Origin of the sequence: Pseudomonas sp. P867 (assembly GCF_019891455.1) — a bacterium.
GTDB lineage: Bacteria > Pseudomonadota > Gammaproteobacteria > Pseudomonadales > Pseudomonadaceae > Aquipseudomonas > Aquipseudomonas synxantha_A.
In genome coordinates this window covers 229,312-285,359 of sequence record NZ_JAFLXB010000007.1, presented here as the reverse complement: position 1 = coordinate 285,359, position 56,048 = coordinate 229,312, and the positions used below count along the sequence as shown (strand labels likewise).

Here is a 56,048-nt window from a genome sequence, read left to right as displayed (position 1 = left end):
CCCACCTCGTTACCCGCGCCATAGAGCAGTGAAAATACCCCTTCGGGCAAACCACACTGTTTGACCGCCTGGGCAACGGCGCGGCCCACCAGTTCGCTGGTGCCGGGGTGGGCGCTGTGGGCCTTGACCACCACCGGGCAACCGGCTGCCAGTGCCGATGCGGTATCGCCGCCCGCCACGGAGAAGGCCAGGGGAAAGTTGCTTGCCCCAAACACTGCGACCGGGCCCAGGGCGATATGTCGCTGGCGCACGTCGGCGCGGGGCAGCGGTTGGCGCTGGGGTTGCGCGGTATCGACCCGTACGTCGAGCCATTCACCCAGGCGTACAGTGCGGGCAAAGGCGCGCAGTTGCCCGCAGGTACGACCGCGTTCACCTTGAATGCGTGCGCGGGGCAGGCCGGTTTCGGCGCTGGCGCGTTCGATCAATTCATCGCCCAGGGCTTCGATGTTATCGGCAATGGTTTCAAGAAACCCGGCGCGGTCTGCCAAGGTGGTTTCGCGGTAAGTATCGAACGCGGCCCATGCCAGTGCGCAGGCCTGCTCGACCTGCTCGCCATCGCCGCCGGCATAGGCGGGTTCCAGTGGCGTGTCGGTGGCGGGGTTGATAGCGCGGATCGCATCGCGATGGCCGCAAAGGGATTGCTGACCAATCAGCATCTTGCCTGTCAGAGTCATGGGGCATCCTGAAAAACAGAGGGGTGTTGTAGGAGCGAGCAAGCTCACTCCTACAGAAAATCAAGCGACGTTCTGTTCCGCCGACCAGTTGGCATACCACTGGCGGAACAGCGCGTACTGCTGCTCGGCATAGCGGCGCTGGGCAGCGCTGAGCACATCGGTTTCGTTGAAGTGCAGGGCGTAGCCCTGATCGCCGTTGAGCACCATCAAATGCTTGTAATACAGCACCAGGTCACAGCCCTCATCGAACGACGACAGCACCGCCAGCGCAGCTTCCAGCTCGCGGGCCTGGCGTCGCGCCTTGGCATCACCCTTGGCGGCCTTTTTGCTCAGGGCCACCAGTTGCAGCACTTCCCGCGGCAGCGCGTTGCCGATGCCGGTGATGGCGCCGGTGGCGTTGCAATTGACGAAGCCGTGCACCACTTGCGTATCGACGCCAACCATCAGCGTCACGTCATCGTCCTGGGAGGTAATGTTTTCTGCGGCGTAGCGCAGGTCGGCGCCGCCGCCGAATTCCTTGAAGCCAATCAGGTTCGGGTGTTCGCGGCGCAGTTCGAAAAACAGGTCGGCGCGGGTGGCGAAACCGTAGTAGGGGCTGTTGTAGATCACCGCCGGCAGGTTGGGCGCGGCGTTGAGGATCGCTGCAAAGTGGGCCTTTTGTGCGGTGACCGAAGCACCCCGAGACAGCACGCGGGGAATCACCATCAGGCCATGGGCACCGACCTTGGCGGCATGGGCTGCGTGGGATACGGCCTCACGGCTGTTCACCGCGCCGGTGCCGACGATGGTCGGCACGCCGGCCGCGACCAGACGCGCCACGCCTTCCTGACGTTGAGCCTCGGTGAGCAGCGGCCAATCGCCCATGGAGCCGCAATACACCACTGCGCTCATGCCGATATCAATCAGCTCGCGGCCTTTGGCGACCAGTGCGTCAAAGTCCGGTTGGCGCTCGGCAGTGCAGGGGGTCATCAGGGCGGGCATGCAGCCGGTGAAGATGTTGTCGCTCATAGTGCTAACTCCATTCAGGTTAATAAATAAAAGGCTCAGATGCCCCAGGCAAACGGGTCCTGCTCGTCGATCAGCAAGGTGCTGTCGGCAGTCATGTACGCGCGGCCGGTGATGAAGGGGCTCACGCGTTCGCCTTCCCATTCATAGCGGCCCTGGAACTGGCTGCCGGTGATGCTGGCTTGTACCCAGGTCTGCCCCGCAGCGAGTTTTCCATCGACGGCCAGGCACGCGAGCTTGGCGCTGGTGCCGGTGCCGCAGGGGGAGCGGTCATAGGCTTTGCCGGGGCACATCACGAAGTTGCGGCTGTCGGCGTGGGCGTCGTCGGCGAACAGTTCGACATGGTCGATCAACGCGCCGTCTGCGCCGTGAATACCTTGGGCCTCAAGGGCCTTGAGCATCGCCCAGGTGTAGTCGGTCAAGCCGTCAACGTTGCTCATCAGCAGGGCCTGGCCGTGGTCCGACACCAGGAAAAACCAGTTGCCGCCCCAGGCGATGTCGCCCAGCACCACGCCATACCCAGGCACCTGCACCGGTACCTGCTGGCGGTAGCGGTAGGCGGGCACGTTGCGCAGGGTTACGCCACCGTCTTCGTGCAGCGTGGCTGCCACCGGGCCTACCGGGGTGTCGATGGTGTGGACACCTGGCGCGATAAGGCCGAGGTAATGCAGGGAGGCGACCAGGCCGATAGTGCCGTGGCCGCACATGCCGAGGTAGCCGGCATTGTTGAAGAAAATCACTCCACAGGTGGCGCCCGGCGTGACCGGCGCGCAGTACAGTGCACCGACCAGCACATCGTTGCCCCGTGGCTCCAGCAGGCAGGCGCGACGCCATTGATCGTGATGAGTGCGCAGATCTTCAAGCTGCTCGGCGACGGTGGTGCCCGCCAAAGCCGGGAAGCCGTTCATGATCAGGCGCGTGGGTTCGCCACCGGTGTGGGAATCGATTACATGCAGTCGCTTCATGGAAGGTTCCATCAGTGAGTGGCCGCCGAGAGGGGAGTGTCGTAGTGGCTGTCAGTGACCGCTTCGCTTTCATCGTCTTCGGTCTCCAGGCGTACCAGGTGGGCCGGCACACCGGTGGCGGCGCCCCAGTAGTAGATGCCCAGGGCGCAGGCCGCTACGACCAGCGTGTCAAACGGGTGGCTGATCACGCCGATACCGCCAAAGCTGCCGAGCTTGGAGAGCAAAATGGTCACGGCGTAGAAGCCGATCAACCAGGCCGAGGAGCGTACTTGCTGCTTGAGATTGAGGTGCGCGGTCGGTACCCAGCGTGCACACAGCAGGTACACCACAAACATCAGGATTTGCAGGCCCAACAGCCATGACACCGTGTTCCAGCCTGACCAGTACACGATCAGCGCGGCGATGATGAATGACAGCGGGCCCAATACCGCCATGCCCTTGACCCGGAACGGCCGCGCCATGTCCGGTGCATTGCGGCGCAGAGCGGCGACGGTCACCGGGGCCACGGCGTAGCTCAGGATCAACGCGGCGGACACCACGTTGATCAGCGCTTCCCACGACGGGAACGGCAGGGTCCAGAACACCGACAGGCCAAAGGTCAGCCACAGCGCCGGACGCGGGATGCCGGACTTTTCATCGATGCGCGTGAAGATCTTGAAAAAGGTGCCGGTCTGCGCCCAGCCATACACCACGCGCGGGGTGGCATTCATGTAGATATTCCCGCATCCGCTGGGGGAGATCACCGCATCGGCCACCACCAGATAAGCCAGCCAACCTACACCCAGCGCCAGAGCGATATCGCGATACGGCAGGGCCAGCTCCTTGCTGATGCCGGCCCAGCCATTGGCGAGCATTTCGGTGGGCACACCGCCGAGGAACGCGGTTTGCAGCAGCACATAGATGGCAGTCGACAACAGTACCGAGAGAATCAGCGCGATGGGAATGGTGCGCTGCGGGTTTTTGACTTCGCTGGCCACCGAAATGATCGGCGTCAGCCCCAGGTAGGCGAAGATCACGCCGCCAGCCGACACCGCCATCTCAATGCCCGAGAGGCCGAACGGTGCAAAACCATGCATCTGGAAGTTCGCCGGTTTGAAGAAGGTGAACAGCACACCGATCACCAGCAACGGCACGATGAACTTGAACACGCTCACCAGGTTATTGGCGATGGCGAACGTCTTGACGCTGCGGTAGTTGAGGATAAAGAACAGGCATAGCAGCGCGAACTGCACCAGCCAGCCCAGGGTGGTCGGGTCGCTGGAACCGGCTTTGGTCAACTCCGGAAACCACGCTGCGGCGTATTGGCGCGAGGCAACCACTTCAATCGCCACCAGGCTGGAAAACGCGATCAGCGTGATAAAGCCCATCAGGTAGCCCAGCAACGGGCCATGGGAGTACACCGGGTAACGCACCACGCCACCGGCGCGGGGCAGGGCGGCGCCGAGTTCGCAATAGACGATGCCCAGCAACAGCACGGCGAACCCACCCAGCAACCAGGAAAAAATCCCTGCCGGGCCGGCGATGGCCGACACATGACTGGCGGCGAATAACCAACCCGAACCGAAGATGGCTCCCAGCCCGATAAAGGTGAGGTCCATCAGTGACAGCTGTTTCTTGAACTTGCCTTGGCCTGACATAGCGGCGCCTTCTTGTGAGTTATTGGATAGGCATGCAGTGGCGCTATCGTGAACCCGCCAGCCCGGCGGCGATTGATGTTTTACGTGGGGATGAATGACGAATTCAGCACAATTTCCCGCACTCGACAGCGCCCGGCACATGGCGCAATCTGCTGGCCGTCGATCAATAAAAGGGCGGTGAAAGTCATGTTGCACAGCGCGTTTGCGAGCCTTCTCCACGGCAGCCGCCCCGACAGCATCGAGCAGCTATTGAACGGGGTAGAGCAGTTATTACCGATGTTCGACGTGCTGCCCAACGCCGCGATTTTTATCAAGGACATCGACGCCCGCTACGTGCTCGCCAACCGCACCCTGGTGCAGCGCTGCGGCCTGAGGCAGTTGCAACCGCTGCTGGGCAAGACCAGCGCCGAGGTGTTCCCTGCGCAACTGGGGCCGGGCTATACCGAGCAGGATCGGCGTGTGCTCGAACAGGGGCGGGTGTTGGACGACCAGCTTGAATTACACCTCTACGGCACCCGCGAACCCGGCTGGTGCCTCACGCACAAATGGCCGCTGTACAACCGGCTCGGTGCAATCATTGGCTTGGCCGGGATTTCGGTAGACCTGCAATCGGCCAGCGAAACCCATCCGGCTTATCAACGCCTGGCGGCGGTGGATGAACACATCCGCACCCACTTCAACCGCCGCGTCACCTTGGGTGAGTTGACCCGTATCGCCGGGATTTCAGTGGCGCAGCTGGAGCGTTACTGCAAGCGTGTTTTCCACCTCACGCCGCGGCAAATGATCCAGAAGGTACGCCTGGAACATGCCCGGCGGTTGTTGCATACCGAGCTGCCGATTACCGAGGTGGCGCTGCAATGCGGGTACACCGACCACAGCGCGTTTACCCGCCAGTTCAAGGCATCGACCGGGTTCACCCCCAGGCAGTATCGGCAGACAACGCCAAGAGACAAGACAGACGAAAATCCAGTGTGGGAGGGGCGGTGCGACGATTCGACTTGCTCCCGATAGCTGTGGGTCAGATAAACATATGCTGACTGACACGCCGCTATCCACATTTTAGATTGCTGCCGGCTCTGGCTCTATTTCAATGCAACGAATGGCGCGCAAGCCCCTCATATGCTTACGAGTAACCTTTAACGACCACAGGTACCGAGCTTATGACCGCGGCGAACAACGATCATGTGAACTGGCTGGTGCAACAATCGATGCTGCACGCGGCGCGGCAGCGGGCCAAGCTCTACTCCGGGCAAGGGCGCTTGTGGCAGCAGCCCTACGCGCATACCCGGCCGCGTGATGCGTCAGCCTTGTCGTCAGTGTGGTTCACCGCCTACCCGGCGTCGATTGTCACCCGCGAAGGCGGCACGGTGCTCGAAGCGCTGGGGGATGAAACCCTGTGGCATGCCTTGTCGAAAATCGGCATTCAAGGTATTCACAACGGCCCATTGAAAAAGTCCGGTGGCTTGGCTGGCACCGAACACACCCCGACCATCGACGGCAATTTCGACCGCATCAGCTTCGACATCGACCCTCAACTGGGCACCGAGGCGCAGTTACAGGCGTTGACGCGCATGGCCGCCGCGCACAATGCGGTGATCATCGACGATGTAATCCCATCCCACACCGGCAAGGGCGCGGATTTTCGCTTGGCGGAGATGGCCTACGAGGACTACCCCGGGCTGTACCACATGGTGGAAATCCGTGAGGAAGATTGGCCGTTGCTGCCGGACGTGGTCGAGGGCCGTGATGCGCAGAACCTCAGCCCGGTGCAGGTGGACGCACTGCGCGACAAGCACTACATCGTTGGCCAGTTGCAGCGGGTGATCTTCTTCGAACCCGGGGTAAAGGAAACCGACTGGAGCGCCACGCCAGAGGTGGTCGGCGTGGATGGCAAACCACGGCGATGGGTGTACCTGCATTACTTCAAGGAAGGCCAGCCGTCGCTCAATTGGCTGGACCCCTCGTTCGCCGCGCAGCAGATGATCATCGGTGATGCGTTGCACGCCATTGATGTGATGGGCGCGAAGATCCTGCGCCTGGATGCCAACGGTTTTCTCGGCGTGGAGCGCAAGCTGGACGGTACGGCCTGGTCGGAAAGCCATCCGCTGTCGATCACCGGCAACCAATTGCTCGGCGGCGCAATTCGCAAGGCGGGCGGTTTCAGTTTCCAGGAACTCAACCTGACTGTGGATGACATTGCCTCCATGTCCCACGGCGGCGCCGACCTGTCATACGACTTCATCACCCGGCCAGCCTACCAGCACGCGTTGCTGATGGGCGACACCGAATTCCTGCGCCTGATGCTGCGCCAGATGCACAGCCTGGGCATCGACCCGGGCTCGCTGATCCACGCGCTGCAGAACCACGATGAACTGACTCTGGAACTGGTGCACTTCTGGACGCTGCACGCCCATGACACCTTCCTGTTCCAGGGCCAGACCTTTCCCGGCAACATCCTGCGCGAGCATATCCGCGAGCAGATGTACGAACGCCTGACCGGTGAACATGCGCCGTACAACCTCAAGTTCGTCACCAACGGTGTGTCCTGCACCACGGTCAGCATCATCACTGCTGCCCTGGGCATTCGTGACCTTGAGGCGATTACCGCTGCGGATATCCAGCAGATTCGCCAGATCCATTTGCTGCTGGTGATGTATAACGCCATGCAGCCTGGGGTGTTCGCGTTATCCGGCTGGGACCTGGTGGGCGCGCTGCCGTTGGCGGCCGAAGACGTGGCGCACCTGATGGCCGATGGTGATACCCGCTGGATACATCGCGGCGCTTACGATCTGGTCGACCTGAACCCCGAGGCCGAGCTGTCGGCCGGGCAGATGCCGCGCTCCAAAAGCCTGTACGGCAGCCTGAACCACCAGTTGCAGGATCCGGATTCATTCGCTTCGCAACTGCAGAAAATCCTCAGCGTACGCCGCGCCTACGACATCGCCGCGAGCCGTCAGATCCTGATACCGGATGTCGAGCATCCGGGGTTGCTGGTCATGGTTCACGAACTGCCGGCGGGTAAGGGGACGCAGATCACTGCGCTGAACTTTGGTGCCACGCCGATCACCGAATCCCTGCACCTGCCTAACATCGCACCGGGGCCGGTGGTGGATATCATCAATGAGCGTGTAGAAGGGGACCTGACAGAGGAGGGCACGTTCACGATTACGCTGGATGCCTATGAAGGGCTGGCGTTGCGGGTAGTGAGCAGCACGCCGATGTAAATGGATATTGGCCCGACGTAGGAGCGAGCTTGCTCGCTCCTACACCTGGCATTATGGCAAGCCGATCAATGATGCTTATTCTTGTGCTTATGCTTGTTGCCTTTGTGCTTGGCGCCGCCTGAGCGATGATCGCTCTCGTCATCGGCCAGGTTATTACCCAGCGCGCCACCGGCTGCACCACCGACGCCTGCGCCGATGGTCGAACCGGTGGTGTCGCCCAGGCGATTGCCAATCACCGACCCGCCTGCCGAGCCCAAACCGCCGCCAATCGCCGCTTCGGTTTTATTGCCCTTTTGCGCGCCGACCGCGCCACCCGCTGCGCCACCCACACCTGCGCCGATGGCCGCACCGGTGGACCCGCCGAGCTGTTGGCCTACCACATTGCCCAACGCGCCGCCGACACCGCCGCCCAGCGCGGCAGTGCCATCTCCGGCGGCCAGGGCCCCTTGGGAAATCAAGATGCCCAATGCCAGGGCAGGGAATGTCATTTTCATTTTTTTGTACCTCAAGGGCTGTCTCAGGCGCTCACGGGTTAAAGCACGCCTGGCATTCAGATTAGAGCACATGCGGTATCACTGCGGTTTTTGCGATAGTCATTGGCGCAAGAAAAAATTTCTTGCAGCCCTCTTGAATTTCTTTTTCGCGTCCATAAATTTTTGATCACGCGATGCCGAATGCGGGTCGCGTACTAAATCACTTGGAGAAACTCAGGAGATTTTAAAATGGCTACTACCCTTTCGTTGGCCCCACTGTTCCGTCAATCGGTGGGCTTTGACCGCTTCAATGACCTGTTCGAGTCGGCGCTGCGTAGCGAGGCTCCGAATTCCTATCCACCTCACAACGTGGAAAAGCACGGTGATGACGCCTATCGGATTGTCATCGCGGTTGCCGGCCTGACCGAGGAGGATCTGGATATCCAGGTCGAAAGGGGCGTCTTGACGGTTTCCGGCGGTAAACGCGAAACCGACGATAAGGTCGCTTACCTGCACCAAGGCATTGCTCAACGTGCCTTCCGGTTGTCGTTCCGCCTGGCGGACCACATCGAAGTGCGCGGCGCAGCCCTGACCAACGGGTTGCTGAGCATCGACCTGCAGCGCGAGGTGCCTGAAGAGGCCAAGCCCAAACGCATCACGATTGGTGGCGAAACCAGGCCTGAACTGCGTCAGGTAAGTGTGCAGTAACGCAAACGGCGGTAAAAAGGCGCTCTACGGAGCGCCTTTTTTGTGGGCGTTAACCCTCGCCCTTGATCGCAAACAACTTCCTGGCTTCGGCAAAACACTTCTCGGCAATGGCCGAGCGTGGTTCGGTCTTGCGCATCACCATGCCCAAGGGCGCGAGGACGCTGGCGTCCGGCAGGTTGATGAACGCCAGGTTCTCGATCGGGCTTTCCAGGCCGCTGTCCAACGGCATGATCGCGCAGCAGAAGCCTTCGTGGATCGCCTGGAACAGTTGATAGGTGGAATCGCTTTCGAGGATGGGCTGCGGATCCAGGCCACGGCTGCGGAAACTCAGGTCGATGGATTTGCGGTAGTGCATGCCGTTGCTGATCATCCCCAATGGCAGTTCGGCGGCGTCTTCCCAGCTCATTTGGGTGCCTTCGAAGTGGAAGTGGCGGGTGTCGTAGAGCAGCCCGACACGGGTCTCGCCCATTTCGAAAAAATCCAGGTAGTTGGGGTTGACGTGGTCCAGGTAGCACACACCCAGGTCCAGCTGGTTGGTGCCCAGCGCTTCGATGATCCTGTCCGAACTCATGGATGTGAGGCTGAACTTGAGTTCCGGGAAGGTGTGGGACAAGTCCTGAATGAAACTGATCGGGTTGAAACCGCTCAGGGGCACCAGGCCCAGGCGCAGGTTACCGACCAGTTGGCCACGGCAAGCGGCGGCTTCGGCGAACAGGCCGTCGTGGGCGGCGAGCAGGGTCCGGGCCCAGGCCAGTACGCGCTCGCCGGCTTCGGTGAAGCCTTCAAAGCGCTGGCCGCGGGTGACCAGCTCCAGGCCCAGTTCATCTTCCAGGTTGCGCAGGCGCATCGACAAGGTCGGCTGGGTGATATGGCAGCGTGCAGCAGCCTGGCCGAAGTGCCGGGTCTGCTCCAGCGCGATCAGGAATTTGAGTTGCTTTATGTCCATTAATGCACCTGCCTGGGAATAAGTGAAAAGCCGTTCATGGCGCAAGGTGCTGGAACCCCGCGCAACCCGGCGAATGAATGAGCAGACGATCTCATTGTAACGGCAGGCACGTCCAATCACCTGTATTGACAGAGTGATTGATGCACTCGATAGCAGTCCAGGGCCGGCAGTAAAAGCCGTGATAGAAACGCTCGATAACCCGGTCAGTCGTAACGATTAGACAGCCATCGTTTCAGCGCTTTAGCCTCAGGCCATTGTTTTGATAATTGCCTGCCGGAGAATCACATGAGCGTCACGTCGGATGCATTGTTTGTACCCCTGAATATTGCCGTGTTGACGGTCAGCGATACCCGCGAATATGCCAATGACACCTCCGGGCAATTGCTGGTCAGTCGCCTGCTGGAAGCTGGGCACAGCCTGTTGGAGCGCAACCTGCTCAAGGATGACCTGTACAAAATTCGCGCCCAGGTGGCGGCCTGGATCGCCGATGAGCGCGTGCAGGTGGTGTTGATTACCGGCGGCACGGGGTTTACCGGCCGCGACAGCACCCCCGAGGCGGTGGGCTGTTTGCTGGATAAGCACATTGATGGTTTTGGTGAGCTGTTCCGTGCGATCTCGATTCTTGATATTGGTACGTCCACGGTGCAGAGCCGCGCCTTGGCCGGGTTGGCCAACGGCACGCTGGTGTGCTGCCTGCCGGGCTCGACGGGTGCTTGTCGTACTGCCTGGGAAGGTATTCTGGCCGAGCAGCTCGATGCGCGCCACCGACCATGTAACTTCGTGCCGCACCTCAAGCCGGTGGCTCTGTGCGGCACGCGAGGATGAGCCGCGCCGCGCTGATGTCGGTGGAGGAGGCCATTGCTGCGTTGTTGGCCCTGGCCGAGGAGCACCGCCTGCACGACAGCGAGCCGGTGCTGCTCAGCGATGCCCGGCAACGGGTGCTGGCCAATGACCTGGTGGCGAGCCTGGACCTGCCGCCCTGGCCCAACAGTGCCATGGACGGCTACGCCCTGAACCTCACAGACTGGCACGGCCAGCCACTGCCGGTGTCGCAGCAGATCTTCGCCGGTCAAGCGCCTGAACCGCTGCAGCCCGGTACCTGTGCGCGCATCTTCACCGGCGCACCGGTGCCGGACGGGGCCAACTGCATCGAAATGCAGGAGAACGCCGAGGTGCTGGACGATGCGCGTGTGCGCTTTACCCAGCCGCTGCGCGAGGGCCAGAATATCCGCACCCAAGGCCAGGAAAACCGCGCCGGTGAGGTATTACTGCAGGCCGGCAAGCGACTCGGCCCTTTCGAGCTGGCCATTGCGGCGGCCCAGGGCTGTACCCATGTGTCGGTGGTACGCCGGCCACGGGTGGCGCTGCTGTCCACCGGCGATGAACTGGCCGAGCCGGGCACACCGCTCAAGCCTGGCTGCATCTACAACAGCAATCGCACTTTGCTCAGCCATTGGCTGGGGGCACTGGGTTGTGAGGTCATCGACGGCGGCATTCTGCCCGACCAGTCGCAACTGACTCGGCTCAAGCTGGAGCAGCTGCAACAGGCGGCCGACCTGATTCTGACCACCGGCGGCGTGTCGGCCGGCGATGCCGATTGCCTCGGCCAGGTACTGCGTGAATGCGGCAAGCCATTGTTCTGGAAACTTGCGATCAAACCGGGCAAACCCCTGACCGTCGGTTCGTTTGGCCGAGTACCGGTGATTGGCCTGCCCGGCAACCCGGCCTCGGCACTGGTGACCTTCGGCTTGCTGGCCCGGGCTTATCTACTGCGTATCCAGGGCGTCGATGATGTCACGCCGATGAGCTTTGAGGTGAATGTGGGGTTTGACTGGCCCAAGGCCGGCAGTCGCCGCGAGTACCTGCGAGCCAGGATCGAGGCGGGCAGGGCGGTGCTGTATCCGAACCAGAGTTCCGGAGTGATGCTGGGGGCGTCGTGGGCGGATGGGTTGGTTGAAATTTGCGAGGGCAGCAGGTTGCAGATGGGTGATACGGCGCGGTTTATACCGTTCTCTGAGTTGTTCTGATTCGGGCACGCTAATGCCAGTCAGTTAAGGCTTTTGCAGGAGCGATGTACGCTTAACTGAGTACCCAGCGCTCCTGCGCCAGCCGGTCACTTTCCCGTCCTTCTACCCAACGCTCTCCAGCTGGCGTTTGCTCCCGCTTCCAGAATGGCGCCCGAGTCTTGAGGTAGTCCATCAGGAACGCGCAGGCCTCAAAGGCAGCCAGGCGATGTCGGCTGGCGACGCCGACGAAGACGATGGGCTCACCCACCTTCAGAGGGCCCACACGATGAACGATGCTTACCCGCTGTAGCGGCCAGCGTTCATGGGCTTGATCAACGATCAACTGCAGTGCGCGCTCGGTCATGCCGGGGTAATGCTCAAGGAACAATGCGCTGACCTGATCGCCTTGGTTGATATCGCGTACATAACCGACGAACGTGGCCACGGCGCCAACGCCGGGGTCTTCGGCGTGTACGCTGCGGGTCAGTTCACCCAGGTCGAACAACTCGGTCTGCACCTGAACCGGCATGGGTCAGCCTCCGGTCACTTGGGGGAAGAACGCAATTTCGTCGAAGTCTTCGATCAGCGCTTGCGGTGTGCAGAGTTCCTGGTTCAGCGCGCACATCAGGCTGGTTTCACCCAGCACCTGCTGCCAGGTCTCACCGCGGGCGCATAGCAATTGCCTGACGTCTGCAATGGTGCGCAGGGACTCATCCAATACGAGCTTTTCACCGCCAACGCCCAGTTGTTCACGGTAGCGCGCAAAGTAGTTGATCAGAATCATTGGGCGTCTCCTGCAATGAAGGTGCCTGACTTGCCGCCGTGTTTTTTCAGCAGCTGGATTCGGTCGATGACCATGCCCCGATCCACGGCCTTGCACATGTCATAGATCGTCAAGGCTGCCACGCTGGCGGCGGTCAGGGCTTCGAGTTCGACGCCGGTCTGGCCGTTGAGCCGGCAGGTGCTGAGGATCTGCACTCTGTCAGGCTCGATGGCGCGCAGTTCGAGGTGGATCGAACTGAGCATCAGCGGATGGCACAGCGGAATAAGCTCATGGGTTTTCTTCGCGGCCATGATCCCGGCGATACGTGCCACGGCAAACACGTCGCCCTTGGGATGGCCGTTGGCCTGGATCAGTTGCAAGGTGGCCGGCAACATGTGCACCCAAGCCTGGGCCTGGGCTTCGCGGGTGGTGGCGGCTTTGTCGGTGACGTCGACCATGCTGGCTCGGCCTGCGGCGTCCAGATGGGTCAGGGTAGGCGAGTGTTTGTGCATGGGGTACCTCGGGTCAACTGAGTACAAAGAAAGAGAAGCCGGCCAGCTAGCCGCCGGTCATGTTCATGAAACGCACCACCTGCACGTCATCGTTGAGCTCGAAGTTGTGTCGGTACGGCTTGATCTTCATCGACTCGAGAATGGCGTGCTCCAGCCGTTGCGGTTCACCCAGGTAACGGCGCAGCACCTCCTTGAGGTCGACCGAATGCTCGTTGCCCAGGCACAGCAGCAAGCGGCCTTCAACGGTCAGCCGCACGCGGTTGCAGGTGCCGCAGAAGTTGTGGCTGTGGGGGGAAATAAAGCCCAGGCGAATATGCGGTGCTTCGGCCAGGCGCCAGTAGCGTGAAGGGCCCTGGGTCGATTCGGCCGAGTCGATCAGGGTGTAGCGTTCGGCGATGCGCTCGCGCACTTGCGCGCTGGAATAGAAAGCCTCGGCACGGCTGTGTTCGCTGATCACGCCCAGGGGCATTTCCTCGATAAAGCTGATATCCACGCCGCGCTCGATGGCGAACGCTACCAGGTCGTTGATCTCGTGATCGTTGCGGCCTTTCATCACCACGCAATTGAGTTTGGTGTGTTGAAAACCCGCAGCATTCGCAGCGTCAATACCGGCGATGACTTTGGCTAGGTCGCCGGTGCGCGTCAGTTCGCGAAAGCGCTGGGGATCAAGGCTGTCGAGGCTGATATTCAGGCGCTTGAGGCCGGCGTCGAACAAGGGGGCTGCGAGCTTGCCCAACTGCGAGCCGTTGGTGGTCATGCACAGCTCGCGCAGGCCGGGGAGGGCGGCGATGCGCTGGCACAGGTCAACCACACCTGGGCGAATCAGCGGCTCGCCGCCGGTCAGGCGAATTTTGCGAGTGCCCAGGGAGACGAAGCTTTCAGCCAGTTGATACAGCTCTTCCAGTGTGAGGATGCGTTGGCGCGGCAGGAACTGCATGTCCTCGGCCATGCAATACACACAACGGAAATCGCAGCGGTCGGTCACCGACATTCTGAGATAGTCGACCCGGCGAGAAAAACTATCCATCAGGATTTTATCGGTCATGGAAACCTCCGGCTGCGACTCAATAAGAGCGTAGCCATGGCGTTGTTTTTGAGCGCTCGACAGAGATGGGAGCCTTATTTGATTCAAGCCTAAAGTTGTTTTTCAAGGGCGTCTAATCACTATTAACAACTGAGTGATCGATGAAATCTATAACGATTTTATTGGGGCTTTCCAGGTTCGTATCACTATGAAAAATAAAGATTTTAATCTTGATAGATGGTGTCGATGGCGTGGTCGTTATTTGTGATTAGACAGATGTTTTTGCAGGGCCTAGCCTGAATATGTAAACCGATTTCTAGACCGTGGAAAGATCGGTGCAAACACTGTTTGCGTTCTGCAATGCCTGAAAATAACCATCAATAAAGGCTTTAAGTTAGGCGCTGCCTATGCGTGAAGTCCTGGAGAAACATCATGAGCGAAGTTGAACGTTATAAACCGTACAAGGGGGCCGCCGCCGGTTGGGGCGCGCTGATCGCGGTGACGAAAAACTGGCTGGGCAGTGAAAACGCGCTCAAGAACATTCGTGCGATGCTCAAGACCAACCAGAACGGCGGTTTCGACTGCCCCGGTTGCGCCTGGGGCGAGTCGCCGGAAAGCGGCATGGTCAAGTTCTGCGAGAACGGCGCCAAGGCGGTCAACTGGGAAGCCACCGGGCGCCTGGTCAATCCGGCGTTCTTCAACAAATACACGGTGTCGTCGCTGGCAGCGCAAAGTGACTATTGGCTCGAATACCAGGGCCGCCTGACACACCCGATGCGCTATGACGACTCCCTGGACCGTTATGTCGAAATCACTTGGGATGATGCCTTTGCCCTGATCGCCAAGCACCTAAACGAACTGGAGTCGCCGGACCAGGCCGAGTTCTATACCTCGGGCCGCGCCAGTAACGAGGCGGCTTATTTGTATCAGCTGTTCGTTCGCGCCTACGGCACCAACAACTTTCCCGACTGTTCGAACATGTGCCACGAAGCCAGCGGCCTGGGCATGGACGACAGTGTTGGCGTGGGCAAAGGCACGGTGACCTTCGATGACCTGGAAGAAGCCGACGCGATTTTCGTCATCGGCCAGAACCCCGGCACCAACCACCCACGTATGCTCGAACCGCTGCGCGAGGCGGTAAAGCGCGGAGCCCAGGTGATCTGTTTCAACCCGCTCAAGGAGCGTGGGCTGGAGCGTTTCCAACACCCGCAGCATCCCCTGGAGATGCTCACCAACGGTTCCGAACCTACCTCGTCGGCGTACTTTCGCCCGGCCTTGGGCGGCGACATGGCGGCCTTTCGTGGTATCGCCAAGTTCCTGCTCAAATGGGAACGTGAAGCCCTGGAGAACGATGGCGAGGCAGTCTTCGACCGCGCTTTCATTGCCCAGCACACCTCGGGCCTGGAGCACTATCTGGCGCAAGTGGACGCCACCTCATGGGAGCATATCGTCGCGCAATCGGGCCTGAGCCTTGAGGATATCGAGCTGGCCGCACGCATGTACCGACGCGCCAAGCGGGTGATCATGTGCTGGGCGATGGGCGTGACCCAGCACACACACTCGGTGCTGACCGTGCAGGAAATCATCAACGTGCAACTGTTGCGCGGCAATATCGGCCGGCCAGGGGCGGGGCTATCGCCCGTGCGTGGCCACAGCAACGTGCAGGGCGACCGCACCATGGGCATCAACGAACTGGCGCCGCCGGAATTGATCAACGCATTGGAAGCACGCTTTGACTTCAAGGTCCCGCGCCGCCATGGTCACAACACGGTCATGGCGATTGCGGCCATGGAAGAAGGGCGCGCCAAGGTCTTCATCGGCCTGGGCGGCAATTTTGCCCAAGCCACGCCGGACACCCCGCGCACCCACGCGGCACTGCGCAAGTGCGACCTCACCGTGCATATCGCCACCAAGCTCAACCGTAGCCATCTGGTGACGGGGCGCGAAGCCTTGATCCTGCCGTGCCTGGGCCGCACCGATATCGACATCCAGGAACAAGGCCCGCAAGGCGTGACCGTTGAAGACACCTTCAGCATGGTGCACATCTCCCACGGCCAGCTGAAACCCAAATCGCCGCTGATGCGTTCGGAACCGGCAATCATTGCCGGGATCGCCAATGCGACCCTGGGCAATCACCCGATTGACTGGCTGTGGACGGTGGCCGACTACGGCCGCATCCGCGACTTGATTGCCGACACCATTCCCGGCTTCAAGGACTTCAACACCAAACTGCTGCACCCGGGCGGCTTTCATCTGGGCAACGACGCAGCGCGACGCATCTGGAAAACCAACAGCGGCAAAGCCCAGTTTGTCTCCAGCGTGTTGCCGGCGCACCTGGTCAGCGAAGGCGTGCGCAACCTGGACGTCAAGCCGGAGCTGATCCTGCAGACCATGCGTTCCCACGACCAGTACAACACCACCCTGTACGGGCTCGATGACCGCTATCGCGGCGTCTATGGCATGCGCGATGTGGTGTTCGTCAATGAACAGGACATCCGCAAACTGGGCTACGAGCCGGGGCAGAAAGTCGACATGGTCTCGCTGTGGGGCGATGGCCGTGAGCGTCGGGTCAGCGGCTTCACCTTGATCGCCTATGACATTCCCGCCGGGCAGGCCGCCGCCTATTACCCCGAAACCAACCCGTTGGTGCCGCTGGAAAGCTATGGCGACCGCACCTTTACCCCGACGTCGAAGTTCATCGCCATCCGGCTTGAACCCGCGCCGGTCAGCAATCTGATCCAGTCCCACGGCGCTTGAGTCGTACCGGGGCGGCCAGTATGGCGCCCTGGTTTTCCCTGATCACTGCACATCCGTTTGCCCCAGGCCACGAGGCCTGAGGCACGCCGGGCCGGGTGCGCGTGAGCATCGTGTTTCAATAAGGGTATTGCCATGTTAAATTTCGAGGCGCTGGACCTTGCGCGAATTCAATTCGCCTTCACGGTCTCGTTTCACATTATTTTCCCCGCTATCACCATCGGCCTGGCCAGTTTCCTGGCGGTGCTCGAAGGCTTGTGGCTGAGAACCAACAACGCGGTCTACAAGGACCTGTATCACTTCTGGTCGAAGATCTTCGCCGTCAACTTCGGCATGGGCGTGGTCTCGGGCCTGGTCATGGCCTACGAGTTCGGCACCAATTGGAGTCGCTTCTCGGACTTTGCCGGCAGCATCACCGGGCCGTTGCTCACCTATGAGGTGCTGACGGCGTTCTTCCTGGAAGCGGGTTTCCTCGGGGTCATGCTGTTTGGCTGGAACCGGGTAGGGCGCGGTTTGCACTTCTTTTCTACGGTGATGGTCGCCATCGGGACGTTGATCTCGACGTTCTGGATCCTGGCGTCCAACAGCTGGATGCAAACGCCCCAGGGCTTCTCCATCGTGGATGGCCGGGTGGTGCCGCTGGACTGGTTCGCCATCGTCTTCAACCCGTCGTTCCCGTTCCGCCTGGCGCATATGGCAATCGCTGCCTTTGTTGCCACGGCGTTCTTCGTCGGCTCATCGGCGGCCTGGCACTTGCTGCGTAAAAACGACACCCCGGCAGTGCGTAAAATGCTCTCGATGGCGTTGTGGATGGCGTTGATCGTGGCTCCGATCCAGGCGGTCGTCGGTGATGCCCATGGTTTGAACACTCTGGAGCACCAGCCGGCGAAAATTGCTGCGATTGAAGGGCATTGGGAAAACGTCGGTAACGGCGCGACGCCGCTGGTGCTGTTCGGTATCCCTGACATGGAGGCCGAAAAGACCCGCTACGCGATAGAAGTCCCGTACCTGGGCAGCCTGATCCTCACCCACAGCCTGGACAAACAGATCCCGGCGCTCAAGAGCTTCCCCAAGCAAGACCGGCCGAACTCGAGCATCATTTTCTTCAGTTTCCGGATCATGGCCGGGCTGGGGATGTTGATGATCCTCACTGGGATACTGGGCTTGGCGTTGCGCCGTAACGGCGCGCTGTATCGCAATCGGTTATTCCTGCGCCTGGTGCTGTTCATGGGGCCGACCGGGCTGATCGCCATGCTGGCCGGCTGGATCACCACTGAAGTAGGGCGCCAGCCGTGGGTGGTTTACGGGCTGATGCGTACCGCAGACGCGGCGTCCAATCACAGCGTCACGCAACTGAGCATCTCCCTGGCGTTGTTTGTGCTGATCTACTTCTCGGTATTTGCCGTGGGTATCGGCTACATGATGAAGCTGGTGCGCAAGGGCCCGCAGCCCCATCACGACCATCCGCCACAGGGCGGCCCCGGCCAGGAACGCACACCGCGCCGTCCTCTGTCCGCTGTCACCGAGACGCTCGCGTCCGGCGACCACACCAACTGATCAAAGGGATTGCACATGGGCATTGTAGGTATAGACCTGTCGTTGATCTGGGGCGTGATCATTGCCTTCGGGGTGATGATGTACGTGATCATGGATGGCTTCGATTTGGGCCTGGGCATCCTGTTTCCGCTGATCCCGGACGAGCAGGAGCGCGACGTGATGATGAACACCGTGGCGCCGGTATGGGACGGTAACGAGACGTGGTTGGTACTCGGCGGCGCGGCGTTGTATGGGGCGTTTCCGCTGGCGTACTCGGTGATCCTGGAGGCGTTGTACCTACCGCTGATTTTCATGCTGGCCGGGCTGATCTTTCGTGGCGTGGCGTTTGAATTCCGCTTCAAGGCCAGCCCGCAGAAGCGGCATATCTGGGACATGGCGTTTATCGGCGGCTCGTTCCTGGCGACCTTTTGCCAGGGCGTGGTGATCGGCACCTACATCGCCGGCATCGCGGTGGTCAATCGCCAGTTTGCCGGGGGCAGCCTCGACTGGCTCTCGCCATTCCCGCTGTTCTGCGGGGTTGGGTTGGTGGTGGCCTACGCGTTGCTGGGCAGCACCTGGTTGCTGGTCAAGACCGAAGGCATGCTCGAATCGCGCATGCGCCTGTTCAGCCGCTATCTGGCCTTCGCGCTGATGGCGGTGGTGGCGGTGCTGTGCGTGTGGACGCCGTGGCTGCACCCGGAAATCGCCGTGCGCTGGTTTGCCCAGGCGCACATTGTGGTGTTTGGCGGCCTGATGCTGCTGGGCGTACTGGCACTGGTGGGGCTGTTGAAAACGTTGCGCCAACACCACTCGCACTGGCCGTTCGTATTCACCCTGATGCTGGTGTTCCTGGGGTATATCGGGCTGGCCTTCAGCATCTGGCCGAACATTGTGCCGCCATCCATCAGCTTGTGGGACGCTGCATCGCCGCCTTCGAGCCAGTTGTTCATCCTGATCGGCACGCTGTTCATCCTGCCGATCATCCTGATGTACACCTGCTGGAGCTACTACGTATTCCGCGGCAAAGTGAGGATTGGCGATGGCTACCACTAAGGGTGAAAAGCCGCGGCCTGCTGGCCGTTGGTACCAGCGGGTGTTCTGGCTGATCGCTATCTGGTTCGCCAGCGTGCTCGCCCTCGGCATCCTTGCGAGTGGCTTGCGCTGGATGATGCACATGGCTGGCATGACCAGCCATTGAGGCGAGCCTGATCCAATGTGGAAGGGGCGGCACATCGTTCCATTTTTGAGATGCAGCGGCCCGGTTCAGCCACTACCTAACCCTGAACCTGATGATTAAGGTGGCTCCATTGTTTTTTCGCAGGTGTCCTACAGGCGCAAGTCGTGGATACCGGTCGGAGCGTGTCTATACAGGAAGTGCAGACACTGCCGGGCACTGTTCCGGCACACCATTCCAGGGAGGTTTATCCAAGCAAAGAGGAAATGCAAATGACTGCATCAGGTAACGCTGCAAACTTCAATGGTCAAAAGCCGACGATTGATCCCGCCGACACGGCCATGTTGCTGATCGACCACCAGAGTGGTCTGTTCCAGATCGTCAAGGACATTGATGTTCCTCAATTGCGCGCCAACGCTATCGCGCTGGCCAAGGCCGCGACCCTGTTGAAAATCCCGGTCATCACTACCGCTTCGGTTCCACAAGGCCCCAATGGCCCGCTGATCCCGGAAATCCACGAGGCTGCGCCGCACGCCCAATACGTCGCCCGCCGCGGCGAAATCAACGCCTGGGACAACCCTGAGTTCCACGCCGCCGTCAAAGCCACCGGCAAGAAAACCCTGGTGATCGCCGGCACCCTGACCAGCGTATGCCTGGCGTTTCCGTCCATCGCGGCGGTGCATGAAGGCTACAAGGTGTTTGCGGTGGTCGACGCTTCGGGCAACCACTCCAAGCTCGCCACTGACCTGACCATCGCGCGCCTGGCCCAAGCCGGCGCAGTGCCGATCGACATCATGGGCACGCTGTCGGAGCTGCAAGGTTCCTGGAACCGCCCGGATGCCCAGGAGTGGGCGAACGTCTACACCCAGGCGATGCCGCACTACCAACTGCTGATCGAGAGCTACATCAAGGCTCAGGAAGTGGCAAACAATCACGAAGAACTAGACTCACAGCGCAAGTAAACACGCTGGGTTCTTTACCGGGCGCCCACTCGGGGCGTCACCTTCTTTATCAGGAGTATCACGATGTCTACACCTTACGTTCGCTTGGACAAAGATAACGCCGCTGTGTTGTTGGTCGACCATCAGGCTGGCCTGCTGTCATTGGTCCGCGACATCGACCCGGACAAGTTCAAGAACAACGTGCTGGCCCTGGCTGACCTGGCCAAGTACTTCAAGCTGCCGACCATCCTGACCACCAGTTTCGAAACCGGCCCCAATGGCCCGCTGGTACCGGAACTCAAGGCGCTGTTCCCGGACGCTCCGTACATTGCCCGTCCTGGGCAGATCAATGCCTGGGACAACGAAGACTTCGTCAAGGCCATCAAGGCCACCGGCAAGAAGCAACTGATCATTGCCGGCGTGGTGACCGAAGTGTGCGTGGCGTTCCCGGCGCTGTCGGCGCTGGCGGAAGGCTTCGAGGTGTTTGTGGTTACCGATGCCTCCGGCACCTTCAATGAGCTGACCCAGCAATCGGCCTGGGCCCGCATGTCGGCCAACGGCGCGCAACTGATGACCTGGTTCGGCCTGGCCTGTGAGTTGCACCGCGACTGGCGCAACGATATCGAAGGCTTGGGGACGTTGTTCTCCAACCACATCCCTGACTACCGCAACCTGTTCACCAGCTACAACGCGTTGACTGAAGGCAAGTAAGCCTGGAATGCAGGCTGACGATGTATTGGCAGCTTGCACTTGCTCCTGGGATAGGGCCGCTTGCGCGCGGGCACTACGGCGACCGTGACGGTGATTGAACAACCACAGGAGCAACGCTGATGCCTATTTTCAAGCGGATCGTGCGTGTCTCCATATCGCTCACGGTGTCACTCTCGGCGGCGGGCGTGCAGGCCGATAACTCCTTGGGCCAACGGGATAACCTCAGCACCGGTATCAATGAACGACAGAAAGCCGAACTGGCGGTGACGCCGGGATTTGTCGGCGGCTCGTCCCTCAATGGGCTGCTGCGCAATTACTACCTGGGCCGCGATAACCACAACACGCCGTCGCGCCTGGATCAGCGTGAATGGGTGCAAGGTGTGTACCTGTCGTTTCGCTCGGGTTACACCGACACGCCGATTGGTGTGGGGGTCGATGTGCATGGGTTCTATGGTCTCAAGCTCGATGGCGGTGGAGGCAGTGGCGGGGCGGGTTTGCTGCCGCTGGATTCGAAAAAGGCCCCGGAGTCAGACTTCTCTGCAGCGGGCGCGGCACTCAAGCTGCGCGGTTTTGGCAGCCTGGTGCAGGCCGGTGACCAGTACCTGGATAACCCACTGGTGGCCAGCGGAGTGAGCCGTGTGGTCCCGCAGACTTTTCGCGGTGTGACACTGAAGAACTACAGCTTGCAAAACCTGACCCTCGATACCGGCTGGGTCGATTCCACACGCTTGCGCAACCAGAGCGGCCAGAGCCACCTGACCACCAGTTACGGCACTGGCAACAAGGCCGGTGTGGCGGCCGAGCGCGAGAGTTCGCACATGAGCTGGCTGGGCGGCGTTTACAGTGCGCCGGGCGGGGTTACGCTGACGCTGTATGGCGGCCAGCTCAGCGATATCTGGAGCCAGTATTACGCTGGGGTCAGCTACCCCTTCACGTTGAACCATGGGGTCACGCTGACGCCGTATGTGCATTACTTCAAGACCCGTGACCAGGGCCAAAGCCACTTGGGGCGCATCGACAACAATACTTACACCGGCGGCCTGACCCTGTCCGGCGCAGGCCAGAGCCTGACCCTCGGTGTGCAGAAGGTCGACGGTGACACGCCGTTCGACTACGTCGTGCAGGACGACCGCACGTTCATGTACCTGAACAATTCCCAGCAATACGCCGACTTCAATGCCCCGGGTGAAAAGTCGTGGAAGATCCAATACCAGACCAGCCTGGCCTTCATCAACGCGCCGGACTTTCAGCTCAGCACCTCCTACACCCGGGGTGAAGCGAACCTCACGCGAGTCGACCCCAACAGCACCGGCTACGGCTACATCTATAACGCTGCGGGCAAGGATGCGCACCACTGGGAACGCGACGTCGCCCTGCGTTATGCGGTGCCGGGCGGCAAGGCCAAGGGCTTGAACGTCACATTGCGCTGGGCCGCGCATCGATCCGGCCAAGGCTATACCGCGCCGGGCAATACCCGTGGCAACTCGAATGCCGATGAGTACCGGGTGATCGTGGATTACCCATTCGCCGTTTTTTAATCGGCAGTCAATGAAGGTGCTGTATGCGTCAAACACAATGGATTCGGGTTCTGGGCATCAGCTCGGCATTGGCCTGCGCCACCAGCGAGGCGGACAGTGTCAGCCTGCCGCCCCTGGCCTTGGGCAATGCCAGTTTCATGGACGGGGTCGCCGGCCCCGGCGCGCTGTTCGAGTTGCCAGTGCAGTACTACCGCAGTCACTCGGCCTACGATGCCCACGGCCATTCGCTGCCCGGGCGCCAGCAGGTGCACAGCACCACGGTGCTGCCGCACTTGGCCTACTTCAGTGACAAGACGCTGTTGGGGGCCAATTACGGCGCTGAGGTATTGTTGCCGCTGGTGAACCTGGAACTGGATATCGATCATGGCCCCGAGGGCCGCCGCACCCGCCAGGGCGACATGGTCGTCAGCCCGTTTCTGTTGCAGTGGGCGCCTGTTTCGTTCTTCGGTCGGCCTTACTGGCAGCGCCTGAACTTCGTGTTTTCATTGCCCACCGGCTCTTACGACAAGAATTCAAGCATCATTACCGGCAGCAATGTCTGGGTATTCAACCCTCATTACGTATTTACCTGGGAGTTGACCGATCGCCTGGAGGTGAGCGGCCGTTTCAACTACGCATGGTCCAGTCGTAATCACGACCCGGCCTCGGTCCTGAACGCCAGCAGTATCCAGCCGGGCCAAGCGATCCACAGTAACCTCGCGGTGTCCTACGCCGTTGCCGAACGCTGGCGGGTCGGCGTGGCGGGGTATCAACTCAAGCAGATCAGCGATGACCGTATCGATGGCCATCGGCAACAGGACTCCAGGGAGCAAGTGGTAGGCATAGGACCCGGCGTGATGTATCAGCAAGGCAAGCGAACATTCTTTGCGAACCTGTATTTTGAAAGTGGCGCTGAAAATCGCGCCCAAGGAACGCAACTGACGCTACGTTACCTCCAGGCGTTTTAGCGCTTAATACTTAGAGGCAGTCATGCTATGCACAATCTTTTTCCGGTAACGCTGGCATTTGCGGCGGTAAGCGTATTGCCTGCGTGTTCCACCCAACTGACCGAGCGCGGTTTTAACGTCAACCTGGTCACTGCCTCGTCTTCGAACCAGTGTCGACTGATTGAAATGTTCACCGTGCAGGGGTCTGGGCCGGATGACACCTTGCGACGGGCGCTCAACCGGGCGGCGGTTCTTGGGGCAGACAGCATGGCTGTGGCAGATGGCAAGGAAACGGCCGATGGCGCCGAGATCAGGGGGGCCGCCTTGATTTGTCGCCAGCCATGAGCCCTGCGGGGGCGGGGGTGCTGCGTAGCTCAGCAGGAACAAGCGCCCTCGCCATAGGCATGGGTATCTACACAACTTCAGTTTGCAGCCCCCTACGGTAACCACGATGCGAAGCGAGCTGCTCTTGATCTGCTTTTGATCTTAGGCGCCCCGTTAAACCACGCTGGCCGGAATTCGACAGGGGTTTGGGGGTAAACCGGCAGGGATGCCGGTTTAGCCGCCCCGCGCCATGGATGGCGCGGGGCGGCGGCCCCCCAAATCCCTGTCGGATTACGGGCACACCGAGCCTGAGGGAGGTGCCGAGTGGTGGGGCAAGAGCGTTTTGCTCACTTTTGCGCTTTTCAAAAGTGAGCCGCTGTAAGAGCGGAACCAATAGTGGCCGTTACTTAAATAACGGATATGTACTCGATCTGACCCAGCACCCGGGTCGGCCCTGAGGCCGCCAGCGGGAGCAAGCTCCCTCGCCACAGGTACAGCGCCGTATCAAAAGATGTGTAGATACCTATGCCGCCATAGGGGATCGCAGCATTTTAGACGCAATTTGTTACTAACCAATCGCCCGAAAATACATCGTTGTAGCGGCAAACAGGGACAAAACCCCGGTTCGCCACTCAATTTTCATAAAAATGTAACAACCCTGCTGCACAGTTCGGGAGCCCGTCACCACAACGAGTTCTTTTAATGAAAAGCTTGATGAAGTCTGCAGCACTGGCCGTTACGGTTTCTCTGTGTGCCTCCTCCATGACCTTCGCCGCCGAAAACGTGCGTCTCACCGGCTCCGGCGCCAGCTTCCCTGCACCGATCTACCTCACCTGGTTCAAGGACTTCAGCAAGAAGACCGCTGGCGTCACTGTGGATTATCAATCCAAGGGCAGCGGCGCAGGTGTGCAGGACTTCCTGAATAAAACCGTCGATTTCGCCGCCAGTGATTCGGCCATGAAAGATGAAGACATCGCCAAGGTGGCCGAAGGCGTGCAATTGCTGCCGATGACCGCGGGTGAAATCGTGCTGGCGTATAACCTGCCGGGCAACCCCAAGGGCCTCAAGCTGCCACGCGACGTTTATTCCAATATCTTCCTGGGCAAGATCACCAAGTGGAACGACCCACAGATAGTCGCCGCCAACCCGGACCTGAAACTGACCGACACACCGATCACCGTGGTAGTGCGTGCAGACTCCAGCGGCACCACGGCGGTGTTCACCAAGCATTTGGCGACCATCAATCCTGAATTCAAAACGGCGCTGGGGGAGGGCAACACTGTCAACTGGCCAGCCAGCGACAAATTCATCAAGTCGCCCAAGAACGATGGCGTGACCGCCACCGTACGCCAGACGCCAGGCGCGATTGGCTACATTGAGTACGGCTTCGCCAAGCTGGCCAAGGTCGACTTCGCCCAGTTGCAGAACAAGGCCGGCCAGTACGTGGTACCGAACGCCGAGAGCGGTGCCGAGGCCCTGGCAGCAGTGAAAATGCCGGAAAGCCTGGTGGCCTGGCTGCCGGATCCGGACGGTGCCAAGTCCTACCCGATCACGTCCTACACCTGGATGATCTTCCGCAAGGACAACGGTAATCCGGCCAAGGCCAAGGCCATGCGCGAAATGGTCGAATACAGCTTGACCGAGGGGCAGAAAATCGCCGACTCGATGGGCTACATCCCACTGCCGCAATCGGTGGTCGATCAGGTGCGTAAAGCTTCCGCCAACATCCAGTAACACCCGTGAGGTCGCTCTTGGCCTGGGCTGTCAGCCAGGCCGGGAGCGTTTCCCCCCTTGTTCCGGAATTCGCCCATGATCAAACCTTTCGTCGTTCCGGTTAACCCGGATTCTGCCTGCCAACCCCCCTCTGCAAAAGACTTCCTGGTCGATCGCACCTTCCGTGGGCTTGCGCGAATCGGGGTGGTACTGATTCTGGCGTTGGTCGCAGCCTTGGTATTCGAGGTGGGACGCAAGGCTCTTCCCGGCATGGAGAAGCACGGTTTCGACGTGCTTTTTGGCAGTGTCTGGGATGTCAACCAAGGCAAGTACGGGATCCTGCCAGCGATTTGGGGCACGCTCTATAGCGCCCTGATTGCGCTGCTGATTGCAGGGGTTTTCGGCGTCAGCATGGCGATTTTCCTGACTCAGGATTTCCTGCCGGCGAAGCTGGCGGCGGTGTTTCGCACCATCGTTGAATTGCTCGCGGCCATCCCCAGCGTGGTGTATGGCCTGTGGGGCATCTACGTGGTGATCCCGGCGATCCGGCCACTGACCACCTGGTTGAACAGTGAACTGGGCTGGATCCCGTTTTTCGGCACCTCCTTGAGCGGGCCAGGGTTGCTGCCTGCGGCGCTGGTATTGGCGATCATGATTCTGCCGACGATTGCCGCCGTGTCCCAGGACGCCCTGACCAGCGTGCCGATGAAAACCAAGCAGGCTGCCTACGGTATGGGGACTACCCATTGGGAGGCGATTCTCAAGGTGATGGTGCCTTCTGCCGCCACCGGTATTTTCGGTTCGCTGGTGCTCGGCCTCGGCCGCGCGCTGGGTGAAACCATGGCGCTGGCGATGTTGGTGGGCAACGCCAACAACATCTCACTGTCGCTGTTTGCGCCGGCCAATACCTTGGCGGCCTTGTTGGCGCTGAACTTTCCCGAAGCCGGGCCGAATGAGATCGAGGTGTTGATGTACGCCGCGCTCGTGCTGATGTTTATCACGCTGCTGGTGAACGTCATCGGTTCCATGATCATGCTCTACGCCCAGCGCGGTACTAAACAATGACTGACCTCACGTCCCCAATCACCGCGGTGCCCAGCCTGCAGCGCAAGTTCGAAGGCCGCGCCCTGCGCAGCCTGGTGTTGACAACGCTGGTCTGGCTGGGCGCGCTGCTGGCCAGTGTGCCGCTGATTTCCGTGCTCTACATGCTGATCACCCGTGGTGGCGCACGCCTGAGCCTGGAAGTGTTTACCGAACTGCCGCCCACCGGCTTCGAAACCGGCGGCGGTTTCGGCAACGCCATGGCAGGCACCTTTGTGATGGTCGGCATTGCTGCTGCCATCGCGGTGCCGGTCGGCATCATGGCGGCGATCTTCCTGGCCGAACTGGGGCCGGACAGCAAATTGGCGAACACTGCGCGCTTTGCCGCAAAGATGCTCACGGGCCTGCCGTCGATCCTGGCCGGGGTGTTCGCCTACGCCCTGGTGGTCATGACCACCGGTACTTACTCGGCGCCGGCGGGCGGTGTAGCCCTGGCGGTACTGATGCTGCCGATCGTGGTGCTCACCGCCGAAGAGTCGATGCGCATGGTGCCCAAGATCATGAAGGACGCCGCCTACGGCATGGGCTGCACGCGCTCGCAGGTGATTTGGAAAATCATCTTGCCGACCGGCCTGCCGGCGATCCTCACCGGCGTGATGCTCGCCGTGGCCCGGGCTGCCGGTGAAACCGCGCCGCTGCTGTTTACCGCGCTGTTCAGCAACTACTGGATCTACCACGACGGCGACCTCGCGGTCATGAACCCCACGGCCTCGCTGGCGGTGCTGATCTACAACTTCTCCGGCATGCCGTTCGACAACCAGCTTGAGCTCGCCTGGGCGGCCTCGTTGGTGTTGGTGATGATTGTGCTGGTTGTCAATATTGTCAGCCGTATCTTCGGCAAGCCCAAGTATTAAGAACGGGAGCATCTGAATTTTGAACGTCTCAACTGCGCAAATAGCCGCTCCGTTTGTCACCCAGTCGCCTGTAGTCATGGACTGCAAGCTGGACAGGATTTTCTACGGCAACTTCATGGCGGTGCGTGACAGCCATGTGCCGATTGAAAAAAACAAGATCACCGGGTTTATCGGCCCGTCGGGCTGCGGCAAAAGTACTGTGCTGCGCAGCCTCAACCGCATGAACGATTTGGTGAAGGGCTTTCGCTTCGAGGGCCACGTGCATTTCCTCGGCCAGGACGTGTATGGCAAGGGCGTCGACCCGGTGGTGGTACGCCGCTATATCGGCATGGTGTTCCAGCAGCCCAACCCGTTTTCCATGAGCATCTTCGACAACGTCGCGTTCGGCCTGCGCCTGAACCGCTACAAAGGCGACCTGGGCGACCGCGTCAAGCACGCCCTGCAAGGCGCGGCGCTGTGGGATGAGGTCAAGGACAAGCTCAAGGTCAGTGGCTTGTCGCTCTCTGGTGGTCAGCAGCAGCGGTTGTGTATCGCCCGCGCCATCGCCACCGAGCCGGAAGTGCTGTTGCTCGATGAGCCGTGTTCGGCTCTCGACCCTATCGCGACCCGCCGGGTGGAGGAGCTGATGGTGGAATTGAAGAAGGACTACACCATCGCACTGGTGACCCACAACATGCAGCAGGCCATCCGGGTAGCAGACACCACGGCGTTTTTCTCGGTGGATATTTCCCAAGGCACGCGCACTGGCTACCTGGTGGAAATGGGCCCGACTGCGCAGATTTTCGGCAGCCCGCGTGAGCAGATGACCGAGGATTACATCAGCGGCAAGTTCAGCTGAACCATCCATGTTCGATAACAGCCGCACCTGCGCCAACGTCTTCTCGGGAATGCCAATGCCTGTAACGCATCGTCTAGATTTGCCAGCGATTGAACGCGCCCTGCGTAAGGTGCAGAGCCGCTTTGCCCAGCTCAGCACGCAGTTTACCGAGCCGCGGGACCCGCTGACGGACGAGGTGTTGGAGAATGTGCTTGCAGGTTATGCGCTGGTTGACGACTACGTCGCCCAGGGCGTGGACCTGTTTGATCTGCACCACCTTGACCTGATGCTGGAGATCAACGCCACGGTGCTCTGTGGTCGAGATCCGGCACGCCGCCTGGAATACGCGCAACACCTGGCCGCAACCGAGGAGCACTTCTTCAACAACGTTGAGGGTGGCATCAAGGACTTGTTCAATTGGTACTGCGCCTACCGCAGTGAATCGGTGTGGAAGCGTGCAGCAGGTGTGTATGTACGCATCCTCAGCAAACCGCAATTGTTCATCGAAGGTAATAACCGCAGTGGCTCGCTGATCGTCAGCTACCTGCTGATGCGTGCAGGGTTGCCGCCGTTCGTGCTGACACTCGAAAACGCCGAAGGCTACTTCAACCCCTCCTCGGTGATCCGCAACTCGGCCAAACATGGGGTGAAGGCCCTGTATGAATTGCCCAAGATCAAGAAAAAGTACGCCGCGTTCCTGGAGGAACAAGCGCCTGATCCGGGTGTGTTTTTCTTGAGCGACGCACCGCAACCAATCTATCAGGGAGGCCAATGATGAGCAGGTATCAAACCTTTGCGGGCAAATGCCGAACGTCCGCCAACCTACTCGTTCAAGCCCTGTCCACGCGTCTGCTCACCCGACCACGCGTACGGATCTCGTTTGATATCGACGACACCCTGGCCTGCCAACTTGATCATTCCCCCGTGGAAAGCAGCTGGTTGCCGGCCTGCGTCCATCGCTGGTGGGGCGAGCCGCTGCGTGTCGGCACCCGCTCCCTGACCCGGGAGCTACGGCGCCAGGGGTGCAGCATCTGGGTTTACACCTCGTCAGGCCGGGCGCCTTCGTATATCAGGCGTTGGCTGATGCTGTACGGCATACGCGTCGATGGCGTGGTGAACAGCGTCGTGCATAACCAAGCCCTCAACGCGCGCGGGCTGTTGAACACGCCGTCAAAGCTTCCGTCGGCCTTCGATATCGATTTACACGTGGATGATTCCGAGGGCGTGCGCATAGAAGGTCATGAACATGGCTTTCGTGTGGTCGTGGTTGACCCGCAGGATGGGCAGTGGGCGCAGAGAGTACTTGAAGCTGTCGCGGGCGTGCAGGCGCAATTGGCCAGGCAGCAAGTGCCCCGATATCAAAAGCCGGCGCGACAAGGTGCTGAAGTTTTTTCTTCCTGAGGGCGAGTGTTATCTGCATCGCTATTTGATATTGGATCGTTATTGGGTTGAGTAAGTCATCCATAACGCGCGCGGCGGGTTTAATTAGTCCTGACCCATTAGTCACGTAAAAAACAAACGCCCACTTATTGTTTGTTAAATAGCGCTCCCGGCGCTTTTTTTGTATGGGTGCTTAATAACAGCTCCTTACAATCCGATAGTCGGTCGATGTACGGCAATGTTTCTACGCTAATGTTGACAAGCTTCCTTAATGGTAAAAGTCGATATTAAGAAAAGAAGCAGCCTGAACAGAATGCACAACAACAACTTCAATGCATATTGTTTAGCCCGACGTATCAGTTATTACCGTCGACTTCGGTGTTGATCGCTGGGCTCAAGGAGTACTGACATGGCTATATTCGATTACAAGGGTCAAGATGCCCGTGTGCTGATTTCAGATGCCTGGAACCTCGCCACTTACACCAGCGGTGTCGCGACCGTAGGCGCGCTCTACAACCTTCCAGGTGCGGTACTGGGGGAGGGCAACACCTTTGCATTGCCCAAAGGCTGGCGTGAAATCGGCGCCAATGAACTGAGCGTTGATAGCAGTCACACCGATATCACCGGAAGCTTCACCGGCGATGGCGTGTTCGGTTCCCAGGCCAGGGTGTTTGGTCAATACGATGACAGTGGTCAATTGCTGAAAATGGGGTTTTCCATTGCCGGCACCAACTCCCTGACTGATCTGCTGGGCTGGCCGGCCATGATCGATAACTCGTATATCAACGGCTATGAGTACCTGCTCAATTCAATCAAGGATTACGCGATAGGCCACAACCTGAGCGGCAAGGATGTGCTGGTAACCGGCTACAGCCAGGGTGGTTCAGTCACTAACAGTATGTATATCGGCAAAGACACGCTGGCAGACGGTTTCTTCAAGGATTCGGACTACTTTGGCATGGAGTCACCCAAGTCCAGCAACAGCGACGGAATCTACAACTTCGGTTTTGAAAACGATGTGGTGCACCGCCTCACCGGTCAGGAAACCAACGTGGGAAGCGCCATCATCGACGCTCTTCAGGGGAGTGACGCCAGTTACACCTCGACGACCGACAATATTGTGCTGTTCGATACGATCTACGCCCTGCCAACCTGGCCCAACGGTCCGTTTTCCATCGCCAACTTGTCAGGATGGGCCGCGCACCTCGAAGGTATTTTTATCAACCCCATCCAGCGCATCGCCCAGTCGACGTTCTACGATTACATCGAGCGCGATAGCACCATCGTGATCAGCAACCTCGACGCGATCAGCCGCAGCTTCACCTGGGTCAGCGACAAACAGACCGCCACCTCCAACCATTACGGTACACCGGCCTTCCTGCTGGGCACCGACAGTGCAGACAAGCTGCAGGATGGTCGCAGCGATGACTTCCTCGACGGGTTCAGTGGTAACGACAGTTTCCGGGTCAGTACCGGTACCGATATCGTTGCTGGCGGTGCAGGCGATGACAAAGTCTTTCTCAAAGGTACGGCGTCCGCCTACGAAGCCGTGAAACTGAGCGACGGTACGTTGTTTTTGAACGATAGCAGCGGCCAATACGGCCTTAAAGAACTGCATGGCGTAGAGCATGTCGAGTTCGAAACGGGCCTTGCCAACACGCTCGGTCAACTGCCTGTTATCGGTGGCATCTTCAGCGGTATCGGGCAGACGCTGACGCCGTCTTATACGGTCACCAACGGCAAGCTGGATTTCGATGGCCTGTTCGGCGCCGACAAGGCTTACGCCAGATCCATTGAAGGTAGCCAACTGGCCGACACCCTGAAAGGCACTGCAGCACGCGACCTGATATTCGGCCAGAACGGCAATGATCGGCTCGACGGTGGCGCCGGCAATGACCTGCTGCACGGCGGTGACGGCAACGACACGTTGCTGGGCGGCATGGGTAACGACTCGCTGTATGGCGCCAGCGGTAATGATGTTTTGATCGGCGGGCAGGGCAATGACCAGCTCAGTGGTGGCGTGGGCAGCGACTTGTTTGTGTTCGATCAGCGCGGGTTCGGCCACGACGTGATCAGCGACTTCAACATCCATCAGAACGGGCATGATCTGCTGGTGTTCGCCAAGTCGTTGTTTGCGAGCGCCGATGCTGTAATCGGGTCCACCACCCAGAACGGCAGTGACAGCGTGATTCTGGCGGGGGACAGCAGTGTCACCCTGGTGGGGTTCAATGCGGCACAGCTGAGCGCAGAGATGATCAGCGTGGTTTGATGCGGCATCGGTACAGTTGGCGGTAAAACCTCACAGGATCGCTGATGCTGTGGGGTTTTTTCTTGCTTATCGTTTTATAGCAATCTATATCCCGCAGTATCGCGTTTTCCTCACTTGCCGGTAGCCATCATGTGCTTGCTTCGCATGACTACGGCTCGATCAGGCCTTGATCGCTCAGCGCTGCGCGGGCAATCCAATCCCGGTGCGATGCCAGTACGAAGGCTTTCTTCAAGGGTTTGTTGCAGCATCAACAACTCCTCACGCTGCACTTTTAGTGTGGCTTCGATTTGCTGTATCTCCTCCAGACGTACATTGATCTGTTCCAGAGTGAGGGATTTGGAGCAGCTCCCGTCATGAAGGAAAAGGCCACGAATGGTGTCGAGGGAAAACCCCAGCCTTTGCGCGTGGATCACGACTTCCAGGCGTTTAATGGTGGACTCGCTGTAATAGCGATAGTTGTTCATGTCGCGCGTGGGGGCGTCCAGCAGGCCTTGCTCCTCGTAGTAGCGTATTGCTGAAGCAGCAAGGCCGGTACGTCGCGCAATCTCGCCTATCTTCATTTTTTGCTTGACCTTCAAGTTGACTTTAATCCGCAGTATAAGCCGCAGCGTAATCCGGAAGGTAATCGGATTGGGCTGGATAAACACCGTTGACCTACGTGGAATGTGAAGAATGAGCAAAATAACCGAGTTGCTGAATTGGCGTTATGCGACGAAAAGTTACGATTCGTCCAAGACAATACCTGCTGAAAAGCTGGAGCGAATCCTGGAGGCGGTACGACTGACGGCGACGTCGAGCGGGCTCCAGCCATTTGAATTGCTGGTGGTGACCAATCCGCAAATTCGCGAAAAGATTAAGGCGGTCAGCTGGAATCAGTCCCAGGTGACCGACTGCTCTCATTTACTGGTGTTCGCCGCCTGGGATGACATCACGCCTGAGCGTGTCAACATGATGTTTGACCTGACCAATACGGTACGAGCTACTGTCAACCAGGGTTGGGAAGACTACCGTCAAATGCTCCTTGGTATAGTCGCCGAGCGTGGACAGGAGGCCAACTATCAAGCGGCTGCGCGCCAAGCCTATATCGGCCTGGGCTCGGCTTTAATCGCCGCGGCATCCGAGCAAGTCGATGCGACGCCCATGGAAGGGTTCGACCCATCGGCTGTCGATGAGATTCTGGGACTGGGAACCAGGCATCTGCGCAGTGTGGTGCTCCTGCCTTTGGGGTATCGGGCAGCAGAGTCTGACTGGCTGGTAAACCTGAAAAAAGTACGGCGCTCTCGCGAAAATTTCGTAACCGAAATCAACTAGGGAGAAGTGCAGCCGCTCCACATTGCAGCAATAGTGGGGCGCAGCTGCATGGGTAGAACTGAGTATTTGATCGTGAGCTCCTTTCCAATCACTGAGCGCGGCGCACGAAGCGCCGCGCTTTGTATCACGCCACGATGTCGCTGACGGCTGCCTGGCCAACGGTGGTGACGAGGAAATCCGCCACGCCGTGCCCGGAGAAGTCCACAGCCAAGGTGCCCAGGTTGGTACCCGAGGCATAGTTCAGCACAGCATCGCCGGCATGGCCGGTAAATGCATTGACGAAGCTCAAGCCCGCACCTTTGGTAATGCCCGACAGGTCGATCTTGTCGGAGCCCGAGGTGAAGTCAAAGATCTTGTCCGCAGCCCCTGGTTTGGAATCGGAACTGGCACCGTACACGAACGTGTCGCTGCCGGCGCCGCCCCACAATTGGTCTGCGCCGCCACCGCCGTAGATGAGGTCGTTACCGGCCCCGCCTTTGATGAGGTTGGCGACTTGGTTACCAATGATCAGGTCGTTGCCGGCGCCACCAAAGGCGTTTTCGACGGTGACGCCCTTGGCGATCGACACGTTGCCGACCAGGCCGCCAACATCGGAGAACGAGGTGGCAGTGAGGTTGATCTTCTGGTTTTGAGTGAAGCCAGAGAAGTCCAGGGTGTCGTTGCCGCCACCGTCCCATATCGAGAACACCAGCTTGTCGGTATTGGAGCTGGCACTGTAGAAATCACGCCCGGTATTGGAGTTGAACCCGTAGGTCGTGTCACCGGCGCGAGTGCTGTAGTTGGCACCGTAGAGCTTCTGGATCGCGGCGATGTCGTCGATCAGCGGGCCGGCAGCATAGGCTTCGACACCACCTTTACTGAAGTTCTGGTTGGTGTTGCTCTCGCTCCAGTAACTCATCACGGAGTAAGCATGTGTATCTTCGGCATATTTCGCATCCGAATACGACGGTTGACCCACACTGGCGTCGTACGAACCTGGGTGCTGCAGTCCAAGCGTGTGACCAATTTCATGGGTCAAGGTTTGACGACCGTAATTGCCGTTTGCCGGTGTTAAATTTTCTTGATAGTTTTGATTGGTATAAAACAACGCATCGCTATTTCCGCTGTTATTAGGGTAAAAGGCGAAAGCCGACCTGGCACCTCCATGCTGCAGGTCGTTACTATAATTACCCAGTGATATATGTGCGTCGCCTCCGCTTCTGGATTCGATGAATGAAATGTTGGCGACGTCCGACCAGGATTGGAACGAAAGGGCTGCCTGGGATCTCTGTTGAGCGTTGAATGCGCTGAAGCCAGAAACATTCTCGGAGGCGTATGCTTGACTTTCTGAAGTCAGAAAGCTGTAGGTGAAGTTGTATTTCCCATTGTGGTCGTTGTCACCCCAATAGTAACCTCCTCGAGTTATTTCATCCGCGGCCTGCGCAATAGTGTAAGACGGCTTGCCCTGTGAGGAATTAAATCCTCCTCGATCATAGGTGTGTGAAAAATTATAGAGTGCCTGGTAATCTTCACTTGTTCGCAGCTGCGCCGAAGTGGTGAGTGGGCTAACAAGATTTTTCGCCAAGATAGTCATACGAGTACATTCCTTCGTGTCCATTGATTTGAAGTGTTATATGCTTATCACGTTTTCGTTGCCTTCTTGTTGTGGTAGTCATTTATAAAGGACTTATGGGTTTAGTGTTATTTAAAAATTAAATATGGTATATAACTTGTTGATATATTCTTAAAAATTATTAAAACACCTTGGGTTGGTGAGTCAATTGACTGATTTTATTGCGGGGCGGTAATTCACGGTTCTCAAGGTGCATCCAAGAGGCGGTTAAGTAGTGTGGTGGCCTATTGATGGCTCGTCCTCAATATATTGATCACGGTCAGATCCCCTCTCATGCTGACTCGGTCAGTTAGCTGGTCAGTGTGTAGAGATCGGTCATGCAGCTGTCTTCTGCCTGGCATTGCTCTCGCTTCGAGATAACAACGAAAGCGAACGAACGATTTGATCTCACTCGCCCGTAGATTGCTCTTGCAAAAAAACTTGGCCTCCACTCTTAAAAACCCCGTAGATTGGGGAACTATAGAAGCTCCAAAATACTGAAGAGGACGTGCCAATACTTACTAATGTGTCGGGTTGGCAACTCCGGCCCGGGCATGAATTTTCTCGGCCGTCTCCTGTTTTGAGTGACCTCTACATGCGTTTACCGACACACATCAGGCATTTACAGACGTTAGTGGGCTAATAGATTGGCCGTGATCTTTGACACGGTCATCCTCGATAACGATTTTGCTGCTGGAGGAAATGTAGTACTCGTTTGTCTTTGCTAGACCTTGGACGACCATTAAATAGCCTCTTGAATCGCTACGCGTCCACGTGTCGCTATTACCTTGCTCTATTGGGTAGTAGTCCTCACTGGGGTTTGTATCAGTATGCCATGCACTTACTGCAACCTTGACAATTCTGCTTGCGCCGTTTGTGATTGTGATAGCCATATTTGCATTCCTTTTGGATTTTAAATTCCATGAGTTGGCTCCCTATTTAAAATAAAGCTGCAGACTTGCCACTGCTACAGAAAATCCGTAGTTAGGTTAACTCGCTGGCGCCATATTCAATTGATACTGGAGTCCAGCTCAATGCTGGACTCCAAGTAAAATGTAATTTGTTGCATGTATATTGTTCTACCTGCTTCCGCAGTCAAGCCTACAGGCGGGAAATGCAAGGTGTCATTACCTTGCCAACGCGTCGATTCTGACGAATGGTTAAATAAGATTTTGAAATAGTTGTTATTCACTCGAGTTCTTTCGCATAGGCCCATTGCCTAGTATTCAATCTGGAGTAAATAAGCACTTTAGCCCTCGCTGCTTCCACCCGGCTCGGCAACTCAATGATGGAAGTTTCTAGAGCCAGTTGGTTTTCGTAGAGCTTAGAGAGAATTGCGGAGCTGAAAAGATAAGGGCCTGCTCAGGTTTCCCTGGCAAGCCCTTGATATCTATGGTGCCCGAACCCGGAATCGAACCGGGACGCCCTTACGAGCGGGGGATTTTAAGTCCCATGCGTCTACCAGTTTCGCCATTCGGGCGGTAGCGCGGTGTAGCAGGGTTGGGAATATATAGATCCTGTCGCTTCGGCGCAACCTCGAAGCGCGCTTTCCTGCATAAAGATACCGATGAAAAAGCGTGGCAGATCAGTGATCTACAGGGCCTTTGGGTTAAGTCCTGATGAATGCTTGCGCCGCAGGAACACGCCTCATAAATGACAGTCATAGCGACATGCCATCCCGGCAAATCGCAAAGGAGTCAGTTGATGCTCAGTGTCCGTAGGCGTTCTTGGATGATGGCTGCAGGCGTGGTGGGGCTGTTGGGTGCGGCGATAGCTGGCCCGGCGCAGGCGGCGAGTGCGGTGCGGTGGGGAGAGTTCAGTGCATCGTCGACAGACAGATTGACGGGCGCCTCGGTAGAGGCGGGCAATACCTATGTGTTGAAGTCGTCGAGTATTTCCGTCGGCGATATCGAGGCGTTGCAAGCGGCGCAAAAGCGTAGCGAAAGCGAGCTGCAAAGCCTGAAAACTAAAGTGGATGGCCAAGACCGTGCATTTGACGAGTTCAAGCGTAAAGACGGGTCGAGTTCCAGCAGCAGTGATAGCCAGTTGTCGAGTCTCAAGCGCACGGTGGATGAGCAGAAAAATACGTTAGATCGGCAGAAAGACGAAATCGCCGGCCTCAAGCGCGGCCTGGATGATTTGAAGCGCAGTGTGGAAACGTTGAGCAGCAAGGTGAAGTAAAGGAGAGGGCTTGCTCGGGAAAGCGGTGCTTCAGTAACTGGCTCAGTGCCTGACGTACCGCATTCGCGAGCAAGCCCGCTCCCACAAGATTTGTGTAATGCGCTGTGCCCGCGTTCAGTCAATCAGTGCCAGCAGGTCGGTAGTACCCACGTCCACGCCAGCCTGGGTCAGCAGTGTTGTCACCTGGCCCCGGTGGTGGGTCTGGTGGTTGAAAAAGTGCACCAGCAGGCTGAAGAAGGGCTTCTCGCCTGCCACGCCGCGCATGTTGTGGTAGCGCAGGCGCTGGTCCAGATGAGACTCCTGCAGCGTGTTGGCCCAATCAATGATCAATTGATCCAGCCAGGCGCGATGGGCTGACAGTTCACTCAAGTTGGCAAAGGCCAATTGCTTGAGATCCACCGGTGTAGGGATGTCACTCAACGGTGCCAACGCGCGAAAGCCCGCCGGATGTTCGGCAAAGCGCTTGAGCCAGACTGTGTCGCCCAGCATCAGGTGGTTCAAGGTGCCGAGGATCGAGCCGAAAAACGCCTGGCGATCCACCGTCAACTCCGCGTCGGTCAAGGTGCCGGCGGCGGCGTAGACCTTACGGTTCATCCATTGATTGTAGTGGGCCATCAACCCAATATGCTCGATGCGGTTCACCGCGGTTCTCCCTTGACGGCATGGTGGCGACATCATAAAGCTTGCCCGCCCGGCGGTCATGGTGTTCCATCGCAGGCGAACTATGTTTGATAAACGCCATTATTGCGCCCCGGGAGGGCGACACCATGAATACCAGCGATCTACTGGAACAACTGTGGCGAGCAGGGCAGCAAGGCGGCGGCGCTTCGGGCGGCGGCCTGGGCGGATTGCTTGGAGGTTTGTTGAAAAACGCCGGTACCGGCAATGCATCAGCCGGTGGCGGCTTGGGTGGTTTACTGGGTGGCCTGGGTGGCTTGTTGGGCGGCGCTCCGGCAGGCGGCACGACCCAGACGCGTAGCAGCGGCGGAATGAATTACGCGGCGCTGGCATCCCTCGGCATGGCCGCCTTCCAGGCGTATCAAGCGTGGCAACGTCAGCAGGCGACTGCGCCGCAGCAAGCCATCCAGACCGTTGACCAGCTTGAAGGGCCTGAAGCCGAAGCCCATAGCCACGGCGTACTGCGTGCAATGATCGCAGCAGCCAAGGCGGACGGCAGGATCGATGAGCAAGAGAAAAAGATGATCTCTACCGAGATCGGCCGTCATACCGACGATCCACAACTGCAGCAGTGGCTCGACGCCGAAGTCGCCAAGCCACTGGATGCCGCAGATTTCGCTGAATATGCCAAGGACCCAGCAATCGCTTCGGAGATTTACCTGGCCAGCGTCCTGCTGGTTAATGATCAGCAGGACGCCGAGCGCAACTACCTGGACGATCTGGCCGGGCAGCTGCAAATCGACCCCCAGTTGCAGGTACACCTGGAGCAACAGGCCAAGGCCTAGAACCTGAAAGTAGCCCCAGTGGTCAGCCACTGGGCACGGTCCCCAGTCAAACTGCGCCCGACCACCAGGTCCACGTCGACAAACTTGCCGACGTGGAATCTCGGCCCCGCCTGCCATGCTTGTTCACCGCCTTCCTGGCCATAGCGTTCGCCAATCAACGTCAACACCTGCGCAAGCTGGTATTCGAAACCCATGCCCCAGGTCAGGCGGTGCTGTTGCGCGCCGTCGTTATAGGCATGGTTCCAGCCGGCATTCAGGTTCAGGCGCAATGCATCCATGGCCTGCCACGTTAACGGCAGGTTGAAGTCAGCGCCGTCGAATGCGTGCTGACGATCGAGGGCAATGTGCGCCCCGGCGGCGATTGCCAGCTCCAGCCCCAAGTCTTCTCGCGACAACAACTGCGCCTTCACCTGTGGGCTGACTTGCGTTTCGCCCTTTCCCGCGTCAGTGGCCCGCGATAACGCCGCGCCCCACTGCACCCATGGCATACCACTGAACGTGCAGGCCGGGGACAAGGTTTCGTTGTGCGTACTGCCTGCGTGCCGATTGGCGGTGTGCCAGGCATCGATGTTGCATTCGCCTGGCGCATTGATCGCGCCATCATCCACCACGTAGGCGCCGCCGGCAGCATTCGCCTTGGAAACCAGGGCGAGGATTAACAGCGTGCCCAGCGTCACGCCGATAAAGATCAGGTTGCGCTGCAAGGCGCGGCGCTTGGCCGGTGGCAAGAGCAGCAGGGTGGGACGCGCCCTGCGCAAATGGCGCGCGCGATATTTGGCAAACCCGTCCGGGTGCTTCGGGTTGTGTGGGGTGTGCATGGTGCACCTCGCTTGAATTCAGCTTTCTACGGTCAGCACCGAAATGCCGCTGGCTTTGGCCTGGCAGACCAACTCCGAGGTATCGTCACCGCCGGGCAGGGCGATGATCAGGTCGGGGCGGCTGTCGGCCAGCATGAAGTGGTTGCGCTGGCGTTCCGCCTGCTTGCCGTGGCGCTGCCAATTGGGTGGGTAGCGCACCACGTCTATACCGATTTCCCGCGCCCATTCCTCGATCTCGCTGCCGAGGAACTGGTTGCCGCCGTGGATCAACACCTGCACTGGGTGCAGGCGGTGGTAAGCGTCCAGCACGTGGCGGGACTTTTTGGTGTCGGCGTAATGACGACCTGCACAGATCAAGACGCGCATAGGGAGCATCCTTGTATTGCGCGGTGGCGGCCGGGCGACCACCACCGTTTGAATGGCGGGGGATCAGTACCACTGCTTGAAGCGGCGGATGTAGATCGTTTTCATCAGTTGAGCGACGCAGCAGTAAGCCAGCAGGGTGCCTACCAGCCATGGGAAGTACGCCATCGGCAGCGGTTGCAGACCCACCAGGGTGCCTAGCGGCGAGAACGGCACGTAGATGCCCAAGGCGATCACAATGCAGGTCATCATCAACACCGGCCATGCGGCCGTGCTCTGGAAGAACGGAATCTTGCGGGTGCGCAGCATATGCACCACCAGGGTTTGCGAAAGCAGCCCTTCGATAAACCAACCGGACTGGAACAGCGTCTGCATTTCCACACTGTTGGCCGAGAACACGTACCACATCAGGGCAAAGGTGGTGATGTCGAAGATTGATGAGGTCGGCCCGATCCAGATCATGAAGCGGCCGATATTTTTTGCATCCCACTTGCGCGGTTTGGCCAGGTACTCCTTGTCCATCTTGTCCCACGGCAGAGCCAATTGGGAGATGTCGTACATCAGGTTCTGCAGCAGCAGGTGGATCGCCAGCATCGGCATGAACGGAATGAACGCACTGGCTACCAGCACCGAGAACACGTTGCCGAAGTTGGAGCTGGCGGTCATGTTCAGGTACTTCATGATATTGCCGAAGGTTTCGCGGCCCTTGAGCACGCCTTCTTCCAGCACCATCAGGCTCTTTTCCAGCAGGATGATGTCGGCCGACTCCTTGGCGATATCCGTGCCGCTGTCCACCGAAATACCCACGTCGGCATCCCGTAGCGCCGGTGCATCGTTGATGCCGTCGCCGAGAAAGCCCACCGTATGGCCGTTGGCTTGCAGCGCCTTGAGCACACGGGATTTTTGCAGCGGTGTCAGCTTGGCGAACACCGTGCGTTCTTCCACGCGGCGCAGCAGGGTGGCGTCGTCCATGGCTTCGATTTCCACGCCCAGCAGCGGCTGGCCGGGTTCGAGGCCAACCTGGCGGCAGATCTTGCTGGTGACCACCGCGTTGTCGCCGGTCAACACTTTGACCGCCACGCCAATCTGTTGCAGCGCGGCAATTGCCGGGCCCGCGGTTTCCTTCGGCGGGTCGAGGAAGGTCAGGAAGCCCTGGATCACGAGGTTGCGTTCATCGGCAGTGGTGTATTGCTGACGCGCCAATGCCTTGGGGATATGGCGGGTTGCGACCACCAGTACCCGGAAACCGTCTTCGTTGTAGTCGTTGGCAATCGCCAGCAGTGCCTCGCGACGGCGATCGTCCAGGGGTACGGCGGCGCCGTCTTCCAGGGTGTGGGTTGAAATGCTCAGCATCTCTTCCACGGCCCCTTTGCACACCAGCAACTGGTCACCGGCGGCATCCTTGACCACGATCGACAGGCGACGGCGTACAAAGTCGAAGGGCAATTCATCGACCTTGCTGTAGGCAAATGGCACCTGGAACTTGGGGTTTTGCGCCGAGAACTGCACCACGGCCTGGTCCATCAGGTTCTTCATGCCGCTCTGGTGAAAGCTGTTGAGCCAGGCCAGGGACAGCACCGCGTCGTCGCGCTGGCCGAAGGCGTTGACGTGATGCTCAAGGATGATCTTGTCCTGGGTCAGGGTGCCGGTCTTGTCGGTGCACAGCACATCCATTGAACCGAAGTTCTGGATCGCGTTGAGGCGCTTGACCACCACTTTGCGCTTGGCCATGGCTGTAGCGCCTTTGGCCAGGTTGGCACTGACGATCATCGGCAGCATTTCCGGGGTCAGGCCGACGGCTACCGCCAGGGCAAACAGGAAGGCATCGCCCCAGTCCCCCTTGGAGAAGCCATTGAGGAAGAACACGATCGGCACCATCACCAACATGAAGCGGATCAGCAGCCAACTGACACTGTTCACGCCACGGTCGAAGGCGGTTTGCACCCGCGAGCCGACAATCGCCTTGGCCAGGGAGCCGAAGTAAGTGCGCGGTCCGGTAGCCACCACCACCGCCTTGGCGCGGCCGCTCACCACGTTAGTGCCCATAAAGCAGATGTTCGGCAGGTCCAGCAGATTGCCTTGGTCGGCGGCGAGGTTGGAGGCGGATTTTTGCGTGACATCGCCCAGGGTGTCGTACTTCTCCACCGGCAAGGCTTCACCGGTCAGCACGGCCTGGCTGATAAATAGGTCGCGTGACTCGATCAGGCGGATGTCGGCGGGGATCATGTCGCCGGCCGACAACTGCACGATGTCGCCGGCCACCAGATCGCGCATCGGCACTTCGCGCAAAGTGGGCTGGGCGCCGACCTGTTCGCGACGTAGCACGGTGGCGGTGGTGCGTACCATCGCCTTCAGGGCCTCGGCGGATTTGGCCGAGCGGTGTTCCTGCCAGAAGCGCAGCAGGCTGCTGAGCAACACCATGGTCATGATGATGATGACTTTGGTCAGATCGACTTCTTCACCCGCCTGCAGTGGCAACCAATAGTCGGTGACAAAGCTGATGCCGCCCAGGGTCAACAGCACGTAGATGAACGGGTTGTTCAGTGCCTGCAGGAACTGGACGATGGCGTGTGGCGGCTTGTCATGGGCGACTTCGTTATAGCCTTCCCGTTGCAGACGCGCTGAGGCGTCCAGTTCGGTCAGGCCGTCCTGGGTGGCTCGTACATTGGCGAGGGTGGCCGCCAGGCCATTCTGGGCTTCACGGGCGGCGCGCATCGACAGCTTGGTGTCGGCAGCGGTGCCATTTTTCTTGTGCAGAGGCGTGTTTTTTACGGCGCTCATTGTCTGTACTCCTGTCGCCAATTCTCGACAAAACATACCCGGTACTTACCTGCATACAGGCGAGCGAAAGCATGCCGAGCCGCGGACTTCGCGATCGGTTTAAATAAAGTGTTCAGGTAACTTCTACAATGCCCGCTAACAGCGCATTAATTAACTTGCGCGCAGCGGGCTCCTACTGGACTTGTTCATAAAGAACTCCAGGGCGTCAATAAGAAAGTTGTTGTTTCCAGCCAGGTCAGGCGGCGCGAGCGCTCACGTAAAGACCGAGCATCAAGCTGGCTTGCGCCAGGCGGGAAACCTTGGGTCTCTGTGGGTCTTGAGGGTCGGCGTGATCCCAGTGCTGCACCAGTTGGCCGCTGTCAGGGCAGATACGCCAGTGCGCCAGCGGCGGTACCGGGCGTACTTGGGAGGAGGGTGCAGCAAAGGCCGGGCGGGTTGGCCTGAAGCCCACGGGCTCGCGGCACAGCTTGGCGCGCAAGGCTGCGGCCAGTGTAGGTACATCGGGTAAAGCAATGAGTTGGAAGGTCATAACACACCTCGGGACCGGACACGCGACCGGTGAGGCAGTTACGGTGGAGCATCGAGCTCTAGCGCAGCTTACCGGACCTGGAAGGCGAGTCCTGTCATATTCTGGGTTTGGCGCCCGATGCCCGCAAATGCAGTGCTCGGACAGCGACTAGATACTGTGTCCATTGGCTTCTTTTGTGAGGTTTAAAAAAGGCCCCAGTTGCGGGCACGGGCAATCTACTCAGAGCGTTACAGAATGTCAACGCATGATTAACTAAATTAGTCCGCGTTCAGAGTTTGTTCAGACAAGAGGCATGTGCAAGTGACTGGCCAGATAACTTTATATACCTTGCGCGGCGAGTATCGCCAGATAGATCAATACTAAACCGCACGCCGCATAACTCACGCGTTGCCAGGTCGGTGATGCGTTCTTGCGCAGCAGATTCACCAACGCGGCGGTGAGAAAACACGAGAGCACCGACGCCAGCATGAATCCGGCAAAAAACATCAGGGTCTGCCCCTGGCTGGGGGTTGCGCCGACGATGCCGGACAGGGCGCTGCCCAGGGCGCCCCAGTAGACAATATTCTTCGGGTTGGCCAGGGAGATCGCCGCGCCTACGGCCAACGCATTTTTGCCTGAGCTGGCAGGGACGTTGTCGGTTGCGGGTAACTGCCAGGCATCAATCAGGCTGCGGATGCCCAGCCAGGCCAGGTACAGCGCGCAGAAGATCGTCAGTGGCACTCGCACCGCATCATGCTGAATCAGCAGTGCGATACCGGTGAGGCCGATCACTGCCCAGACTGCATCGCCTACGAGGGAACCAAACTGCACCATCAGGGCCGGTGTGAAACCATGCAGCAAGCCGCGACGCAGGGTCTCTGCCAGCACCGCGCCAGGAGACAGGCAAAACACAAAACCGAATACCAGCGCATAGACAAAGATCGACAGCATGCCCGTGTCCTTTCAGGAAAGTGCGAAAGCATACGTCAGCGCAGGGTTAAGAAACCATGCAGATTTTAATGGTCCACGATCCAAATGTGGGAGGGGGCTTGCCCCCGATAGCAGTGTGTCAGTCAGCTCATCTGTAGCTGACCCTCCGCTATCGGGAGCAAGCCCCCTCCCACATTGAGGCTATACGCTCAAGTTCAACCTTCAATTCATCCGCGCCGAGGCTGGCAAATGGCAGCGCAAAAAACGCCTCGCAGCGAGCGGCAATAATGTCGAGGGTGGCCTTGAATGCAGCGTCTACCTGGGCTTCATCACCCTGCACGTGGGAAGGGTCCTGCAACCCCCAATGCGCCTTCACCGCCGCACCGAAATACACAGGGCAAGCTTCCCCGGCCGCGTTGTCGCACACCGTGATGACCACATCCGGCGGGCTGCCTTCAAAGGCGTCATTGCCCTTGCTGTACAAACCTTCGGTGCTGATGCCGGCTGCCTGCAGCGTGCTCAGGCTGCGGGGCAAAACCTGGCCCTTGGGGAAACTGCCGGAGCTGATCGCTTCGAAGCCCTCAGGCGCCATATGATTGAACATGGCTTCGGACAAAATACTGCGACAACTGTTAGCGGTACACATGAAAAGCACTTTCATTGCAGGCTCCTTTAAACGCTCAGGCGCAAGGCGAGGGCAGCGAGGGTGATCAACAGCACCGGCAAAGTCAGCACGATTCCGACCTTGAAGTAGTAACCCCAAGTGATAGTGATGCCTTTGCGTGCCAGGATATGCAGCCACAGCAAGGTGGCCAAACTGCCTATGGGGGTGATTTTCGGGCCCAGGTCGCTGCCGATCACATTGGCGTAGATCATTGCGTCCTTGACCACGCCCACAGCATGGCTGGACTCGATGGAGAGTGCGCCGATCAGCACCGTCGGCAGGTTATTCATCGCCGATGAGAGCAGCGCCGTCAGCACCCCGGTGCCCATAGCCGCGCCCCACACACCATAGGTGGCGAAAGTGTCGAGCCAGGTGGCCAGGTAGTCGGTCAGGCCGGCGTTACGCAGCCCATACACCACCAGGTACATGCCCAGGGAAAAGATCACGATCTGCCAGGGCGCTTCCTTGAGGACTTTACGTGTGGAAATCTTGTGGCCCTTGGCGGCAATCACCAGCAGCAGTACGGCGCAGACGGCGGAAATCGCACTGATGGGAATGCCCAGAGGTTCCAGGGCGAAACAGCCGATGAGCAGAATACCCAGTACCCACCAACCGGCGCGGAACGTCGCGGGGTCGTGGATGGCACTGGCGGGGTCTTCCAGGTCGGCCGGGTCGTAGGTCTGGGGAATGTCCCGGCGGAAAAACCACAGCAGCACTGCCAGGGTCGCGGCCACGCTGACCAGGTTCACCGGCACCATCACGGCGGCATATTCGTTGAAGCCGATCTTGAAATAATCAGCCGAGACGATGTTTACCAGGTTCGATACCACCAATGGCAGGCTCGCCGTATCGGCGATAAACCCCGCGCCCATGACGAATGCTAGGGTCGCTGCCGGTGAAAAACGCAGGGCCAGCAGCATCGACATCACGATGGGCGTGAGAATCAACGCCGCACCGTCATTGGCAAACAGCGCCGACACCAGCGCACCCAGCAGCACCATATAGGCAAACAACCGCCGTCCGCGGCCACGCCCCCAACGCGCCACATGCAGGGCTGTCCAGGCAAAGAAGCCGGCTTCGTCCAGCAACAGGCTGATGATGATCAGTGCGACGAAGGTACCGGTGGCATTCCAGATGATGTGCCACACCACCGGGATGTCCGCCAGGCTGATCACCCCGCAACCCAGGGCCAGGATCGCGCCCAGGCTGGCACTCCAGCCCACGCCAAGGCCCTTGGGCTGCCAGATGACCAGTACGATGGTGACGAGGAAAATCGCAATTGCGACAAGCATGAATAAACGCTCCGATGGCTCAGCAGCAGGTGCTGGCCCGTTGTGGTCTGTCGCCCATTGCATCCAGACGCAGCGCGTCGTTCTGCAACCATGGCTGGTTGGCTTGCAGGGTGGTGTCCAACACCTGTGTGACCCAGGCGGGCAGTGCCGGGTTGATGCGGTAGTAGATCCATTGCCCTTGACGGCGGTCCAGCAGCAGCCCGCAACTGCGCAGTTGCGCCAGATGACGGGAGATCTTCGGCTGGCTATCGTCCAAGGCATGGATCAGTTCGCATACGCAAAGTTCGCCTTCGCGCAGGATCAATAGGGTCATCCGAGCGCGGGTGGCATCAGCCAGGCACTTGAACAGGGTGGGAGGAGAGAGGAGATCCGACATGATCAGGGTATCCATATATGGTTATTCTAATATACGTATTTCCATATGTTTCGGTCAAATCCTGTTTCAGTTGATGTGGATCAAATGCCCGTGAAACAGCCACAACTGTTTGAAATTAAAATGAAACACAAAGGTCCTACAGTGCCTGCTCATTGCTGATGAAGGAAGAACCCGCGTGACCCGTGCCACTCGCAACCTGCGCAAGACCCTGGATTCCGTCGCGGAAAATAACGAAACCGCGGCGTTCGACCTGATGCGCGCCGTGGAAAAACTCGGTGACGAAGTGCTGCGCCAGCGCCTGCTCAACACCATCCACCGGCTGAACCAGGACGCGTACGAACTGCGTGAAGCGCGGGATTCGGTGGAGCAGGTTTCGGTGAGGCTCGCCTGAGCAAGATCGTTCAAGACAAGCCCCTGATTGCACTGGCATGCTTATCGACTGTCCGTCGATGAGCCGTTTCCATGCCCACTGCATTACCTCATTACGCCTTCACTCGCGGCGCCATCGCCGTTATTCCCTTGTCTCTTGCCTGCGCCCCGTGGGGGTTGCTCGCCGGCTCCATGGCCATCGATGCGCAATTTACCCCGCTGCAAGCCCAAGGCTTGTCTGCCATCGTGTTTGCCGGTGCGGCGCAGTTGGTGGCCATCGGCATGGTCAAGAGCGGTGCCAGCCTGATATCCATCGTACTCACCACTTTGTTACTGACCTCCCAGCATCTGCTCTATGGCATGCACATGCGTCCCACGCTGTCGTCGCTCAATGTCCGGTGGCGCATGAGCCTGGGTTTCCTGCTGACCGATGAATTCTTTGCCCTGGTCAACCACTATGACCGCCAGACCTTCAATCGCTGGTACGCATTGGGCGTCGGCCTGACGTTTTACATCATCTGGAACCTCTTCACCCTGGCCGGCATTGTGTTGGGCAAAAGCATTCCGGGCCTTGATCAGCTGGGGCTGGAGTTTTCCATTGCCGCAACCTTTATCGCCCTGATCACTCCGGTGGTGCGCGATGTGCCGACCGTGGTGTGCCTCGCGATCTCGCTGCTGTGTTCGGTGTGGTTGAGTTATTTGCACTGGGAGTCGGCGGTAGTGGTCTCGGGTGTACTGGGGATGAGCGCAGGTTTTGCCTGCAAGCGATTGGGAGTTGGGCAGCGATGATTTACCTGATGATTGTGGCCATGGGCCTTGTGGTGTTTTTCAACCGCTACCTGTTTATCGAGCCACGTTTGCCGGTGAGGCTTAATCGTGGCGCCCGTGAGTTCCTGGGCTTTGCCGTGCCGGGGATGCTTACGGCGATCTGCGGGCCGATTATTTTCCTGGCAGATCACCGGCTCAACCTGAGCCCGAGCAACCCTTACTTGCTCGCAGGTATCTGCGCCGTGGCCTTGATGTTCTGGACGCGCAGTGTGCTGATCACTGTGCTGTTGAGCATGGCGCTGTTCTATCTGTTTCGCTGGTGGTTCTGACGCCAGGGCAAAAAAAAGCCCGCGGGAGGGCGGGCAGAAGGGAGACTTCCAAAAAATGAGCTTGGCCACTATAGACGGCGGGTTGGCCCGTCACAGTGAAACAAAGTTCATGGGCGCGTCAGTTGGCCGCGGCACAGTGGTAGAGTCACGGTTTTTCCAAGGAAGCACAGGCATGTTCAAGATGGTAATCGGCGCATTGGTACTGGCCGCACTGGCCGGTTGCGCGGGCTCGAAGATGAAAGAGGCGCGTGCAGGCAGCCCCTATAAAACCCTGGCATCGGACAAGGCCACCCTGGTGGTCGCCCAGTGCATTCAGTTCGGCTGGCAGGATGAGCGCGTGTTCGGCGTTGATGCCGGCGGTTTCAAGGAGCCCACCGAGGCAGGTGGCTACACCGTCTACACCACGGCCGGCGACTACTTTGTTGACATACAAAGCACAGGGGCGGGTTCTACCGTCAAATACTATGCCGTGGAGGACAACATGCCAGCCAAACGTCGCCTGGCAGCGCTTGCCACTTGTCTGTAATACCTTGCCTTGACCCGATTCCGAAACGCCTGGCGGGACAGCCGCCGGGCATTGCCTTATGATTCAATCGCTCGCTCGACGTTATGGCTCTTTACCGGTACACGGATGTCGAGGCTTAAACGTCGAGCGAGCACCTCTTTGTTCAGCCTCAACGCGGCATAAAACCCAAGTGCCAGCGCCGCGGAATCATCAATGTCACCAGCCCCAATAACCCCGCCAATGCACCACTGACCCACAGTGCGCGCAGTCCCATTTGCTGCTCCAGCAGTGCGCCGATCACGGCACCGACAAACATTCCGGCCCACGGAATCAATTGCACGCGCCAACCATTGCGACGCTCGCCCATTACCCAGCGCCCCAGCCCGCGACCAAAGCGTGAGAGCGCCCCGGTGACGTAAGTGAGCCCCACGGGTAATCCGTTCACTTCTTCGACCGCCGCGTTGAGCATGCCCATGGCAATAATTGCCGCGAGCAACGCGGGCAAGGTGTCGGTCGCCGGCAACAGCGCCGCGCCGCAGAGCAAGGCGCCGATGCACAGCAACAACGGCAGTGCGTGGCGCTTGCTGAAACGGCTGACCACCACACCCAAGGCATTACCGACCACAAAGGTGGCAACCAGCAACACCAGACGCCCGGTGAGCCCCAGGTCACCCGCGCTGATGGCCACCGCCAGGCGCGTGGTGTTGCCGCTCATGAACGAGACGAAATCGCCGCTGGCCATAAAGCCAATGGCATCGGTCATGCCCGCCAGCACCGACAGGCAGGCCACCAGCATCAAGCCCACGCGGCCACGCCAGCGCTGGCGATGGGCGAGCGTGGCATTGGTGTAAGGCTTGCGGGACGAAGGCAGCATGGGGCTGGGTTCCACGATGAGATTATTCGGCCACTACCGTAGGACGCTTTGCGTGTATGCGCAATGACTTCAGGCACGTTCCAGTTGCCAGCCTGTGGGGTGCCAGGTCAGATGATGAGTCGGCTCGATCGCCTGCAAGAATGCAGGGTCGTGTGACACGGCCAGCATCGCGCCGGTAAATCCCTTCAAGGCCTGCTCAAAGGCAAGCACCGACTCCAGGTCCAAGTGGTTGGTGGGTTCATCCAGGAGCAACAATTGCGCTGGTGTATCACGCCACAAGGCAACGGCCATGGCGGCTTTCAAGCGCTCGCCACCGCTGAGTTGCCCGGTCGGCCGCGTGACCCGCGAAGCATCCAGCTGCAGCAGCGCCAGGCGCGTGCGCAGTTCGGCTTCGGCCAACGGCGTGTCGAGCAGGTTGAGCTGCTCGACAACGCTGCACCGGTCATCCAGCAACGCCAACTGCTGATCGATATAAGCGCTGGGCACCGCCACTGTGCACCCGCCACTGATCGCCTGCCACTGGCCTGCGAGTAATTTGAGCAGGGTGGATTTACCGCAACCGTTCGGCCCGCGTACGGCAACGCGTGCGGCCCCCGACAGGCTGATCGTCAGGTAGGTGCCCGACGCCTTGGGGTCGAGCCAGGGCAATTGCGCACGTTCCAGAGTCAGGACCTGCCGGCCGTTGGGTACTGCCGAGCCTGGCAAGGCGAGCAGGGTCGGCGTCTCATCCACTACGCGCGCGTAGGCTTGGCGCACCTGGGCGTCGAGTTGGTGTTTGTGATCGTGGTGGGCACTGCGCACCGTGCTGACGACTTCCTTGGCTGCGCTTTTCCAGCGGGCCTTGGTAAAACGGTCGACGTTGGCGGTCTCGGCCTGCTTGCGTGAGCGCGCAGCATGGCGCTGGAGGCTGTCATGGTCTTTTTGCAAGCGCCGACGCTCACGGCTACGTTCCTGGCGCGCATGTTCCCATGCGGCGATAGCGGCGTGCTGTTGGGTATCGCGTTGCTGTCGATAGGCAGCGTAGTTGCCGCCATACACCTGAACGCCAAGGGGCGATAATTCGATGATGCGCGCCATGGTGTCGAGTAATTGGCGGTCATGGCTGACCACCACCAGGCCGCCGCGCCAATCAGCCAGTTCGCGCAACAGCCACTCGCGCCCGGCGCTGTCGAGGTGGTTGCTGGGTTCGTCCAGAATCAACAACTGCGGCGCCGCCAACAGCGCTCCGATCAGCGCGACCCTGGCCAGTTGGCCGCCGCTGAGTCGGTCGGCCTGGGTGTCGGCGGTGAGTGTTGGCAAGCCTGCGGCATCCAATGCCAGGCGTAGGCGCTCTGCGAGGTCCCAGCGATCATCGATCAGTTCCAGATCGCCCTGGCGGCCGTCGCCGCGTGCCATACGCTCCAGGGCGGCCAGGGCAGGGGCGGTGCCGGTGATATGGGCGACAGTTTCTCCCGCTTGAATCGTCAACGCCTGGGGCACATAGATCAGGCTGAGTGGTCTTTTCAATGTGCCTGAAGACGGTTGCAGGATGCCGGCCATCAACTTCGCCAGGATACTTTTGCCACGGCCATTGCGCCCGACGATGCCGGTGTGGGTGCGATCAATGGACAGGTTCACGTCCTCCAGCAAGGTTTCGCCATTGGCGAACTGGAAAGACACATGTTGCAGGGAAACAAGAACGGGCAGCCGGTTGACGTCAGTCATCAGCACCTCCAAAAAAATGTCGAACAGGCCAACAAGCGCGCCAGGCGGCTCGTTGCGGATACATTCTGGAAGGCTTAGTTGTTCACGTCGGCGCTCGTCCCGTAAATCAGAAGGGGCGCAAAGGCTAACCCACCTTGGCTTTGTGCGGCAAGTCTTCGGCCAGCTTCTCCAGGAACATCGCCAGGGCGACTTCCTCGGCTTTCAGACCCTTGCGCACTCGTGGCTTGGGCAGTTTGGACAGTTCGCCGAGGCTGAAATGCTCAAGCACCGCGGGGTGGATGTAGCACTTGCGGCACACGGCGGGCGTGTTGCCCAACTGCCTGGCCACGTCCTTGACCATTCCTACCACGTGCCGCTTGGCGTCTGACTCCGGCTGCCACGCCAACTCGCGCAACACCGCCAATGCCATCGCCGTGCCCGCCCAGGTGCGGTAGTCCTTGGCGGTGAAGTCTTCGCCGGTGAGTTCGTGCAGGTAAGCGTTGACGTCATGGGAACTGACGGTGTGGCGTTCACCGTCTTCGTCCAGGTACTGGAACAGGTTCTGCCCGGGCAATTCCATGCAGCGCTTGACCACGCGGGCCAGGCGTCGGTCCTTGACGCTCACTTGGTGCTCGACACCGCTTTTGCCGCGAAACTGAAACTGGATTTCGCTGCCCTTGATGTCCACATGGCGATTGCGCAGGGTGGTCAGGCCGTAGGATTTATTCTCGCGGGCGTATTGGGTATTGCCGACGCGGATCAGCGTGGCGTCCAGCAACGTCACCACCGTGGCCAGCACCTTTTCGCGGGTAAAGCCGGGCTCGGCGATTTGGGCTTCCAGCTGTTTGCGCAATTTTGGCAAGGCGCTGCCGAATGCCTGCAACCGCGAATACTTGTCGCTGTCACGCACTTCGCGCCAGCGTGGGTGGTAACGGTATTGCTTGCGGCCACGGGCGTCGCGGCCGGTGGCTTGCAGATGGCCGCGCGGGTCGGCGCAGATCCACACATCGGTGTAGGCGGGCGGTACCGCCAGCGCGTTCAGACGTTTTATTTCATCAGCATCGGTAATGCGCTGGCCTTTTGCGTCCAGGTATTGAAACTTGCCCCGCAGCTTTTTACGGCGGATTCCAGGCTGGGTGTCATCCACATAATGCAGGTCACGGGGCAGGTCGGCGGGCAACGAAGAGTCGGGCATGGTGCGGGTTCCTTGGCAACAAATCAGGCCGGTATGTCTGATTGACCGCAGCGTTTTGCGGTCGTGCCAATTGCTTAAGCCAGCACCGCCACCGCCTTGATTTGCGCCCACAGCACCTGGCCCGGATGCAGTTGCAGCTGGTCGCGGGAGAAACGCGTGATACGTGCCAGCAATGGTGTGCCGCCGGCATCCAGGCGTACCAGGACATGGGCGCTGTTATCCGCCCCCATGTCCTGGATGACGGTCACGGGCAAACGATTGAGGATGCTGCTGTGTTCGTCCGCTTGCAGGTTGAGGCTCACATCCCGTGCCTGGATCTTGACCCGCAACGGTTTACCCACCGCCACCGGCGCATGGGCCACGCGAATCTGCAATAGGCAGTCAGGCAGTTGCAGGGTGAGCAACTGATAGTGCGCGTCGTAGGCAATGACGCTGCCGGCGATCACCACGCCGGCATCGTCGCCCAGGGCCAGGGGCAAATCGAGGCGCGCCAGGGTTTCGCCGATGGGGCCGCTGGCCAGGGCCTTGCCGTCGCTGAGCAGGACGATATGGTCGGCCAGGCGCGCGACTTCATCCTGGGCATGGCTGACGTAGAGCACCGGGATATCCAGCTCGTCGTGCAGGCGCTCCAGGTACGGCAGGATCTCGTTCTTGCGTTTGCTGTCCAAGGCGGCCAGCGGTTCATCCATCAGTAACAGCCTGGGGCTGGTGAGCAAGGCCCTGGCGATACCGATGCGCTGACGCTCGCCCCCGGACAGGTGTTGTGGGTGACGCTCAAGCAGGTGACCGATGCCCAGCAGCTCGGTGGCCTGGGCCATATCCACACGCCGTTGCGCGCGCGGGATGCGCTTGAGGCCGAACTCCAGATTGGCCCGCACCGACAGGTGAGCAAACAGGCTTGCCTCTTGGAATACATACCCCAAGGCACGTTTATGCGGTGGTACGAACAGCCCGTTGCGGCTGTCTTGCCAGACCTCATCATTGATCTGTACAAAACCCTCCTCGGCGCGCTCCAAGCCGGCGATACAGCGCAGGCAAGTGGTCTTGCCGGAGCCGGACTGCCCATATAACGCGGTCACCCCACGCCCCGGCAATTGCAGGTCCACGTCCAGCGCGAAGGCGGAATATTTCAAGTTCAGACGTATATCAATCATCCACGATCAGCTCCAGCCCATCCCGGTTTTGCGGCTGGAGTACAACGCCAGCAATACGAGGAACGCGAACACCACCATGGCGCCGGCCAACCAATGGGCCTGGGCATATTCCATGGCTTCGACGTGGTCGTATATTTGCACCGAGACTACTCGGGTCTTGTCCGGGATATTGCCGCCGATCATCAACACCACGCCGAACTCGCCGACGGTATGGGCAAAGCCGAGGATCGACGCGGTGATAAAACCCGGACGTGCCAGGGGCAGGATCACTGTAAAAAACGTGTCCCACGGATTGGCGCGCAAGGTCGCGGCTACTTCCAATGGGCGTGTGCCGATGGCGGAAAAGGCGTTCTGCAACGGCTGCACCACGAACGGCATGGAATAGATCACCGAGCCGATCACCAGCCCGGCAAAACTGAATGTAAGCGTGCCCAGGCCCAGCCATTGGGTGAACTGGCCGAAGTAACCGTTGGGGCCCATCGTCAACAGCAAGTAGAAACCGATGACCGTTGGCGGCAGCACCAACGGTAATGCGACCACTGCGCCGATGGGGCCGCGCCACCATGAGGTGGTGCGCGACAGCCACAGGGCTATCGGAGTGCCGATGATCAACAGGATCACAGTAGTCAGTGACGCCAGTTTGATGGTCAACCAGATCGCGGAAAAGTCAGCACTCGACAGGGGCATTTACAGCTCGTAGCCGTGGGATTTGATGATGGCAGCGGCTTTCGGGCCTTTCAGGTACTCAACCAGCGCCTTGGCAGCGGCGCTGTCCTTGCCTTTGTTGAGGATCACGGCGTCCTGTTTGATCGGGTCATGCATCGATGCCGGAACAATCCACGCCGAACCGCTGGTGACTTTGCCGTCTTTATAGATCTGCGACAAGGCGACAAAGCCCAGCTCGGCATTCCCGGTGGACACGAACTGATAGGCCTGGGTGATGTTCTGGCCTTCGACGAGCTTGTCCTTGACCTTCGCGGTCAAACCTTGCTTGGCCAGTACCTGGGTGGCGGCCAGGCCATAGGGCGCGGCTTTGGGGTTGGCGATGGACAGGTGCTTGAATTGATTGTGCTTGAGCACTTCACCTTTGGCGTCCACGTAGCCTGCTGTTGCCGACCACAGCGCAAGGGTGCCGACGGCGTAGGTAAAGCGCGACCCCTTGACCGTCTGGCCTTCGCTTTCGAGCTTCTGCGGGGTAGTGTCATCGGCGCTGAGGAACACCTCGAACGGCGCGCCGTTCTTGATCTGGGTGTAGAACTGCCCGGTAGCACCGTAAGCCGCGACCAGTTTATGACCAGTGTCTTTCTCGAAGTCGACGGCAATTGCCTGGATCGGCGCGGTGAAGTTGGCGGCCACGGCCACCTGCACTTCATCGGCATGGGCCGAACCCAGCACGAACACGGCAAGCAGGGGGGCCAGGCGCGAGATACGGTTCATCGTGAAGCGACTCCTTGGGCTGTACGGGGCGTTCAGGTAGAAGGCTCTACCGCTATGTATGGGAATATATAGCGGTTGGCCATTGCCGGTACAGTGCAAAGTTGCCGCTGATGTCAGTGGCGCGCGAGTCCGGTCAATGCCTGCTCGGACAATTGACGCGTCAGGTCATAAGTGGACAGGTCTTTGCCAAGCCCCAGTGCCTGGCCCGCCCACAGGTTGCTGAAACCTGCTTCATCCTTGGCCTTGAGCGGCATTAACGCACCTCCGGCTTTGGGGAATGCCGGGGCGCTCGGGTTGATCGGGCCGAGCTCCCGCATCACGCGGTTGACGATGCCCCGCGCCGGGCGGCCGGTGAAGAGGTTGGTCAGTGCCGTCTCACTGGCCTGGGCATGGCGCAGCGCGTGGTGGTGAGAGGCGGTGATGCTGGCTTCGGGCGTGAACAGGTACGCCGTGCCGATCTGGACTGCCGAGGCGCCCAGGGCAAGGGCCGCGACGATGCCACGCGCATCACCGATGCCGCCTGCGGCAATCACCGGCACGCTGACCGCGTCGACCACTTGCGGCACCAGTGCCATCAACCCGATCTGGCTGTTCAGGTCATCGCTGACGAATAGGCCACGGTGCCCACCGGCTTCAATGCCCATGGCAATAATTGCGTCGCAGCCGTGTTTTTCCAGCCAGATTGCTTCCTCAACGGTGGTGGCCGATGACAGCACTTTGGCGCCCGTGGCTTTTACCCGATCGAGCAAGGACTTTTCCGGCAGACCAAAATGAAAGCTCACGACTTCCGGGCGCAGTTGTTCCACCAACTGGCACGCCGCGTCGTTGAACGGTGCGCGATTGGACACGGGGGTGGGCGCATCAAAATCGGCACCAAGTTCGTGATAGTAGGGTTGCAGCACATCCTTCCAATGGCGGTCACGCTCTTCATCGGCCACAGGCGGCTGATGGCAGAAGAAGTTCAGATTCAACGGCCGTGTACTGGCCTGGCGGATGACAGTGACCGCTTCACGCAGTTGCTCGATACTCAGCGCTGCGGCAGGCATGGAACCCAGCGCCCCCGCGCGTTGGGCAGCGATGACCATGGCGGTGGTCGTCGCGCCGGCCATTGGCGCCTGGATGATCGGCACGTCGATGCCCAGCAGGTCGAGAATACGGGTGTCTGGCCAGGTGCTCATGGGATGCGTCTCCAGCGTTAGTAGGGCATTTCGCTGTTTTAGCAGGGCCGTTGGCTCCGGGCCACTCTGTTTTATTCACTGGACGAGAATGGCATTTTATGAAGAGGGGGTTTCGCGCTTCAGCAGCTCACGTTTGCGCTCCACCCCCCAGCGGTACCCCGACAGTTCGCCATTGCTGCGTACCACACGATGACAGGGAATCGCCACCGCCAGGTGGTTGGCACCACAGGCCTGGGCCACGGCGCGAAAGGCGGTGGGCGCACCGATGTGCTCGGCTATCTGGGCATAGCTGGCGGTACTTCC

The 56,048-nt window shown here is 59.4% G+C and carries 58 protein-coding genes and 1 tRNA gene (2 of these 59 only partly in view); 28 read left to right on the top strand and 31 right to left on the bottom strand.

Annotated elements, in window-relative coordinates; all coding sequences use genetic code 11:
• The 4 genes in view from J1G33_RS15535 to J1G33_RS15520 are tightly spaced (at most 60 nt apart) and all read right to left on the bottom strand, a layout consistent with a single transcriptional unit that may run on beyond the window.
• Positions 1-674, bottom strand: the start of a protein-coding gene (locus J1G33_RS15535) for an aldehyde dehydrogenase (NADP(+)) (protein ID WP_223018357.1). The gene continues 898 nt to the left of window position 1, outside the view; only the first 674 of its 1,572 coding nucleotides appear in the window; the start codon lies at positions 672-674; the stop codon falls past the left edge of the window.
• Between the two features lie 60 nt (positions 675-734).
• Complete coding sequence (locus tag J1G33_RS15530) at positions 735-1,682, bottom strand: dihydrodipicolinate synthase family protein (protein ID WP_005788086.1); 948 nt, start codon at positions 1,680-1,682, stop codon at positions 735-737.
• Positions 1,683-1,717: 35 nt separating this feature from the next.
• The gene (locus J1G33_RS15525; RefSeq protein WP_223018356.1) at positions 1,718-2,644 is read right to left on the bottom strand and encodes a 4-hydroxyproline epimerase; all 927 of its coding nucleotides are present in this window, start codon (positions 2,642-2,644) and stop codon (positions 1,718-1,720) included.
• Between the two features lie 11 nt (positions 2,645-2,655).
• Positions 2,656-4,281, bottom strand: coding sequence for an APC family permease (locus tag J1G33_RS15520; protein WP_005788090.1), 1,626 nt, complete (start codon positions 4,279-4,281; stop codon positions 2,656-2,658).
• A 186-nt stretch (positions 4,282-4,467) separates the two neighbouring features.
• Here J1G33_RS15520 and J1G33_RS15515 point away from each other — a divergent pair, with 186 nt between their 5' ends.
• Both J1G33_RS15515 and treS read left to right on the top strand, forming a co-directional pair.
• Positions 4,468-5,292 carry an AraC family transcriptional regulator gene (locus tag J1G33_RS15515; RefSeq protein WP_223018355.1) on the top strand — a complete coding sequence of 275 codons (825 nt, stop codon included), beginning with the start codon at positions 4,468-4,470 and terminating at the stop codon, positions 5,290-5,292.
• A gap of 149 nt (positions 5,293-5,441) precedes the next feature.
• Entirely contained in the window at positions 5,442-7,505 is a 2,064-nt protein-coding gene (gene treS / locus J1G33_RS15510; protein WP_148854336.1) for a maltose alpha-D-glucosyltransferase, read from the top strand.
• Between the two features lie 65 nt (positions 7,506-7,570).
• On the opposite strand, the gene J1G33_RS15505 is transcribed toward treS, so the two are convergent.
• On the bottom strand, positions 7,571-7,999 hold the full coding sequence (locus tag J1G33_RS15505) for a glycine zipper domain-containing protein (protein ID WP_223018354.1): 429 nt from the start codon (positions 7,997-7,999) through the stop codon (positions 7,571-7,573).
• A 228-nt stretch (positions 8,000-8,227) separates the two neighbouring features.
• Between J1G33_RS15505 and J1G33_RS15500 the strand changes: the two genes are divergently transcribed.
• Entirely contained in the window at positions 8,228-8,686 is a 459-nt protein-coding gene (locus J1G33_RS15500; RefSeq protein WP_078821298.1) for an Hsp20 family protein, read from the top strand.
• Between the two features lie 49 nt (positions 8,687-8,735).
• Here the strand turns inward: J1G33_RS15500 and J1G33_RS15495 are convergent, their stop codons facing one another.
• Entirely contained in the window at positions 8,736-9,632 is an 897-nt protein-coding gene (locus J1G33_RS15495; protein WP_032875580.1) for a LysR family transcriptional regulator, read from the bottom strand.
• A gap of 285 nt (positions 9,633-9,917) precedes the next feature.
• Between J1G33_RS15495 and moaB the strand changes: the two genes are divergently transcribed.
• Together moaB and glp are read left to right on the top strand one after the other, a co-directional pair.
• A complete protein-coding gene (gene moaB, locus J1G33_RS15490) occupies positions 9,918-10,457 on the top strand; it encodes a molybdenum cofactor biosynthesis protein B (RefSeq protein WP_005788101.1) in 540 nt (179 codons plus the stop codon).
• Positions 10,454-11,659: a gephyrin-like molybdotransferase Glp gene (gene glp / locus J1G33_RS15485; RefSeq protein WP_216091431.1), complete on the top strand. Its 1,206-nt coding sequence runs from the start codon at positions 10,454-10,456 to the stop codon at positions 11,657-11,659. The genes moaB and glp overlap by 4 nt, the downstream gene beginning before the upstream one ends.
• A 52-nt stretch (positions 11,660-11,711) precedes the next feature.
• Here the strand turns inward: glp and moaE are convergent, their stop codons facing one another.
• From moaE to moaA, 4 genes are read right to left on the bottom strand one after another with little or no spacing between them, the layout of a single operon-like run.
• Positions 11,712-12,167 (bottom strand): molybdopterin synthase catalytic subunit MoaE, encoded by a 456-nt coding sequence (gene moaE / locus J1G33_RS15480; protein ID WP_032875575.1) that lies wholly within the window; start codon positions 12,165-12,167, stop codon positions 11,712-11,714.
• Between the two features lie 3 nt (positions 12,168-12,170).
• Complete coding sequence (moaD, locus tag J1G33_RS15475; protein WP_078821301.1) at positions 12,171-12,422, bottom strand: molybdopterin converting factor subunit 1; 252 nt, start codon at positions 12,420-12,422, stop codon at positions 12,171-12,173.
• Positions 12,419-12,913 carry a cyclic pyranopterin monophosphate synthase MoaC gene (moaC, locus tag J1G33_RS15470; RefSeq protein ID WP_103734433.1) on the bottom strand — a complete coding sequence of 165 codons (495 nt, stop codon included), beginning with the start codon at positions 12,911-12,913 and terminating at the stop codon, positions 12,419-12,421. The genes moaD and moaC overlap by 4 nt, the downstream gene beginning before the upstream one ends.
• 46 nt (positions 12,914-12,959) lie before the next feature.
• On the bottom strand, positions 12,960-13,958 hold the full coding sequence (gene moaA / locus J1G33_RS15465) for a GTP 3',8-cyclase MoaA (protein ID WP_223018353.1): 999 nt from the start codon (positions 13,956-13,958) through the stop codon (positions 12,960-12,962).
• A 411-nt stretch (positions 13,959-14,369) separates the two neighbouring features.
• On the opposite strand from moaA, the gene J1G33_RS15460 reads away from it, so the two are divergent.
• The 16 genes from J1G33_RS15460 (at position 14,370) to J1G33_RS15385 (ending at position 31,975) form a co-directional block, all read left to right on the top strand.
• The gene (locus J1G33_RS15460; protein WP_032875563.1) at positions 14,370-16,694 is read left to right on the top strand and encodes an FdhF/YdeP family oxidoreductase; all 2,325 of its coding nucleotides are present in this window, start codon (positions 14,370-14,372) and stop codon (positions 16,692-16,694) included.
• Between the two features lie 132 nt (positions 16,695-16,826).
• Entirely contained in the window at positions 16,827-18,248 is a 1,422-nt protein-coding gene (locus tag J1G33_RS15455) for a cytochrome ubiquinol oxidase subunit I (RefSeq protein ID WP_032875561.1), read from the top strand.
• Positions 18,249-18,263: 15 nt separating this feature from the next.
• Positions 18,264-19,280 (top strand): cytochrome d ubiquinol oxidase subunit II, encoded by a 1,017-nt coding sequence (cydB, locus tag J1G33_RS15450; protein WP_078821305.1) that lies wholly within the window; start codon positions 18,264-18,266, stop codon positions 19,278-19,280.
• On the top strand, positions 19,267-19,425 hold the full coding sequence (locus tag J1G33_RS15445; RefSeq protein ID WP_103734436.1) for a DUF2474 domain-containing protein: 159 nt from the start codon (positions 19,267-19,269) through the stop codon (positions 19,423-19,425). Before cydB ends, J1G33_RS15445 begins: the two co-directional genes overlap by 14 nt.
• 248 nt (positions 19,426-19,673) lie before the next feature.
• Positions 19,674-20,363 carry an isochorismatase family protein gene (locus tag J1G33_RS15440; protein ID WP_032875555.1) on the top strand — a complete coding sequence of 230 codons (690 nt, stop codon included), beginning with the start codon at positions 19,674-19,676 and terminating at the stop codon, positions 20,361-20,363.
• 63 nt (positions 20,364-20,426) lie between these two features.
• Positions 20,427-21,053, top strand: a complete 627-nt coding sequence (gene ycaC, locus J1G33_RS15435; protein ID WP_003191542.1) for an isochorismate family cysteine hydrolase YcaC — start codon at positions 20,427-20,429, stop codon at positions 21,051-21,053.
• A gap of 119 nt (positions 21,054-21,172) precedes the next feature.
• Positions 21,173-22,591 carry an OprD family outer membrane porin gene (locus J1G33_RS15430; protein WP_223018352.1) on the top strand — a complete coding sequence of 473 codons (1,419 nt, stop codon included), beginning with the start codon at positions 21,173-21,175 and terminating at the stop codon, positions 22,589-22,591.
• Positions 22,592-22,614: 23 nt separating this feature from the next.
• A complete protein-coding gene (locus J1G33_RS15425; RefSeq protein ID WP_223018351.1) occupies positions 22,615-23,538 on the top strand; it encodes a transporter in 924 nt (307 codons plus the stop codon).
• Positions 23,539-23,565: 27 nt separating this feature from the next.
• Positions 23,566-23,862, top strand: a complete 297-nt coding sequence (locus J1G33_RS15420; RefSeq protein ID WP_223018350.1) for a hypothetical protein — start codon at positions 23,566-23,568, stop codon at positions 23,860-23,862.
• A 681-nt stretch (positions 23,863-24,543) separates the two neighbouring features.
• On the top strand, positions 24,544-25,575 hold the full coding sequence (gene pstS, locus J1G33_RS15415; protein WP_005788130.1) for a phosphate ABC transporter substrate-binding protein PstS: 1,032 nt from the start codon (positions 24,544-24,546) through the stop codon (positions 25,573-25,575).
• 75 nt (positions 25,576-25,650) lie between these two features.
• Positions 25,651-26,619 (top strand): phosphate ABC transporter permease subunit PstC, encoded by a 969-nt coding sequence (gene pstC, locus J1G33_RS15410; protein WP_005788132.1) that lies wholly within the window; start codon positions 25,651-25,653, stop codon positions 26,617-26,619.
• Positions 26,616-27,509 (top strand): phosphate ABC transporter permease PstA, encoded by an 894-nt coding sequence (pstA, locus tag J1G33_RS15405; RefSeq protein WP_005788134.1) that lies wholly within the window; start codon positions 26,616-26,618, stop codon positions 27,507-27,509. Before pstC ends, pstA begins: the two co-directional genes overlap by 4 nt.
• A gap of 76 nt (positions 27,510-27,585) precedes the next feature.
• Positions 27,586-28,347 (top strand): phosphate ABC transporter ATP-binding protein PstB, encoded by a 762-nt coding sequence (gene pstB / locus J1G33_RS15400; RefSeq protein WP_019817112.1) that lies wholly within the window; start codon positions 27,586-27,588, stop codon positions 28,345-28,347.
• A gap of 55 nt (positions 28,348-28,402) precedes the next feature.
• Complete coding sequence (locus J1G33_RS15395; RefSeq protein ID WP_032880962.1) at positions 28,403-29,101, top strand: hypothetical protein; 699 nt, start codon at positions 28,403-28,405, stop codon at positions 29,099-29,101.
• Positions 29,101-29,727 (top strand): hypothetical protein, encoded by a 627-nt coding sequence (locus tag J1G33_RS15390; RefSeq protein WP_032875543.1) that lies wholly within the window; start codon positions 29,101-29,103, stop codon positions 29,725-29,727. The genes J1G33_RS15395 and J1G33_RS15390 overlap by 1 nt, the downstream gene beginning before the upstream one ends.
• A 388-nt stretch (positions 29,728-30,115) precedes the next feature.
• Positions 30,116-31,975 carry a calcium-binding protein gene (locus J1G33_RS15385; RefSeq protein ID WP_032875541.1) on the top strand — a complete coding sequence of 620 codons (1,860 nt, stop codon included), beginning with the start codon at positions 30,116-30,118 and terminating at the stop codon, positions 31,973-31,975.
• A 110-nt stretch (positions 31,976-32,085) separates the two neighbouring features.
• Here the strand turns inward: J1G33_RS15385 and J1G33_RS15380 are convergent, their stop codons facing one another.
• On the bottom strand, positions 32,086-32,553 hold the full coding sequence (locus J1G33_RS15380; RefSeq protein ID WP_228308393.1) for a MerR family transcriptional regulator: 468 nt from the start codon (positions 32,551-32,553) through the stop codon (positions 32,086-32,088).
• A 94-nt stretch (positions 32,554-32,647) separates the two neighbouring features.
• Here J1G33_RS15380 and J1G33_RS15375 point away from each other — a divergent pair, with 94 nt between their 5' ends.
• A complete protein-coding gene (locus tag J1G33_RS15375) occupies positions 32,648-33,286 on the top strand; it encodes an NAD(P)H-dependent oxidoreductase (protein ID WP_032875538.1) in 639 nt (212 codons plus the stop codon).
• A gap of 124 nt (positions 33,287-33,410) precedes the next feature.
• Here the strand turns inward: J1G33_RS15375 and J1G33_RS15370 are convergent, their stop codons facing one another.
• The 3 genes from J1G33_RS15370 to J1G33_RS15360 form a co-directional block, all read right to left on the bottom strand.
• Positions 33,411-34,883, bottom strand: a complete 1,473-nt coding sequence (locus J1G33_RS15370; protein WP_279309751.1) for a serralysin family metalloprotease — start codon at positions 34,881-34,883, stop codon at positions 33,411-33,413.
• Positions 34,884-35,491: 608 nt separating this feature from the next.
• Positions 35,492-35,770 (bottom strand): hypothetical protein, encoded by a 279-nt coding sequence (locus J1G33_RS15365; RefSeq protein WP_078821311.1) that lies wholly within the window; start codon positions 35,768-35,770, stop codon positions 35,492-35,494.
• A gap of 500 nt (positions 35,771-36,270) precedes the next feature.
• Positions 36,271-36,357: transfer RNA gene (locus J1G33_RS15360), tRNA-Leu, on the bottom strand.
• 224 nt (positions 36,358-36,581) lie between these two features.
• On the opposite strand from J1G33_RS15360, the gene J1G33_RS15355 reads away from it, so the two are divergent.
• Positions 36,582-37,058 carry a hypothetical protein gene (locus tag J1G33_RS15355; protein ID WP_223018348.1) on the top strand — a complete coding sequence of 159 codons (477 nt, stop codon included), beginning with the start codon at positions 36,582-36,584 and terminating at the stop codon, positions 37,056-37,058.
• A gap of 114 nt (positions 37,059-37,172) precedes the next feature.
• Here J1G33_RS15355 and J1G33_RS15350 read toward each other — a convergent pair whose 3' ends face one another.
• Positions 37,173-37,700, bottom strand: a complete 528-nt coding sequence (locus J1G33_RS15350) for a DinB family protein (RefSeq protein WP_223018347.1) — start codon at positions 37,698-37,700, stop codon at positions 37,173-37,175.
• Between the two features lie 125 nt (positions 37,701-37,825).
• Between J1G33_RS15350 and J1G33_RS15345 the strand changes: the two genes are divergently transcribed.
• Positions 37,826-38,521, top strand: coding sequence for a tellurite resistance TerB family protein (locus J1G33_RS15345; protein ID WP_223018346.1), 696 nt, complete (start codon positions 37,826-37,828; stop codon positions 38,519-38,521).
• Here J1G33_RS15345 and J1G33_RS15340 read toward each other — a convergent pair.
• From J1G33_RS15340 to J1G33_RS15305, 8 genes are all read right to left on the bottom strand, one after another.
• Positions 38,518-39,339, bottom strand: coding sequence for a hypothetical protein (locus tag J1G33_RS15340; protein WP_223018345.1), 822 nt, complete (start codon positions 39,337-39,339; stop codon positions 38,518-38,520). The genes J1G33_RS15345 and J1G33_RS15340 overlap by 4 nt on opposite strands.
• Positions 39,340-39,357: 18 nt before the next feature.
• Positions 39,358-39,705, bottom strand: a complete 348-nt coding sequence (locus J1G33_RS15335; protein ID WP_005788155.1) for a DUF2493 domain-containing protein — start codon at positions 39,703-39,705, stop codon at positions 39,358-39,360.
• 63 nt (positions 39,706-39,768) lie between these two features.
• Positions 39,769-42,483: a magnesium-translocating P-type ATPase gene (gene mgtA / locus J1G33_RS15330; RefSeq protein ID WP_032875522.1), complete on the bottom strand. Its 2,715-nt coding sequence runs from the start codon at positions 42,481-42,483 to the stop codon at positions 39,769-39,771.
• Positions 42,484-42,718: 235 nt separating this feature from the next.
• Complete coding sequence (locus J1G33_RS15325) at positions 42,719-43,012, bottom strand: hypothetical protein (RefSeq protein WP_148854601.1); 294 nt, start codon at positions 43,010-43,012, stop codon at positions 42,719-42,721.
• 318 nt (positions 43,013-43,330) lie between these two features.
• A complete protein-coding gene (locus J1G33_RS15320; RefSeq protein WP_103735132.1) occupies positions 43,331-43,942 on the bottom strand; it encodes a LysE family transporter in 612 nt (203 codons plus the stop codon).
• Positions 43,943-44,090: 148 nt separating this feature from the next.
• The gene (locus tag J1G33_RS15315; RefSeq protein WP_032875512.1) at positions 44,091-44,582 is read right to left on the bottom strand and encodes an arsenate reductase ArsC; all 492 of its coding nucleotides are present in this window, start codon (positions 44,580-44,582) and stop codon (positions 44,091-44,093) included.
• Between the two features lie 11 nt (positions 44,583-44,593).
• Positions 44,594-45,877, bottom strand: coding sequence for an arsenic transporter (locus J1G33_RS15310; protein WP_103735133.1), 1,284 nt, complete (start codon positions 45,875-45,877; stop codon positions 44,594-44,596).
• A gap of 19 nt (positions 45,878-45,896) precedes the next feature.
• Positions 45,897-46,253, bottom strand: a complete 357-nt coding sequence (locus J1G33_RS15305) for a metalloregulator ArsR/SmtB family transcription factor (protein WP_078821421.1) — start codon at positions 46,251-46,253, stop codon at positions 45,897-45,899.
• A gap of 175 nt (positions 46,254-46,428) precedes the next feature.
• Between J1G33_RS15305 and J1G33_RS15300 the strand changes: the two genes are divergently transcribed.
• The 4 genes from J1G33_RS15300 (at position 46,429) to J1G33_RS15285 (ending at position 48,245) form a co-directional block, all read left to right on the top strand.
• Positions 46,429-46,644, top strand: a complete 216-nt coding sequence (locus tag J1G33_RS15300) for a hypothetical protein (RefSeq protein WP_005788169.1) — start codon at positions 46,429-46,431, stop codon at positions 46,642-46,644.
• 71 nt (positions 46,645-46,715) lie between these two features.
• Positions 46,716-47,411: an AzlC family ABC transporter permease gene (locus J1G33_RS15295; RefSeq protein WP_223018344.1), complete on the top strand. Its 696-nt coding sequence runs from the start codon at positions 46,716-46,718 to the stop codon at positions 47,409-47,411.
• Positions 47,408-47,719 carry an AzlD domain-containing protein gene (locus J1G33_RS15290; RefSeq protein ID WP_005788173.1) on the top strand — a complete coding sequence of 104 codons (312 nt, stop codon included), beginning with the start codon at positions 47,408-47,410 and terminating at the stop codon, positions 47,717-47,719. The genes J1G33_RS15295 and J1G33_RS15290 overlap by 4 nt, the downstream gene beginning before the upstream one ends.
• A gap of 172 nt (positions 47,720-47,891) precedes the next feature.
• A complete protein-coding gene (locus J1G33_RS15285; RefSeq protein ID WP_005788175.1) occupies positions 47,892-48,245 on the top strand; it encodes a hypothetical protein in 354 nt (117 codons plus the stop codon).
• A gap of 148 nt (positions 48,246-48,393) precedes the next feature.
• Here J1G33_RS15285 and J1G33_RS15280 read toward each other — a convergent pair whose 3' ends face one another.
• The 8 genes from J1G33_RS15280 to ada form a co-directional block, all read right to left on the bottom strand.
• Positions 48,394-49,098: a YoaK family protein gene (locus J1G33_RS15280; protein ID WP_032875504.1), complete on the bottom strand. Its 705-nt coding sequence runs from the start codon at positions 49,096-49,098 to the stop codon at positions 48,394-48,396.
• A gap of 69 nt (positions 49,099-49,167) precedes the next feature.
• Positions 49,168-50,802: an ABC-F family ATP-binding cassette domain-containing protein gene (locus J1G33_RS15275; RefSeq protein WP_223018343.1), complete on the bottom strand. Its 1,635-nt coding sequence runs from the start codon at positions 50,800-50,802 to the stop codon at positions 49,168-49,170.
• 124 nt (positions 50,803-50,926) lie between these two features.
• Entirely contained in the window at positions 50,927-51,976 is a 1,050-nt protein-coding gene (locus J1G33_RS15270; RefSeq protein ID WP_005788182.1) for a DNA topoisomerase IB, read from the bottom strand.
• Between the two features lie 74 nt (positions 51,977-52,050).
• Entirely contained in the window at positions 52,051-53,130 is a 1,080-nt protein-coding gene (modC, locus tag J1G33_RS15265; RefSeq protein ID WP_223018342.1) for a molybdenum ABC transporter ATP-binding protein, read from the bottom strand.
• A gap of 6 nt (positions 53,131-53,136) precedes the next feature.
• Entirely contained in the window at positions 53,137-53,817 is a 681-nt protein-coding gene (gene modB / locus J1G33_RS15260; protein WP_223018341.1) for a molybdate ABC transporter permease subunit, read from the bottom strand.
• Entirely contained in the window at positions 53,818-54,567 is a 750-nt protein-coding gene (gene modA, locus J1G33_RS15255) for a molybdate ABC transporter substrate-binding protein (RefSeq protein ID WP_223018340.1), read from the bottom strand. It lies immediately after the preceding gene.
• A 113-nt stretch (positions 54,568-54,680) separates the two neighbouring features.
• The gene (locus J1G33_RS15250) at positions 54,681-55,745 is read right to left on the bottom strand and encodes a nitronate monooxygenase (RefSeq protein WP_223018339.1); all 1,065 of its coding nucleotides are present in this window, start codon (positions 55,743-55,745) and stop codon (positions 54,681-54,683) included.
• A 96-nt stretch (positions 55,746-55,841) separates the two neighbouring features.
• Positions 55,842-56,048: the final stretch of a bifunctional DNA-binding transcriptional regulator/O6-methylguanine-DNA methyltransferase Ada gene (gene ada, locus J1G33_RS15245; protein ID WP_032875492.1), read on the bottom strand. Its footprint extends 843 nt past the window's final position; 207 of the gene's 1,050 nt are visible here — the last part of the coding sequence; the start codon falls outside the window, past its right edge — the gene reads right to left on this strand; it ends in the stop codon at positions 55,842-55,844.

Bases quoted from the DNA above. Each gene is read 5' to 3' on its own strand.
- J1G33_RS15530 (WP_005788086.1), bottom strand. From the start codon at position 1,682: ATGAGCGACAACATCTTCACCGGCTGCATGCCCGCCCTGATGACCCCC.
- J1G33_RS15525 (WP_223018356.1), bottom strand. From the start codon at position 2,644: ATGAAGCGACTGCATGTAATCGATTCCCACACCGGTGGCGAACCCACG.
- J1G33_RS15520 (WP_005788090.1), bottom strand. From the start codon at position 4,281: ATGTCAGGCCAAGGCAAGTTCAAGAAACAGCTGTCACTGATGGACCTC.
- J1G33_RS15515 (WP_223018355.1), top strand. From the start codon at position 4,468: ATGTTGCACAGCGCGTTTGCGAGCCTTCTCCACGGCAGCCGCCCCGAC.
- treS (WP_148854336.1), top strand. From the start codon at position 5,442: ATGACCGCGGCGAACAACGATCATGTGAACTGGCTGGTGCAACAATCG.
- J1G33_RS15505 (WP_223018354.1), bottom strand. From the start codon at position 7,999: ATGAAAATGACATTCCCTGCCCTGGCATTGGGCATCTTGATTTCCCAA.
- J1G33_RS15500 (WP_078821298.1), top strand. From the start codon at position 8,228: ATGGCTACTACCCTTTCGTTGGCCCCACTGTTCCGTCAATCGGTGGGC.
- J1G33_RS15495 (WP_032875580.1), bottom strand. From the start codon at position 9,632: ATGGACATAAAGCAACTCAAATTCCTGATCGCGCTGGAGCAGACCCGG.
- moaB (WP_005788101.1), top strand. From the start codon at position 9,918: ATGAGCGTCACGTCGGATGCATTGTTTGTACCCCTGAATATTGCCGTG.
- glp (WP_216091431.1), top strand. From the start codon at position 10,454: ATGAGCCGCGCCGCGCTGATGTCGGTGGAGGAGGCCATTGCTGCGTTG.
- moaE (WP_032875575.1), bottom strand. From the start codon at position 12,167: ATGCCGGTTCAGGTGCAGACCGAGTTGTTCGACCTGGGTGAACTGACC.
- moaD (WP_078821301.1), bottom strand. From the start codon at position 12,422: ATGATTCTGATCAACTACTTTGCGCGCTACCGTGAACAACTGGGCGTT.
- moaC (WP_103734433.1), bottom strand. From the start codon at position 12,913: ATGCACAAACACTCGCCTACCCTGACCCATCTGGACGCCGCAGGCCGA.
- moaA (WP_223018353.1), bottom strand. From the start codon at position 13,958: ATGACCGATAAAATCCTGATGGATAGTTTTTCTCGCCGGGTCGACTAT.
- J1G33_RS15460 (WP_032875563.1), top strand. From the start codon at position 14,370: ATGAGCGAAGTTGAACGTTATAAACCGTACAAGGGGGCCGCCGCCGGT.
- J1G33_RS15455 (WP_032875561.1), top strand. From the start codon at position 16,827: ATGTTAAATTTCGAGGCGCTGGACCTTGCGCGAATTCAATTCGCCTTC.
- cydB (WP_078821305.1), top strand. From the start codon at position 18,264: ATGGGCATTGTAGGTATAGACCTGTCGTTGATCTGGGGCGTGATCATT.
- J1G33_RS15445 (WP_103734436.1), top strand. From the start codon at position 19,267: ATGGCTACCACTAAGGGTGAAAAGCCGCGGCCTGCTGGCCGTTGGTAC.
- J1G33_RS15440 (WP_032875555.1), top strand. From the start codon at position 19,674: ATGACTGCATCAGGTAACGCTGCAAACTTCAATGGTCAAAAGCCGACG.
- ycaC (WP_003191542.1), top strand. From the start codon at position 20,427: ATGTCTACACCTTACGTTCGCTTGGACAAAGATAACGCCGCTGTGTTG.
- J1G33_RS15430 (WP_223018352.1), top strand. From the start codon at position 21,173: ATGCCTATTTTCAAGCGGATCGTGCGTGTCTCCATATCGCTCACGGTG.
- J1G33_RS15425 (WP_223018351.1), top strand. From the start codon at position 22,615: ATGCGTCAAACACAATGGATTCGGGTTCTGGGCATCAGCTCGGCATTG.
- J1G33_RS15420 (WP_223018350.1), top strand. From the start codon at position 23,566: ATGCACAATCTTTTTCCGGTAACGCTGGCATTTGCGGCGGTAAGCGTA.
- pstS (WP_005788130.1), top strand. From the start codon at position 24,544: ATGAAAAGCTTGATGAAGTCTGCAGCACTGGCCGTTACGGTTTCTCTG.
- pstC (WP_005788132.1), top strand. From the start codon at position 25,651: ATGATCAAACCTTTCGTCGTTCCGGTTAACCCGGATTCTGCCTGCCAA.
- pstA (WP_005788134.1), top strand. From the start codon at position 26,616: ATGACTGACCTCACGTCCCCAATCACCGCGGTGCCCAGCCTGCAGCGC.
- pstB (WP_019817112.1), top strand. From the start codon at position 27,586: ATGGACTGCAAGCTGGACAGGATTTTCTACGGCAACTTCATGGCGGTG.
- J1G33_RS15395 (WP_032880962.1), top strand. From the start codon at position 28,403: ATGCCTGTAACGCATCGTCTAGATTTGCCAGCGATTGAACGCGCCCTG.
- J1G33_RS15390 (WP_032875543.1), top strand. From the start codon at position 29,101: ATGAGCAGGTATCAAACCTTTGCGGGCAAATGCCGAACGTCCGCCAAC.
- J1G33_RS15385 (WP_032875541.1), top strand. From the start codon at position 30,116: ATGGCTATATTCGATTACAAGGGTCAAGATGCCCGTGTGCTGATTTCA.
- J1G33_RS15375 (WP_032875538.1), top strand. From the start codon at position 32,648: ATGAGCAAAATAACCGAGTTGCTGAATTGGCGTTATGCGACGAAAAGT.
- J1G33_RS15370 (WP_279309751.1), bottom strand. From the start codon at position 34,883: ATGGACACGAAGGAATGTACTCGTATGACTATCTTGGCGAAAAATCTT.
- J1G33_RS15365 (WP_078821311.1), bottom strand. From the start codon at position 35,770: ATGGCTATCACAATCACAAACGGCGCAAGCAGAATTGTCAAGGTTGCA.
- J1G33_RS15355 (WP_223018348.1), top strand. From the start codon at position 36,582: ATGCTCAGTGTCCGTAGGCGTTCTTGGATGATGGCTGCAGGCGTGGTG.
- J1G33_RS15345 (WP_223018346.1), top strand. From the start codon at position 37,826: ATGAATACCAGCGATCTACTGGAACAACTGTGGCGAGCAGGGCAGCAA.
- J1G33_RS15340 (WP_223018345.1), bottom strand. From the start codon at position 39,339: ATGCACACCCCACACAACCCGAAGCACCCGGACGGGTTTGCCAAATAT.
- J1G33_RS15335 (WP_005788155.1), bottom strand. From the start codon at position 39,705: ATGCGCGTCTTGATCTGTGCAGGTCGTCATTACGCCGACACCAAAAAG.
- mgtA (WP_032875522.1), bottom strand. From the start codon at position 42,483: ATGAGCGCCGTAAAAAACACGCCTCTGCACAAGAAAAATGGCACCGCT.
- J1G33_RS15325 (WP_148854601.1), bottom strand. From the start codon at position 43,012: ATGACCTTCCAACTCATTGCTTTACCCGATGTACCTACACTGGCCGCA.
- J1G33_RS15320 (WP_103735132.1), bottom strand. From the start codon at position 43,942: ATGCTGTCGATCTTTGTCTATGCGCTGGTATTCGGTTTTGTGTTTTGC.
- J1G33_RS15315 (WP_032875512.1), bottom strand. From the start codon at position 44,582: ATGAAAGTGCTTTTCATGTGTACCGCTAACAGTTGTCGCAGTATTTTG.
- J1G33_RS15310 (WP_103735133.1), bottom strand. From the start codon at position 45,877: ATGCTTGTCGCAATTGCGATTTTCCTCGTCACCATCGTACTGGTCATC.
- J1G33_RS15305 (WP_078821421.1), bottom strand. From the start codon at position 46,253: ATGTCGGATCTCCTCTCTCCTCCCACCCTGTTCAAGTGCCTGGCTGAT.
- J1G33_RS15295 (WP_223018344.1), top strand. From the start codon at position 46,716: ATGCCCACTGCATTACCTCATTACGCCTTCACTCGCGGCGCCATCGCC.
- J1G33_RS15290 (WP_005788173.1), top strand. From the start codon at position 47,408: ATGATTTACCTGATGATTGTGGCCATGGGCCTTGTGGTGTTTTTCAAC.
- J1G33_RS15285 (WP_005788175.1), top strand. From the start codon at position 47,892: ATGTTCAAGATGGTAATCGGCGCATTGGTACTGGCCGCACTGGCCGGT.
- J1G33_RS15280 (WP_032875504.1), bottom strand. From the start codon at position 49,098: ATGCTGCCTTCGTCCCGCAAGCCTTACACCAATGCCACGCTCGCCCAT.
- J1G33_RS15275 (WP_223018343.1), bottom strand. From the start codon at position 50,802: ATGACTGACGTCAACCGGCTGCCCGTTCTTGTTTCCCTGCAACATGTG.
- J1G33_RS15270 (WP_005788182.1), bottom strand. From the start codon at position 51,976: ATGCCCGACTCTTCGTTGCCCGCCGACCTGCCCCGTGACCTGCATTAT.
- modC (WP_223018342.1), bottom strand. From the start codon at position 53,130: ATGATTGATATACGTCTGAACTTGAAATATTCCGCCTTCGCGCTGGAC.
- modB (WP_223018341.1), bottom strand. From the start codon at position 53,817: ATGCCCCTGTCGAGTGCTGACTTTTCCGCGATCTGGTTGACCATCAAA.
- modA (WP_223018340.1), bottom strand. From the start codon at position 54,567: ATGAACCGTATCTCGCGCCTGGCCCCCCTGCTTGCCGTGTTCGTGCTG.
- J1G33_RS15250 (WP_223018339.1), bottom strand. From the start codon at position 55,745: ATGAGCACCTGGCCAGACACCCGTATTCTCGACCTGCTGGGCATCGAC.